This window comes from Clostridiaceae bacterium HFYG-1003 (genome assembly GCA_024579835.1).
GTDB lineage: Bacteria > Bacillota > Clostridia > Clostridiales > Clostridiaceae > JG1575.
This window is the reverse complement of record CP102060.1, coordinates 346,029-403,699: the sequence shown is the minus strand read 5'-3', so window position 1 is coordinate 403,699 and position 57,671 is coordinate 346,029. Positions and strand designations below refer to the sequence as shown.

The following is a 57,671-nucleotide window of genomic DNA, read 5'->3' as shown; positions in this document are numbered from 1 at the left end:
TCCATGCGCCATGAACACGGACTGGATTCAGAAGAAGCTCGCCAGGCGATATTGCGGCACGGAGAGCGGATCAATGACTGGATCAACTTCCTTAGGGAATCCGGCAAGCTGGAAACTACTGTATTCATCGTTCTGGGCGACCATTACCACCGGGCCGTAAAGAAGGTTATCCGGCCGAATGTCTTTTTACGAAAGCTCGGCCTGATTAAAATGATCGAGAATGACATACTGGACTGGAAAGCGTACTTCAAGAGCTGTGACGGCTCCGGCTATATTTACGTGGATAAACGGCATCCGGAAGTCGTGGAACTGATCCGCGACAATCTGACCGTTCTGTCCGCCTATGAGGAAAACGGACTCCTCCGTTTCATGGATGGATCGACGGCAGCCTCACGGGGCGCCGACCCCAACTGCACGTTCATGCTCTGTGCCTGTGATGGTTATTATTTCAGCGAATCCCCCATCGGAGAATTCATCGAGGATGTCGAGAATGATCCAGCCCTGTACCGGTCCTGTCACGGCTATGAACCGCACCTTCCGGACTATCAAACAGTGTTCCTGATGTCTGGTCCTGGCATCCGCTCCGGTCACCGGATCGCGGCGATGAATCTGATTGATGAAGGCCCGACCATCGCCAAGCTCATGGGTTCTTCTCTCTGTGGCGTTGACGGAAGGATTCGCTATGATTTCTTCAGTGACATCCTGCCGTAAGCTATCGCCAGTCGGATGGATCACCCGGATCTACAGACTGAACGTGCAACTGGCCTCCGAAGGGTTTTAAACTGAATGTGGATGATCACCGCCTGAGCTCATCATTTCGAGGGGCTCTTCACCAATTCGTGCTGACAAGCGAAGCGCAGGTCCAGGTTTGGAACTGCGCCTCGCTTTATTATTGGAATTAAATATCGAATTTCAAAATCGAATTTCACAATCGAATTTCAATATTGAAATTCAATGACTTTCTCATCAGAATGGGTTCGGTTATTTGTTCAGAGTTTCCACTCCGCGGACTTCACTGGTTTTCAGGAAAGTTCCGCTGCGCAGTTCGGCAAAGGCCTCGTTCAGTTCTTCCTTGGTGTTCATAACAATGGGTCCTCCCCAGGCAACGGGTTCGTCAAGCTTCGGGCCTTCGATGTACATAAACAGGGCCGGCTCTGAAGCAGTGACTTCGAGGTCGGTTCCGGGAGTAAACAGAACGCCATTCTTCTTTTCCACAAGAGTTTCTCCTGCCTGGAGGGCGCCGCGGAAGATAAAGAGGAATGCGGTATCATCATGAGGCAGCTGCTTGCTGAACGAGCTGCCCGCTGCCAGTTCCACAAAGTAGATCTGGGGGGAAACATAATCAGGCCGCACTTCTCCCTGGACTCCGCCAAACTCTCCGGAGATCAGCCGTACAGTCATGCCTGGCTGGGTATACACCGGCATCTGATCTTCATTTACTTCCCGATAAGCCGGGGGCTGCATTTTGTCTTTCTGCGGCATGTTGAGCCATAGCTGGAATCCAATCATTGCCTCCGATTTCAGGGGCATTTCCTGATGCATGATCCCGGAACCCGCTGTCATCCACTGTGTACCGCCAGGCAGTATGGTTCCTCGGTTGCCTAAGGAGTCCTGATGCTCGATGGCACCGGAAATTAGATAGGTAATGGTTTCGATCCCCCGATGCGGATGCATCGGAAAGCCAGCGATGTAATCGAGATAGTTGTCTGAATCAAACACATCCAGCATCAGGAACGGATCCAGTTTGTTGATCGTCGCCTGACTCAGGACCCGAACCAGCTTAACTCCGGCTCCGTCCATTCCATCAAATCCTCGTCTGATTTCCTGTATTCCCCGTTTCATACTTCCTCCTTGCTGCTTACCATCGATTTTTTGGTTACGTCCAATTGATTTCTTACCCAAATAGTACCACAGAAACAACGAATTAGCACAGATACCACTGCTAATTCAGCGTACCGGCCGAACTGCCGGAACCAGAGCTGACTCGATCTCTTGCTGATTACTGCTCAAAAAGAGCCAAAAGAGGTCCAAGTGGGTTATTATTACTCATTCGCCCGATTCCAAAAATCAGAATCGCTGAATCGGCTCGTTGACATAATCGTTCAGGATCCCCGAGCAAGTGGTCCTTGTGTATCAATTTTATTGCTGAAATAATACACAAATAAAAAAAGTCATATGAAGCTCTCACAGACTTCATATGACGTCAGAAGGTTTGTTCTTTACTATGGGAGGTAAATCCATAATAACGAATGTCATTGGGTACTCATACACCTTTCGGTATAGAAGAAGGGAAAAGAATGAAAAATTGTACCACTTTTCACCAGCTTTTCTATTTCTAATATATAATAGACTCAAGGTTAAAAAACCGCAGTTGAGTGTGGATTTTAAATTTTTTATGACAGAGGGCATGACATGATTGAAAGCTATAATATGAAAAACTTTGGAGAAGTCGTGCGCACCATCCGCCGATCTCTCAATATGACTCAAAAGGATGTACGGGACCGTGTCGGAATCAGTGAAAATGCCCTGATGAAGCTCGAGAAAGGGCAGGTTATCCCCAAATATGAAACCCTTGAGCTCCTGTCCCTGGCCTACAAGATCGACCTCATGGCCCTGTTTCTCAAGTATCGGTATGATACGAGCCTTGAGACCATCATGGTCAAGGCCGATGAAGCCATCATCAATAACCAGCCCCAGATTCTGCAGCAGTGCCATGAGCAGTACTTCGAGTATCTGAAATCGGGCGATCATCGAGACTTAATCAATTCAAGCGATTTGGATCTGCTGGAATGCTTCCTGGCGAACGCTGCCAAATATTACCACCATAACCTGAAGGACTTTCAAATCCAGGCCATGATCGAGAACATCCGCGCGACATTGCAGCGGGTCAATCCCGACATGAAGTGGCACAAACTGGACAAAGGCCGCTTCAACCTGTGGGAAATCCGGCTCCTGATCCTGCTGGCCCTTTTGGAAGGAAACCTGGACCATTATGATGTATCTATTCGCATCCTCGAATCCATCTACCTTCGCTTCAAATCCCTGCGCAAGCAGGTCGTCCGGGAGCAGAAAGTCTTCCTGATCGCGCTGTTTAACCTGTCTTATCATTACCATGTGACCGATCAGTTCGACAAGGCCCTGGAGATTGCAGAGGCAGGAATCGATTATGCCAAGGAAACATCGGATTTCACCCTGCTCCACGCCCTGTATTATCGCAAGGGCATCGCCCAGTATCTGCTCGGTCAAGCGAACTACCTGGATGCTCTGCGCTTCGCGGTGACCATGCTGGAGATTCAGGACAAGCAGGAAATGGCAAAGCTTTACCGCACTGTCAGCAAGGACAACTATCAGATCGAGATACCCTGATCAGGTATATGATCGATCAGGATTTCTCCTGGAGAACTGCCGGCCAAGCGGACGCAATGTCGACTAACAATACCGACCCAACAGAAAACTGACGCCTTGAATGATCTTGACCTGTCTGCATGACAGGAAGTGATCATTCAAGGCGTCAGTTTTTTATTTCATGATCTGCTAAACATCCTAATCCAAACCGGAGCTCTGATCAGTTCATGTTCACGTTCATGTTCAGCTTCGGGTTTGGGTATAGGTATAGGTATAGGTATAGGTATAGGTATAGGTTCCGGTTCAGTTCCAGATCCAGGTTCTTGCCCCATCAGGCAGCACGCTTCAGGTACTGCTCCAGCTTCATCAGATATCTTGCAACACCTGATTTGGCGGTTTCTTCTGTAAATCCCAGTTTTCGGAACAAGTGGTGACTACCCTCGTTCCCGGGCATGATTTTTGCCTGGAGGGTTTCATAACGGAGGCGGAAGAAGCACTCCTGCAGCGCGAGTTCAACTGCTCTGGTGCCATATCCCCGGTTCCACATTTCTTTGTCACCGATGACAATGACGATTTCGGCCAGGCGATTGCCCTTGTCGACCAGCTTCAGATAGCCAATGGAGCGGCCATTGTGCTTGATTAAATAGAAATTTCCGCCGCTGCAGAACATGTGGGTTACAATCGGACAAGTCGTATAACGCAGAGCGGCCCGAATTTCATTGCTAATCTCATGCCCCTCTGAAATGTATTGAGTTATTTCCTCATTATCCAGCCAGTCAGCCATCAAATAGGCATCATTTAAAAAAATCTCATCATCCAGCTCAATGATCTGATTCACAGTATCCAGGACCTCCCATCAGTAAACTCTATCCACCATAGCACAAACCCCGGGACAAATCCCCCGACTTAACCGTGGTTGTTTGAATTTACCTCATGAAACCTCAACTTCCCTTCACTTCCCTGTGCTTCTCTCCAATTACCGTTTTATTAATCAGCTCTCATCGTCTGAAATCAGCTAAAATGACCTTATATCGCCCAAAATGAACTTTTCACTTTTCATCAGGCAGTCGACGATACTAAACTCATTCATTTCCGATATTTTGGTCTGTTCGTGTAGCAATGCCGGGTTCATGATCAACGTTTGGTCACATTACCAGAATCCGTTTCTCTGCCAGGATCCAGTTTTAATTGATCCTCCTGCTTAATGACTGAAATTAAGACTCCGCAGACTGCTGGTCACTCGAAAAAAGGATCAGCCAGCTGGCGCGATGCCAGGCGGCTGATCCTTTGTAGAAGGGAATTTTTAGCGGAAGAAGAGCGGTGCAAAAACCAGAGAAATGATGGTCATCAGCTTGATCAGGATATTGATGGAGGGTCCTGAAGTATCCTTGAACGGATCTCCCACAGTATCTCCGACAACGGCTGCTTTGTGAGCATCAGAGCCCTTTCCGCCGTGATGGCCGGATTCGATGTACTTCTTGGCATTGTCCCAGGCTCCGCCTGAGTTGGACATCATGATGGCCAGGAGGACACCGGTTACAAGGGCTCCCGCCAGCAGTCCGCCCAGGGCTTCTTTGCCCAGCACGAAACCGGTGGCAAGAGGTGCCAGCAAGGCAATGAGCCCGGGGGCGATCATTTCCTTCAGAGCATGAGCTGTAGAAATGGAGACGCATCGTGCGTAATCCGGTTTCTCAGTTCCAGCCATAATGCCCGGCATTTCCTTGAACTGACGGCGTACTTCCTTGATCATTTCATCCGCTGCTCTGCCGACTGAATCCATGGTCAAAGCCGAGAACAGGAACGGCAGCATGCCTCCGATCAGAAGGCCGACGATAACCGTTGGATTGAGCAGACTGATTTCTGAAAGCTTGGCAACCTGCGCATAGGATGAGAACAGAGCCAGGGCGGTAAGAGCCGCGGAACCAATGGCAAAGCCTTTGCCGATGGCAGCGGTGGTATTTCCGACAGAGTCCAGGGTGTCCGTGATTTCACGGACTTCATGGGGCAGCTTGCTCATTTCGGCAATTCCACCGGCATTGTCTGCCACCGGGCCGTAAGCATCCACCGAGACGACCATGGCGGTCGTTGAGAGCATACCCACTGCGGCCAGCGCGATTCCGTAAAGGCCGGCAAACAGGAAGGAAACCATGATTCCAACACAGATGATCAGAATGGGCCAAAGGGTGGAGAACATTCCTACACCGAGTCCGGAGATGATATTGGTGGCCGTTCCGGTTTCAGACTGAGCCGCAATGCGGCGAACAGACCGAAAAGCGTCAGAGGTGTAAAGCTCAGTGACCTTTCCGATCATGAGACCAACCACGATTCCCGAAATAATGGCATAAGCCGGCTGCAGCGTCTGAAAGAAGTAGCTGCTGAAGAAGAGCGAGGCAACCAGCACCAGGCCGCTGGACACATAGGTGCCCATATTCAGTGATTTTGCTGGATCAGATGTTCCCTTAACGTTCATAATACCTGCCATGGAGGCCAGTATTCCGATTCCGGCGATAACCAGCGGGAAAATGGATCCTTCGACAACGGGGACAAGGAATTCCTTTCCAAGCAGCGGAACAATCTTTTCAATCGTTACTGCCAGTGTGATGGCAGAGATGATGGATCCGACATAGCTCTCAAACAGATCCGAGCCCATGCCCGCTACGTCGCCCACGTTGTCTCCGACGTTGTCAGCGATGACTGCCGGATTTCTTGGATCATCTTCCGGAATGCCAGCCTCCACCTTACCAACCAGGTCAGCTCCGACATCGGCAGCTTTTGTATAAATTCCGCCGCCCACGCGGCCGAACAGGGCAACGGATGAAGCCCCCAGAGAGAATCCGGTGATGACGCTGTAGGCATCAAAGCCCAAAAGGAACAGCGAGAACCCGATTCCGAACAGTCCCAGTCCGGCTACCGCCAGACCCATGACCGCTCCTGACCGGAACGCAATCTTCAATGCACTGCCCATGCCACTGTTCTTTGCGGCGGCGGCGGTTCGAACATTCCCCTGGGTCGCGGCATTCATGCCGAAGGCTCCCGCCAGAACGGACAGGATAGCTCCAAACAGGAAGAGGAATGCAGTCTGCAGGTTAATTCCGAACAGAATGACCAGAAATAAGATAGACATAATTGCGACCATGTAGATGTATTCCCGCTTCAGGAATGCCATGGCCCCTTCCCGGATGTATCCGGCGATCTCCCTCATCCGATCGTTTCCGGTATCCTGTTTGGTGATCCAGACAGTCAGGAACACCGCCATGGCAATGGCAAGCGCTCCGGATAAAGTTGCAGCAAGTATCCAGTTATTCATTTTATCGCTCCTTATACCAAATGTATTAATATATTATAAGTAAAGATTCCGAAGAATAAAACCACCTGGACCCATTACTTTTTCATTAACAACCCTTAAAAACTGTTCAAATAAGCAAATTATTTGCTCATTTCGCCCGTGACCTCGGGTATAAATTTAAGATTCCCCATAAAGGAACACTTTCATTAGCATTCTATGAAGTTCGTCGAACTTTATTTTCTTTCTGTTTATTCGCGAATTACTGCATAATCAACTGTTGCATTCATTGATTCTCGGGGAATGGCTGAGCCCGACGAGACCTTTAGCAGAAATTATTACTCAGCGCGGCGGTAAAGGCTCCGGAATTGAAGTTGACCAGAAGGAACCAGTTGTCAGCAAAAAAAGAAAGAGAACGGCCGGGGCTGTTCCCAGGAACCGGTCGTTCTCTCTTGACAGGGTTATGGTGTCGGCCGAAGGAATCCCTTGACCAGATTATTCTTGTAGTACCAGGTCAGGTCGACGATTTTCACGTAGTCGCCTGGTTTCGGGGAATGGATCATCTGGTTGTTTCCGATGTAGATTCCCACATGGTAGACTTTTCCGTCTTTTTCAAAGGCTATGATATCCCCAGGCCGCGGAACGGATACTTTGTTCGCGATGCCGGCCCACTGAGTGGAAGCGGTACGGGGGATCCGAATCCCAACTTTGTTGTAGGAATAGTAGGTCAGTCCGGAACAGTCGAATCCGCCTTCTTCCCAGGATTCGCCGGCGTAAACGTACGGCGCGCCGATCAGAGTCTTGGCGATTGCCACGACACGGTCGCCCAGTTCGTTGTTATCCGGTGAAGGGTCAGGAGTCGGAGTGGCAGTGCCATTATTCATGGCAGGATTAATCCAGGCACCGGGTGTTCCCTGAGTGGCTGACAGATTATACATACCGCTGAAAATCTTGTAAATATAATACGTACCGGCTGGCAATACGGTGAGCGGTGTTCCGCCTTCGGCGGCTTCGGCTGCTGTGTAGTATCCGGCCAAAGGTGCAAGGACTTTATACTGGTCACCTGCTTCAATCGGCCTGGGCTCAGTTGGCTCTGTTCCTGGATCGGTCGGGGGCGAGGGTTCAGTGGGCGGAAGCTGGGCCACATTCGTTTCGGGATTTACCCAGGAACCAGGCACTCCGTTGGTGGTGGACACATTGTACATGCCGCTGAAGACCTTGTAGACAACGTATGTTCCAGGAGCCACTTTGCGAGTGGAATTCGTTCCGGCCTGCGCGTCGGCGGCTGTCAGATACCCGGAAATTGATGTAAACACTTTGTACTGATCTCCCGCTGCAATATTCTCCGGATTGGTCGGAGCGGGCGGGAGCGGAGCCGGAGCAGGATCAACGGGAGTGATCGTTCCACCAGCATCGCCGGTTACAACCGGCAGGCTGTAGAACAGGACATCGGAAAGATCCCAGTAAGACTTATAGGAATATCCTCTGGTTCCATTGATTTCAAGATAGAGCCAAGATGCGCTCCTGCCGAGAACCAGAGCTTCGGTTCCAGCCTGAGCATAGAACACTTTTTCAGCTTGATTGTTGGCCGATTTTCTCACGTTGACATTGGAACGCGCCGTCAGCGTATTGGCCTGCCAGTAATCCCGATAGGTATACCCAACCAGTCCGTTCAGATCGATTTTGTACCAGCCGTTCTCAGTTCCCAGATATTGATGGATCGAACCTGCCGTAACGTACCCGACTTTCTCTGATGTGCTGCTGCTTGACGCTCTCACGTTAACATTCGACTTAGCCTTGAGGGTGGTGGCTTCAGCGATCGCACCGGTAAGCGGGGCCAGAAGCGTGGCGGCGGCTACAAGGGCAGCTGCCAGGACCTTCAGTTGTGAGTTTCGTTTCTTCATAGTTTCCTCCGAAAATTCTTACCTCAATGTGTACTGTTACCTGTTTGTAATTTTTAATCTCTAAAAACATATTACGAAAGTATTACAGTTATTACAAACTTTATTTTTAAATTATAATTCTTGTTTTGACATTGTTACATTATAACTTTGTTTTTGTTATTAAATAGTTTTGTCAATCGTAACTTTTGTTACCGCTTTAATAAAACAAGCTTATTAAAAATAACAAGTTGTTTATTTGAAATCATTAAAAAAACACTTTATTCTTTACAACTTCTTTACTTCCTTCGTCTCTTTTTTATGATTTAAGAATTATTCCAGCTATTTCTTAGAACTCTCATTGTGACATCCTCTGTTAACCAATCGATTTGTACTTCCTTAGTATATATTTCGATGAAACAAAGAAATCATACTCATAATGCCGGAATCAGCAAATGAGTATGATTAAATAATTAAATTTATATTGTATAAAAATAGACAGAGAGTGTACTGTAATAACAACAGAACAGTAATTGCTCCCTGAAATTCCTCCATGATCATTCAGGCAAGTTCAGCAGAATCCTGATCTCATGGCCGAATCGACGGCCTGGAATCTCAATCCCAAAAGGTTGGTCTCAGAGGCTTTTTCCTCCAACTCACCGGTTAAGGACTTTGATCACCCAGGATTAATGATCAACATTCCAAAACGTTTGGTGACATCCCTGTTGCCGCCTCCCCCAATCAACCAGAACAAGGAATCGATTCAGTGACTCGATCAGAGATGCTGATCGAACAGAATCTGATTGCCATCGGGATCCGCAATCATGAACCAGTCCGGACCAGCTCCGGATTCATCCGCTTCTCTGATGAATGAAATTCCCTGACGCTTTAATTCTTGCTGAATCTGACGGACATCCGCGGCTCCCGCCAGGGGCTGAGCATTGGAATCCCAGCCTGGATTAAACGTCAGCCCGTTGGCACTCAGCATTCCTTTAAACAGACCAAGGACAACGTCCTCTTTTTTCAGGATGAGCCAGTTCATGGAAGGCTCTCCCATCAAGACCTCAAACCCTAATTTTTGGTAGAAATCCCGAGATGCTTCCAGATTTGCCACATTTAAACTTACCGAAAACGATCCAAGTTTCATCATGATCTCCTTCTCTGATTTCATCAGTTCCAAATTTTTATGGACCCTACTCTTCCCCCGACGCTCTGGCAGCTGTCGCTTTCTGAACCAACCGGGATCTTCTTAAGCTTCAGTTTTCTCAATGAATCGGTCATAAAGAACGTCAGATGCAGTGAGAAGTCCCGTTATGGCAGATCTCTTAATGATGGGATCATTGCGCACTTCAGGACTTCTCTTAATACTGGATTCTCTAAATGCAGGACTTCCTATTTTGTTCGGTTACTCTTCAGCCCGGAAGGACGGATCCTCAGCGGCAGGATCCATCCAATCACCAGCGTGTCAGAATGTTCGGGGACGTCCGATCCGGCTTCCCAGTCTGGCACCCAGAATCAATCCCAGCAATCCCCCGAGGATCGCTCCCAGATCTCCGGTCGCTTCGTAGCCCTGGACACCGAACATTCGAAATTCTGTAAAGAAGTTCCCTCCAATGACAGCTCCGATGACCAGTCCCGCCACAGCGCCGAGAACCAGAAACAGCACAGCACCAAGGACAGCGAAAATCACTGATCGGCTCATAAAATCCATCCTAAAGTCTGGCTGTCAGTATTTGTCTGCCGTGGTTCTGTACTTCCAGATAGGGCCGGTCCTCTGCCATCAGCAACAGCAGCAAGGTCCAGGCCGGCACGTAGGTTCCCCAGATCAGGTTTTCTTTCCACAGCATGAAATTTGCAAAGGCTGGATCATAAATGGAATAAGCTACCAACAGGTCACTGAAGAACATGAGGAACCCTGCCAGGGCAATCATCCAGGCGGCCCGCCTGGTATAAAGGCCGCGATAGAGTGTCGAAACCATAGTCATTCCGGCCAAACTAAGAATCACTCCGATTCCGATGCCGGCCTGCAGCATGAACCCGGTGGCGAATTTCTGCAGATTCATGAAAAGATAGAGAAAGATCAGGCCAAAGGGAAGGAAAGTCATCAGCTCTCTGTGCCCGAATTTCATTTGCCGGCTGAAGGCCAGAATCAGGAAAAGATAAGAAAGGATGAATCCCAGCATGCCATAGAGCTGGCGATTTGGCATACTTTCATCAAACACCTGGGCCAGAATAAAAAAGTAATCAGACACCAGAGTGAAGAGAAACGCTAATCGCAGCAAGTACCTCTCCCTGAGACGGGTCGTTAACAACCAGGCTGCCAGGACCATGGTTGTTCGAACCCCAAAGGTAAGATAAAGACTGGGGTCGCCTTTTCCGTAAACTGTGTGAGACAGCAGGATCAGGCCGGTGGCGACGCCGTAAAACAGCGCCAGGAACTTTTGAGTACGGTTCATGACATTCACCTCTTTATGTATATTTGTGAAAATACGTTTGAGGAAACCTTCTGAAAAAACCAATGTCATTTCTGCCCATACGATGAAGTCACTTGCGAATAATGTCGCACTTTTTCTTTGATTTAATTTTACAACTATTACAGGACATCTTCAATCACCCCGGCTCAAGCGATAGTGTCAACTTACTTTCGGTTCAAAAACTGAATAAGCCTGCCGTGCGGATTCCAAGTAGCCCGGGTTTTACGATTTATACCACCCAAAATGAGGCGTTGCATAGCTGATTGAACCTTGTTTTACCGGGTAGACCCGGCTCTTCTTCACGATCCGTTTTTCCAGCCTCAAAAGTCGGGCTTCCTTCTTCTTTTCTTTCTCTTTGGCAGCGAAGTAGCCCATGAGATCCCCGCCATTGAGGACGAAAACTCGCATGCGCGCTATATTCTCAGCACCTACTGTGCTCCACCCCATCGGGCGTGAAGATAACCGTGAGGAAAGCACATGACTGACATGCCCTTCCGCACTGCAGCCCTGATAGCCCGACTTGGCCGCGTTCTGGATCGATTCCCAGTTGGACACAAGATAGGTTTGCATCTCGCCTAACTTCTTTTCCTGGGTCTTTTTAAGCGGCAATCCCGCTGCTGATTCGAAGAATGTGTTGATGTCCTCAAGGGAGTCCATGCTGATGGCGTCTTTGAGGTACCAGTAATATTCATCCTTTGTCCCTTTGTAGGAATCAATCGGCGTTGCCGCCTGGCGCAGGGCCTTTTCCAGGTGGAACTTATCCAGATAGAGCTTGCATCGAGGCAGAATCTGGGCACCCATCTTGATCCAGGACGCCCCATCCCCTGATAAGGAGATTTCCTCGATCTTATCCACTTCATAAGCCGAGTTCAGGTAATCGAACACTTCGTACCACAGTTCATCCGAGTTGCCCTTGTAGAAGCCTGCAAATCGACGTACACCCATTAAGGCCTTGCGTCTCTTCCCGACACTCTGCTGCCCCTCATGGACGTAGATCAGCCGCATCTGCTGATTGGAACCGTCCTGCATAGCTACATGATCCTCATCGGCCTCAATATAGATCCGAGATGCCACTTTTTTCTGAGGCAGGGGTCCCTCAGAAGACTCAATGTTCCCCAGTCGATGGACCAGATTCATTACCGTAGTGCGGCTGGTAATTCCGCTGCTTGCATAGCGCTCCACCGTCCCCTGGTAAGAAATATCTTTAGCACTGGAGAGAAGACACGAGGCTAGTTCCCGGCTGATTCTCTGATGGGGCTCAAGGCCCAGAAGACGATCCACCAGACACACATGGTGATTGGTCTTTTTATTCCGAAAGTACGTCCGGCCAAAGACCACAGGTCCGGCTGTAGTAGCGATGGTTTTTGTTTGATAGCGCCGTTCGATGGTGTAGTCTTTTTTCCGTAACTGTGAGTTCCTCAGGCGCTCATCGAGTACCTGAACATAATCCTGGATCTGCTCACGGGCAATCCGATCCGTCAGCTCGTGAGTCTCCTGTACCACTTGATCCATGGTGAGAGTACCGCTTGCCATTCTTGAATCAAAACTTTGTCTGAGAGTGGTGAACATTGAGTTGAAATCTGTTAAGATAGGCATGAGAATAAGTCCTTTCGTGTAGTTTGTTTTTGGTTGTTACTAACATTCTAGCACTTGGGCTTATTCTCTTTCATTTTCGACCTACAGTAACTTTACACTAACGCTCAAGCAACTGTTCAGTCAGGTTGACCGCTGCTGCAGACTCCCTTCTAATGAACTTTTCCTGTAGCACTCTCATCGGGAAATTAAGAACGGCCGAACACCACATGAAGGATGTCCGGCCGTTCTTCGTTTCAATCAAACTCTTTCCCCGAGGGATTCTGGGTTCTCATTCCGAAATCGCTGGTCAGGGTCAATTGCCTTAATCTGCTGCTGGAGTTTCCGGTTGGTCATTTTAAATCACGGCAGATTGTTTCAGCTCATTCTTTATAGACCAAATTATTTAATGAATGGAATCGTCAATGGCCTTCCTGAGCGTCATTTCAACCTCAAGGGCTGTTTCTCCCAGATCGGTCTCGCCCATCAGCTGAACCAGGGCCTGCGGCTTCATCATGCCGAGCCGCACCACTCCGTCCTTCTCATAGATCGCCATCTTACAGGGCAGCATATAGCCCATTTCAAGTTTCTGATCCAGCACTTTCTTTGCCTGGGCCGGATTGCACACTTCCAGCACCATAAAATTATGGTCAAATTCCAGCCCCTTTTCCTGCAGCTTATCCTTGAAATTAAGCTGCCACAAAACCCCGAAGGAATGAGCGGCCAAATTGGCGGTCAGATCCTTGACTGCCTGTTCGAATGTTTTATCCGTTTTCTGTTCGTAAATAAAATCCATTCTGATCTCCTTTTCCTATGTTATCTTTTGTTTTGGTGTCTTCAATTTTTTCTGATTGTTATTTTGCCAGTCCGTTCTCTGTCCAGAGAGTTCAAACTCAGACTTTCGCCTCGCCTTTGGCTGCCAGGGCAGGATCTGTTCCTGGGTATTCAATGAGAAGAGCCCTCAATCCCATCAGATCAAGGATGGCTTCTTTCATATCTCCCACCCGGAATTCTCCCAGCACATCGACGTTTCGGTCCCTGACCTGCTGTACCGCCTCCTCCAGGTCATTAACCTTGAAGTGGAAGCTGCGCACGTGCACTTCTCGATCCGGGACTTCCAGCAGCTCAATGCCTTGATTGGACAACGCCATATGGACGATTTTCCCGTCCGGCATAGTCACCTCGCCTGAGAACTCAAAGCGGATTCCCAGCAGTTTCCCAAAACGCTGCTTCCCCTCTTCCAGGTTCGGCACCGCGATGCAAATCCGATCCAGCCGTTCAATATTCATATTTCTTCCTCCTGTTCGCTTGTAGGTTCAGTATAGCAAAAAGTCTTCCCCATTATTCTCAACAATCCCTGAACAATCCTTGAACTGCTGAATGAGCAGGTGACTGTACGAACCGCCTGAGCTGCGTTCAGTCACGCAATGGTCACTTCCGGTAAAACCAGCGTTTCCCGAATTCTGTTGCCACCAGATAGCAGAATGTGATGAACAGCAGAGCCAGCAGAAGGTACGGAGGAACCGGTGTGATGCCCAGTGCCGATGCAAACGGGAGATAAGGCACTACCAGCGTGAACACACCAACTGCCAGGGAAGCGAAGATCATAATCGGCGCTGGCCGGCTCTTGTAGAAGGTTCGGCGGGTGCGCATGACCATCAGAATAAGCAGTTCGGTCAGCACCGAGACCGTAAACCAGCTGCTCTGAAACAGTGCTTCATTGGCCTTGATGATCAGCAGCAAGACGCCGAAGGTAATGTAGTCAAACACACTGCTGATCAACCCGAACAGGAACATGAAGTTCCGGATAAAGTGAATGTTCCAGCGTTGAGGGGATTTCAGGCTGTCCTGATCCACATAGTCCTGTGCAATGGCAATGGCCGGAATATCGGACAGGAAATTGAGCAGAAGGATCTGTTTGGGCAGAAGAGGTAAAAATGGCAGGAACAGTGACAATCCGGCCATGCTGACCATGTTGCCAAAATTTGCGCTGGTAGTGATCTGAATGTATTTAAGCGTATTGTGGAAAGTAGTCCGGCCCAGAATGACGCCGCGATCCAGAACCTCGAGCTTATGTTCGAGCAGGACCAGATCTGCCGTTTCTTTCGCGATATCTGCCGCATTGTTCACAGAGATACTGACATCCGCTGCGTGAAGAGCGGGCACGTCATTAATTCCATCTCCCAGGAATCCCACCACATGGGACTTTTTCTTCAGTGCTAAAATAATTCGTTCTTTCTGATTGGGATCGACCTCACAAAAAATATTGATTTGATCTACCCGATGCCAGAAGGATTCATCACTGAGGCTGCGCAGCTCTCCCCCGGTCAGAACGCCCGTGACAGTCAGTCCGACGCTTTCCGCGGTATGAACGGCGATTAGTTTGTTGTCCCCTGTAATCAGGCACAGGCTGATCCCGTGAACCGATAAATCACGAATCGTCTGGGCAACATCTTCCTTGGGATGGTCATACATCAGCAGGAAACCGGCGAATATCATGTCCGTTTCATCCGGAATCCCATAATCGGCCTGCTGCGGAACAACCCGGCAGGCAACAGCCAGGACGCGAATCCCCTGACGACTCCATTCAGCATATTGTTCCTGGATCCGTTGCAGATGACCTTCGTCCAGCTTTACCGCTTCCTGGCCATCAAGAACATGCGTGGAAATCGACAGCACGCTCTGAATGGCGCCTTTTGTGAGCAGTAAATTCTGGCCGCCATCTTTGACGATGACGCTCAGCCGCTCCCGGTCAAAATCAAAGGGGATTTCGTCGATTTTTGTTACCCCGGTCATTTCGGGCGGTCGGCTCTTTACAATCGCGTCGTCCAGGGAATTTGCCATCCCCGCCTGGAAGAACGCATTCAAATAAGCCATGCGATACACCTCGTCCGAGGGATGGCCGGAAAGGTCGTAGCCACCATCGATTCGGATCACGCCTTCTGTCAGAGTGCCGGTTTTATCGGTGCAGAGAATGTCCATGGAACCGAAATTCTCGATGGCGTTCAGCCGTTTGACAATGACGCCTTCCTTTGCCATGACATGCGAGCCCTGGGACAGCGTCAGACTGATGATGGCCGGCAGCAGTTCCGGAGAGATGCCAACGGCCAGGGCCACTGAAAACAGCAGCGAGTCGATGGGCGGCTTCAGGAGCAGTACATTGATAGCAAACACAATGAGAACCAGCACCAGCATAATCTGCGTCAGAAACCCGCCAAATGTCCGGATGCCTCGTTCAAATTCGGTTTCAGGAGGTCGCAGGGTCAGTTTTTTGGCAATTTCACCGAAAGCGGTGGAAGATCCGGTCTTTGTCAGGAGAACCGTGGCGCTGCCATTATGGACATTGGTTCCCATGTACACGCAGTTGGCTCGGTCTTTCAGAGCAGTCTCTTCTCCCAGGCTGCCAGGCTGCTTCGAAATGGGGAGAGACTCCCCTGTCAGAATTGCCTGATTCACTTGCAGGTCCATGGCTTCCAGAATCAGTCCGTCGGCCGGAATCAGGCTTCCTGTGCTAATCCGGACGACATCCCCGGCAACCAGGAGACGGGAGGGAACCGGAATCCAGCTGCCATCTCGCAGAACCTGAGTCGTCACCTGAACCGTTTCGCGTAATTTTTCAAGAGCTGTACTGGCCCGACGCTCCTGAAAGTAGCTGATCAGGGAACTGGACAGAACAATCAGAAAGATAATAAACGCATCCAGCCATTCACCGCTCAATGCGGAAATGATGGTGGCCACCACTAAAATCAGAACAATGGGTGTTTTAAACTGATTCAGGAAAATCAGCAGCTCCGAAGTCTTCTTCTTGGAAGCCAACACATTCTCACCCATTTCTTTCAATCGCCGGCTGGCTTCCTGGGAGCTCAGTCCGTTGATCGATGACGACAGCCCTTTTATCGCATCATCCGCTGGGATACTCCAATAGCTAAACTCTTTTGATTCCATAGGTGCTTCCTCCTTTTCAGAACGATCGGATCCTTACAACGGTCAACATACAGCATTGACAATTCTAAGGAATCATCCGTTTCATACCGATTCACTAATTCAGAGACATACCACTCTGATTCCCGCCCTCCGGCAGGGAATTGAGGACCCGCAGAGCCCGCAAGGTATTGAACCGGCTGGGTTCTCCCGTCTTCTCCATATCAAAATGAACCAGTCCGGAATGTTTTGCCTGAACTGGCCAAGTTCCGTCTTTTCTTTGTTTTTGCCGCAGAACCTTCACCGGCTCCACCAGTCTGGGGTCTGCCAAGATTCCGCGATCTGCAAAATAGACCAAAGCTCTGAGGATGTCGTATTTCCAGCGCACCGGGAAAGACAGCCTCAGCCAGGCTGGATTGATGATCTCACCGGTCTTGTCGGAGCGGAACAGATGATGGATCAGCAAGAACTCTTCCGCCCCAGCCATGCACTCGGTCAGTTCCTCCGATCGATAGGCATACCCCTGCTTCCGAAATTCCCACAAGCCCTCCAGAACCGACAAGGTGGTATGCATGGAACTGTGATGAACGCCAGGCTTCAAGAAATCACAGTTGAACCCTCCGTCTGGCATGACGCAACTCATCAAAAAATCCACCACCGATCTCAGGGAATCCTCTGGCACACCGAAAAACGCGGCATAATTCAGGAACATGCCATTGACACAGACATCTCCCCTGCGAGGCATCCTGGATTCATACAGACTGCCGTCAGGTCCTTTGTGATCCCGCAGGATCAGCCGTAAGGTTTCGCCGATTTCTTCCACCGGTTCGATTTCCAGATACCGCAGATCCAGCAGAGTGTAGTGAGAACTGATCCACTTCGGGCTGTAGAATTCATACCCCCAGTGTCCATTGGGCTGCCGAACTTGAAGAAATCGCCGGCCGAAGCCTTCTGCGGCAATTCGCTGACGCAACTCTGTCAGGCCGGATTGCGGCTGCCGGAGCAAATATTTCCTTGTCAGATACTGAACGCTGACATCTCCTTCCAGAAGCCATTCCAAAATTCGATCCATTTGGCTCACCTCCGCGATTATGCTGACCCTTGCTCATCTTCCTTCTTTAGCTTGATTATCCCACTCTCGCATGATATAAGAAAGATTTCCCGAATCGGATAAAAGTAACTTAATTGTGAAGCTCCATCAGCCACATCCATTATCGTCTGGGCGCTTCCAGAACATTGATGATCCAACTCCAAGTATGCTGAACGAAGAACTCTGACTGGTGAATGCTTGCCGGAGATGTACAGCAAAGGGAAAAGTCCTTCCCACTGGCATTCAGCCGGTGGGAAGGACTTTGATCTTTATCGTTGAGCATCGAAAGTGTGAAATAATCTTCCGGGGTTCAGCAGAAAATGAGGTCGATTCAGAAATTGTGCACCTGTCTCCAGTCTCTAACTACAGCCCGTGCTTCAGCCTTGTAACCAGCTCCTGCACTTTAGCATCTATCACGGATATCACCTGTAAGAATTCTTCGTCGCTTTTCCCGGAGGGATCTTCCAGCCCCCAGTCTTCCCGGTGGCGGCTGGGCAGGAAGGGACACTGAACATTGCAGCCCATGGTGATAACCACATCAATCTCCGGCAGATCGTCAATCAGCTTCGAATGCTGCGTCGCTTCCATATCAATGCCATACTCCTGTTTCATCAGGCGAACGGCATCCTGATTGATCTGAGGCTTTGTCTCCGTACCGCCGGAATAGCTTTCAAAAACCTCACTGCCGTACTGTTTGCCCAGCGCTTCCGCGATCTGGCTGCGGCAGGAGTTGTGAACACAGATGAATGCAACTTTCGTTTTATTGCTCATGAATCATTTCTCCTTGGGATGACTGAATCGGAAACCAGTGTTTTGTATTGTTGGCGATTTTGACCAGAATAAGCATGACCGGGACCTCCGTCAGAACTCCGACAATCGTAGCCAAAGCTGCTGGACTCTGTGTACCAAAGAGGGAGATCGCAACAGCAACGGCCAGTTCAAAGAAGTTTGACGCACCGATCATTCCGGCCGGGGCTGCGATGTCATGGGGCAACTTCAGAATCCGGCTCGCAATGTAGGCAATGAAGAAGATCAGGAACGTCTGAATGGTCAGCGGAATTGCAATCAGGACGATATGCAGCGGATTTTTCAGAATTACTTCGCCCTGGAAGGAAAAGATGATGATCAGTGTCAGGAGCAGTCCAATGATCGTGACATTGTTGAATTTCGGAACAAACGAACGTTCAAAATACTCCTGTCCTTTGTTTTTAACGACGAAATGCCGGGTCAGTGCCCCCGCTGTCAGTGGAATCACAACGAACAGAACAACCGAGAGGATCAGCGTATCCCAGGGAATCGGAACTCCGCTCACACCCAGCAGAAAAGCCACAATGGGAGTAAAAGCGAAGAGAATAATCAGATCATTGGTGGCGACCTGAACAACTGTGTAAGCGGGATTACCCTTTGTCAGGTGGCTCCAGACGAAAACCATGGCCGTACAGGGTGCAGCCCCCAGCAGGATCGCACCAGCTAGATAGTTTTTCGCCAAGTCTGGTGAAATGAAGGGCTTAAAAATGACATTGAAAAACAGCCATGCGATGGCGAACATCGTAAAGGGCTTGATCAGCCAGTTCGTAATCCAGGTGACATAAAGCCCCTTGGGATTTCTCCCCACATTGCGAACACTGTGAAAATCGACCTTCAGCATCATGGGATAAATCATAAGCCAGATCAGAATGGCAATGGGCATGGATACCTTGGCATATTCAAATTGATTCAGCAGTCGCGGGATGGCAGGAAGAAACTGTCCGATCAGAATTCCTGTCACCATACAGAGTATGACCCAGACCGACAGATAGCGTTCGAAAAAGCTGATACCGTCTGTTTTTTGTTTATTCATTGTGCACCTCGTTGAAGTTGATTCGTTTCTTAGTTTTAAAAAGCTCGACTAATAAGTTCATCTGATAAGTTCATCTGATGAGTTCATCTGATAAGTTCATTTGATAAGTTCATTTGATAAGTTCGTTTCATATATGTTCCATATGATCAAAAGGCAGCCTTTTCGAATAAAGATTTGTAACGCCCTTTGACGATCAGCTCCTGCCTCGTTGGAAAGGAAGATTGATCCCTATGATTCCAGGTTTCGCTCAGAAGTGTGTCCAGTTCTATTGCTGGCCGCCTGATTCTTATACTCCCCGAAGTTCCTCCATCCGCTCATAAAATCTGGCAAGGTTCTCAGGCAGAACATATTCCGTCTGATGTTCCATGATTCTGGCACCCCCAAAGATCTGCTTCAGGATTGCTTCGATGATCATGCTCCTGGGCGGTTCATTATGTTCCGTTCCTTCATAATCATAGACGCGGCAGCTTACCTGATCCCCGCACAAATCCCCGCATTCCCTGCAGTCCGATTCCCTGACCACGAAATCAATGTCCTGTCCATTCACCCGAATCGTGGGGGAACTCAGAAATTGATGCTTGATGGCAAGTTCTTTCGTATTCACATTGATTTTCTCGACCTTCAGGTCAAAACCCGCCGCGGCGAGCACCGGACGAACCTGGGCGATGGCTTCATCCAGATTGGCATCCGTCCCCTGACACCGATCACATTGAGACAAATCCAAATAGAGAAATTCAATCAGCACCTGCTTCTTTAAACTCGTGTCTGAACAGTCACATCGGCTGCCCCCGCAGCAACCTGACACCGGTTCTTTGGTTTCAATGAGAAGTTTGCCTTCTCCCGACTCTTTCATTTCTCTTCCTTCTTTCATATTATTTCTTTTCTCATTTTTATCTTTCTTTCATAAACATAAACATGCTGACTGCCGCAATGATAAAGAAATTGGGATTCATCGCTATCAAAATTCCTGCCTGCAAGTTAGTCATTGGATTCATAAGGGCTTAGCAGCATTTGTTCTGAGGGTGTGATCTGCTTTTGCAGATACAGTCTTCCTTATCATGGGTAATACGGTTCAGGAACTGAATCAGCTCCTCGGCTTTTGTCTGATTGAGTGAGTATCTCATCCAGGCTCCGTCTTTCTGAGCCTGAATCAAGCCGCTTTCGGTAAGAATTCGCATATGATAGCTCAGCGTCGACTGTGAGATGCTGAATTCTTCCAATATGTCACAGGCACACAGGGTGCCGCACGACAGCATGTCGATGATTCGAAGTCTGGTCTCATCAGACAGAGCCTTCATGATCGGTACATATTCCGCTGTAGTATAGTTCATGGGGTACTCCTTTCATCTGTACCTTCCTCAGACAGATCGGTACTGTCCGGTCAGGCTTTCATTTCTTGGCAGCTCCACGCCCAGAAGTCTGAGTTTCGAAACTGACTACGTTCGATCTGCATCATATCGACAAGTATCGATATCCAGTTACAGTATATCCTGCATATCGAAAGTTATCAATATGACCTGCCAAGAAATAACTTGCAATTAACATTCAGCTCACACAAACCCATAGCGAAAATCTTTTGCTGCCATCGATGAAAAAAAGCCGGAGCGTCCGGCAAGACAGCTCCAGCTTTTTCTCGTGATTTCATTAAACTTTCAGCAGTCCCCGGAACCCTCGAACTCCGTAGTAGGAATCCGCGCCGTTGTGGTAAATAAACACGGTGCCGTAGCGATAATCGCCGAACAGTGCTCCCCCCAGGCTTCGAATTGATTCCGGGGTCAGAAGCCAGCTTGAGGTCTTCTGATCAAAGGGTCCTGTCTCCTGCAGCCGGCGGTACTCTGCTTCCGTCAGCAGAGCAAGGCCCATCGTCCCGGCCACGCCCATGGCGCTGGCTTCCGGGGCATTTTTCTTTCGGGCCTTTCGGGCTGGTTCATCATAGCAGAGATTGCGCCGTCCGGAAGGAGTCTCCGGGGAGCAGTCGGCAAATACGATGGATTCCCCTTCAGTCCATACTACATCCGGCTCTCCCCCCGTCTCTTCCATCTGATGAAGGGTCTGCAAAGCTTCCGGATTGTGTTCCAGACGCCGGGCGATTTCATCCCATTTCATTTCGGGGTGGCGCCGTAAATTCTGTTCAAACCGCTCTTCAAGGATTTTCAACAGCTCCTGATCACGGATCGGTATATTTAACTCGCTTTGGTTCATTGTTAATTCCTCCTGCATCCTATTAAGGTTGCTTTGATTTTGGCTCGATGAGGCTTTCAGTGCCTGAGGGTTCCGGGTCTGGTTTTTCTAAAAATGCCGCCCAGGGTCTTCCGGCTTCTTTCCAATGAGACTGCCAGTACCGCAGCCGCTCTTCATACCATTGGATCTTACGTTCCGCTTCCGACTCATAGCCTGAGCCCTGGTGATTCAGCGCCAGAGCTGTCAATTCATACATGGGCAGTCCGATGGCATGGCCTCCTGTGTGGACTGTGGCTCCTGCATGTCCGATGGCGTGGCACAAGGCTCCGGTGATCGGATCCGTTGTCCCGGCAACCGCATGGCATGCCAATATGGCACGTTTTGCCTGAGGCATTTTGATCAGTCCCTGAGACCAGGCATCACATTGTTCAAGACATATCCTGGGTCTTAACTCCCCAGGCAGTCTCTCCTCGACTTCACATAATGTTTCCTCGGCACACTCCAAGGCCCAGAGTACCAGGGCCCGATGATCTGAGCTGCGGATTAAATTCATCAAATTGTGAAGACAAGGGCTTTCCTTACGAAACAGAATCTGCCGCTTTCGCTTTTGCCTGACCACTACATCGCTGAAATCCATTCCTTCACGCTCCTGATCGATCGAATCACTACCCTTTCAGTATAAGTTGCGTTCCTCCGTTTGATTCAAAGGTCATAGACTATTCCCATTGTTGTCTCATTTTGTTCAGAAAAGCAGCCGCATCTGAGGAACCAGCAACAGCAAAAAAGCCAGGTGATAACCACCTGACTGCTCTGGTCAACGTGTCCTTGATGGACTTTGACTATTATGTGTTTATGCCGGAACCAATCGTCCTATAGTAGCCAGCCTTGCCTGTCCGTAAATAGACGGATATAATGTCCATAAATATATTTTGGAGGACAAAAAGAGATCCTCCCTGACTCTATGGTTCGCGCCGAGTCATCAGGGAGGATCCTTACTAAGTTATTAGCATGATCAGTATATCAAAATACATTTTAGAATGGAATCCCGATCAGGGTGTTTTTTGTTCGGAGTATGGAGAAAAGCATATGTCCCATCTGTCATCAGTCGCTTAAGGTCATTGGCTCCCGCAGGAGATCAGTGATCAACGAGAATGGGGATGTCATGATCCTGGTGCTTCGTCGCCTGCGCTGTACCAACCCCGGTTGCGGGAAGATCCATCACGAACTTCCGGATCTCTTAACTCCCTATAAGCGGCAGACCACAACGATCCTGGAGCAGATCATCACCGGTCAACATGAAGCGGTGCCCGTTGAGAATTCGACCATTCGGCGGGTCCGAGCCTGGTTCAACTCCAGAGCCCACGCTTTAGTCGGTGCTCTGCTCAGTACATATGCTACAGTCACTCAGGACTATGGGGTCGACTTTTCCGATCTGCCTCAGTCCATACTCGAGAGGATTTTCTTCTTTGTAGGCGAGCCTGCGGGCTGGCTGAAAAAGGTTGTCCGGATTTTAGTCAACAATCACCGATGGCCACATACCCAGTTGGCATAGGTGTCCACCGAGGAGTCCTCTAAAATCATGTCATCACTCGAAATTGAATGGAGGCATGACATGAAGGACAAGGAAAAAGCACAGGAAATAGCGACGCAACGGGCGATTCTACTGGCGCCCCTTCTTTCCCATGACTTGGACAAGGGGCAGATCCGGGTGCTTAAGGAGCAGATCTGCCGCGAGGCTGGGATTTCCGAGCGGACCTTACGGCGATATCTGAATAGTTATCAGCAGAAGGGATTTTCCGGACTGATACCGCAGGCGAGGGTATCGCAGGATTCAAGAGCCATCCCGGCGCTGGTGTTGGACGAAGCCGTGCGGCTGCGCAAAGAGATCCCGTCCAGAAGTGTGGCTGAGATCATTCGAATCATGGAATGGGAAGGCCTCACCGAAGCTGGCTCGATCAAGCGAAGCAGCCTGCAGGAGAAATTGCAGGAGAAGGGCTACAGCGGGAAGCATATGGCCATCTATGCCGCTGGCGGGGTAGCTACCCGCCGATTTCAAAAACGCACCCGCAACAAACTGTGGCATTCGGATATCAAGTATGGCTGTTACCTGCCGATCGGTCCTGGAAACAAGCCGCAGCAGGTCTATCTGGTGGCGTTTTTGGACGACGCTACCCGGATGATCCTCCATGCCCAGTTCTACTCGAACCTGGAGCAGAGCATCGTTGAGGATTGCTTCCGCAAAGCCATCCTCAAGTGGGGAATTCCAGAGCAGGCATACTTCGATAACGGCCGCCAGTTTAAAAATAAGTGGATGTCCAGAGCCTGCGCAAAGCTTGGCATCCGGCTGATCTTCGCAAAGCCCTACTCTCCGGAAGGCACCGGAAAAATAGAAAAATTCAATCAGAATATCGATCGGTTTCTCGATGAGTATAAATTCGATAACTCGGAACGATCCCTCGAGGTTATGAATGAGCGGTTCTGGATCTGGTTGGAAGAATGCTACCAGAACAAACCGCATACCGCACTCAATGGAACGACCCCGCATCAGGCGTATAATCTGGATCCCAGGCCCTTGAAATATCTGCCAGCGGAGAAGGTCGCCAACGCCTTTTTGCACGCTGAGACCAGAAAAGTCGATAAGAGTGGCTGCATCAGCTTTGGCGGCGCGAAGTATGAAGTTGGGCTACCCTATGTGGCTCGCAGCGTGGAAGTGGTCTATGACCCCAGTAACACCGAGGAATTGAGCATTGAGTATCAGGATGACAAACCCTTTGTGGTGAGAAAGCTGGTCATTGGGGAGCGGGTGGCGCCCAAGCCTCAGCTGCCGGAGTTCCTGACTCCAGTCAAGCCAACCTCTTCCCGGTTACTCGATGGTGCCCAAAAGCAGAATCAGAAGCGAAAAGACAAACAGCAGTCTACGGCCATCTCTTTCAAAGACATAAGAAAAGGGGGTGGCAGTGATGTTTGAAGAGTTTTATGGCTTCAAGAAAACTCCATTCTGTCGGGATCTGCCGACGACGGAACTATTCCCCTCCAATACGCTGGAGGAGTCTCTGAGCAGATTATCCTATGTCGCCGAACGGCAACTCTTCTGTGTACTCACCGGAGAGTGCGGCACTGGTAAGACGACCACCATTCGCCGATTCCGCGATCAACTGGATGACAGCAGATATACCCTGATCTATCTGGCAGACTCGAAAATGACGCCGAGAAATTTCTACAAAGGGATGCTGGATCAGCTGGGGGCCGAATCAAGATTCTATCGAGGGGATGCCAAACGCCAGCTGCATAAAGAGATCGAGCTGATGAAAGGACTCCACAATAAGCGTCCGGTGGTCGTTGTCGATGAGGCGCATCTGCTGGATCGAGAAATGCTTGAAGAGGTACGTTTTCTCCTCAACTTCCGGATGGATGCCGTCAGTCCCATGGCACTGGTACTGGTGGGCCAGGTCGAGCTATGGGAGAAGCTCCAGATGCAGTCCTATACGGCGATCCGGCAACGGATCGACATCCAGTGCAAAATGCAATTGATGGACCACTCACAGGTGAAGGGATACATGAAACGCCACCTGGAATATGCCGGGATCGACCATGAGCTCTTCTCAGATGAGGCTACTGAGGCAATCTATCGATACTCCGGTGGATCCGCCAGGCTAGTCAACCAAGTGTGTACCAGCACCCTGATTTTTGGTTACCAAAGTGGAAAGCGAATCATTGACGACCACATGGTCAAACTGGTCATCAATGGGGAACTGAGCTAAACAAAATGGCAAGTTGAAATTTCTCTCAACTTGCCATTCTTTCCAGCAATTCCCGGACAAGAAATACCATCAACTTCTGGACAAGGAACAATAGCAGTAACAATTATGTTCCGTTAAGTTCCGGTATATTCCCTTAAGTTCCGGTTTCTTCCGGCACTTTCCGGTATTGTTCTGGATTATTCTCTGGGACGAGCATGGAGAATCAATCCTCTGGATCCTTGAAAACCCTGGGTTTGATCCAGAAAGCGCAGGTGGTGTTCGCTCAGGTTCTGGGAAAAAACTTCCCGGCATGCCGGTGATTGATCGTCCCCCAGCCAGATACTGTACAGTTCAATCACCGGGACGCGCTCCAGTTCGGTTTGTAAATAATCAAGGAGAGCTCCACCCCTTGCTTGCGTGTACTGCAGACTCACTCCATAGATCAGCTTCCGTCCGGTATAAGGTCGGACCAGATCCTCACAGTCCAATGCCGGGGCGATTTCCAGTTCACCGAGCAACTCATCCGATTCACAGATCTGGATAATGGGTTCATTAGGGTCTATTTCCTGATTTTCCAAAAGAAAATCAGGGAGCTCCATATCCAGAGCGAGGGCTTCATGAAGCGACAGCTTCTTAATATATGGATTTTCGACGATTGTCAGCGCTTCATCACTGGCTAAAAATAAAAATGAACTCATCTATACTCCTTTGTCCTTCTATCACTGTAAAAATGATTCTTTTTCCTTTCCGTTTGCAGAAACTTTCAGTTGAAACCTCTGTCCCACTTTCAAGACGTAATCATTGTACCACTGTTCGAATCTGTCGTTGAACATGAAGCAAAAATCTTGTGACAGAGTTTATTTTTTCCGTGACGCAGGCAAAGCTTGATACTGCCAGGATCCAGTCTGACGCCTGCTTCCAGTTCATTCTGAGGTGAAGCCTGAATCAAACGGAATTATTAAAGAAAAATTAAATCGTATAAAACCACGTTGACACGGTGTCATTCCTGAATTAGAATAACCTTGAAATGACACGGTGTCATTTTTCTTCTGAGGACGGATCGATTTAGAAATCGACGAAGGGAGGATACAATGCCAAAAGATACATTCTTCAATTTGCCCCCGAAGAAACGGGAGCTGGTACTGGATGTCATCAAGAAAGAATTTGAAAAGCATCCGATCTCAGAGGCCAGTGTCAAAGATATCGTGAATGACCTGGGAATCGCCCGAGGCAGCTTCTACACATACTTTGAGAATCTGGAAGAAAGCTATTTTTATATTTTGGACCAGGAGACCATTGAGGTTCATGAACTGTTACTGGACCTACTACGAGAGCATCGGGGAGACCTGTTTAAAACATTCCCGGACTACGGCAAAGCCCTGGCCAGAGAACTGTTCAAATCCGAGAAACACGCGTTGTACCGCAACCGCTTCCTGTACTGGACTTCCGATCTGGAACAGCAGTGGCGGCACTACCAGGCAGTGAATCACGAAGAGAAACGCCTGGTTATGGAATCTGACTTCATGCGGGATGGCAATGATGACCTCAAGGAGATCAGAGAATTTATCAAGGCGGTCATTCACGCCCTGATCCGACGCCTGTTTGCCGAGAATTGGGACAGCGAGACATTCCTGAAGCATTATGACAGCCAGGTCCAACTGATGGAGCATGGCATAAAAAGCAATCTGTAAAAATTAAGGAGAAAACACATGGCATTATTCGAGACAATGTTTGATTTAACGTACCTGATCCTGGTAGTATCCCTGGGTATCCGCCTGCTGCTGGTCAATGACAGGGGAGCCCGGCTGTTTGGCCTGATGGGTGTCCTTCTGGGAAGCGGCGACGCCTTCCACCTGATCCCCCGAGTCATTTCCCACTTAAGCCGCGGCGGCTTTGAAGCTCACGCAGCCGCACTGTCCTGGGGTGAGTTTGTCACTTCCATTACGATGACCATCTTCTATCTGCTGTTCTATTTCTACTATAAGCATCTGACCGGAAAAGACACTCGGTCGAAAGACCTCCTGGTTTACAGCATGGTCGTGCTGCGCATCCTCTTCACCCTGCTGCCCCAGAACGGCTGGGGACTGGCTGAAGGGAACTACACCTTTGCCATCCTGCGCAACATCCCCTTCGCCATCCTTGGAATCGCGCTGATTCTCTGGGCATGGGCTGAACGCAGTACAAAGGGATTGAAGCACATGGCATCGCTGGTCTTCTTCAGCTTCCTGTTCTATCTGCCGGTTGTGCTGTTTGCCCGGTTTGTCCCCATCGTCGGAGCTCTCATGATTCCGAAAACCGTCGCATATCTGCTTCTGGTTATTGTGGGCTTCAAGAACTACAAGAAGGAATTCACCCTGCAGAGCATTTTTGAAATCTCTTTTGTGAGCCTGGTCATGGGTCTGGCCGGTGGAGTATTCTTCCGGGAATTCACGAAATTCTACAATTATAGCGGAGCAACTTTCCTGGGCAAGCTCCATGTCCACACCCTGGTTCTTGGTTTCCTCAGCTTCTTCATGATTTACCTGCTCGTTCGTGGTCGGGAAAGCCTGACCCCGGCGCTTCGCCTGCCCATCTACACCTGGACCGGCGGTCTGCTCTTCTCCGTCATCATGATGGTCTTCCATGGCATCCTGGAAGTCGTCGGCGGATACTACGGTACCGTTCCACAAGCTGCCATCTCCGGTCTTGCCGGAGCGGGCCACATCATCCTTGCCTTGGGCATGGGCTGGACAATTCTGACTTTGGTTAAGGCAGAACAGACTGTTCCGGCAGTCAAACAGACTGTGAAAGCCGGAAAACGATAATTGACATCCATCGAGCGGGGATTTTTCCCCGCTTTTCCCATTATTCCAAGTTCCTCATTTCAGAAAGTCGGATGGAAATCCAACCTTCTCTGTTGATCTGACCAGTTGGTTCCGTTTACAAAAATGAAACAAAAAATTATTTGTTTTGTCATATTGACACTGGTGTTGTTAAAAAATATACTAGATAGGAGTGCCCAAAATCCGGCCTCAAGGACTATTAGATTATTCGGAGGAATTATGGAAAACAACATGCAAAAAGTCAAAGTCGTCGTCGCAGACCCTTCAGCGATTGGTTTATTCGGCCTGGCCATGGTCACCCTGGTAGCCTCGTCCCAGAAATTGGGCTGGACCAGCGGAACCTCATTAGTCATCCCATGGGCCATCTTCCTTGGAGCCTGTGCTCAGCTTTACGCCAGCGTTTTGGATTCCAAACACAACAATACGTTTGGTACCACAGCATTCGGTGGATATGGCTTTTTCTGGCTTGGCGTAGCAGCCACCTGGCTGATCCAGGCTGGTGTATTCGGAGATGCCTTAAAGGCAGCCGCAGATCCGAAACAGCTCGGAGTTGCTTTCCTGGGATATTTCATCTTCACCTTCTTCATGACTATAGGTGCCATGGAAACTCACAAAGTACTGTTCGCGATTTTCGTATTGATCGATTTCTTATTCATCGGACTGACTCTGACCTCGTTCGGAATTGCCCACGATTTTTCCCATGGACTTGCCGCCTGGTCTGAGCTGGCCATCGCCCTGCTCTCCTTCTACGGATCAGCTGCTGCCGTCCTCAATACGCACTTCGGCAAACAGGTTCTTCCGGTTGGCAAGCCCTTCGGAATTTTCAAGTAGACATTTCATTGAAATAACTCCGCACCCTGCAGGTACTGCAGACCGCGGGATCAAGACAGTCGCCCGGCATCGAGTTGGATGCCAGGCGACTGTCTTTTTGATATCGGGGTCATGAATTATGTGGTGTGGTCACTAGACAACAGGGGTGTGGCTTCAATGATCTGTGAAGGGGATGCAGTCGATCAACTTGAGACTCTGCCAATATTTCGTCTGGAGTGGTCAGGTGATCCCATCAAGCCCTCTCCAGCAGTTTCGGAAAAAAATGATCGATGAGCAGCGCTCCCAGAGGTGCGGTCAGGAGGATGGACAGCACCGCAACGGTGAGGATCTGATTGCCGCTGGCTAACCCCATGGCCAGTGGGATGCCGCCAATGGCAGCCTGAACGGTAGCTTTCGGAGTATAAGCCATCATGGCGAAAATGCGTTCATTTGCGGACAGCTTCGTTCCAGACAGGCTGAAGAAAACTCCCATCACCCGGAAGAGAAGACCGGCTGCTACGATGACCAGTGACATGACACCGGCTGCCAGGGCATAGTTGAGATCTACCGTAGCTCCCACCAGAACAAACAGCAGGATTTCCGCTCCGACCCAGATCTTGTTGTATTTGTTGGAGAGGCGCTCAGCAAGGATTTGATATCTCTGATAAATGGTAATGCCAATGCTCATGATGGCCAGCAGGCCCGAGAACGGGATCGTTCCGGCGAGGAAGTTCTGGAACTCCAGGAGCAGGGCGGAGAGGCTGATAATAATCAGAATCTTGACGGTGTCGCGCATGTGGTATTTTTTGAAAAACCAGATCAAGGCCAGACCAATCACGATTCCGGCCAGAATCCCGAGAAGAATGGAAACCGGAATTTCCAGAAATTGAACGGCTGAAATGCTGCCGCCTTTGGCGAGGGAGGTAAAGGCGGTGAACAGAACAATTACATAGACATCATCCACCGACGCTCCCGCCAGAATCAGCTGCGGGATTGAATGCTCCTTGCCGTACCCCTGCCCCATGAGCTTCAGCATGCGGGGAACGATGACGGCCGGCGAGACCGCGCCAAGAACAGTTCCCAGGATTGCACTGTCCAGCAGGGACAGTCCAAGAAGAGGCGGACCCAGCAGAATGACACCCAAAATTTCGAAGGTAGCCGGGACAAAGCACATCAGCAGAGCCGGCCGCCCAACTTTTCTCAGGTCCTTCAGATCCAGCGCCAGGCCGGCTCGAGTCAGAATGACAATCAGGGCCAGCTGACGCAGATCCGCCGAAACAGCCAGGATCGATGGATCCAGCAGATTCAGGGCATAGGGCCCTAAAATCATGCCGGTAATCAGCATGCCCAGCAGACTGGGCATTTTAAGAAGCTTGAAACATTTCCCCAAAGACAGACCCAACAAGAAAATAATGGATAAACTGGTGAACATAGCTCCCTCCTGCAGCGATTAAAAATTCAGAATAAAAGCAATAAAAAAAGCCGACACTTTCTGCGTACATCGCAGAAGTCATCAGCACCAGGCAGTTCAGGCACACCGCTTACGGCGTTCCTTGGGAGAACCTCATTCCCTTCCACATCATACCATATAAACGGTTCACAGCACATCGAAAGAAGCTGACTTTCGAAAGATTCCGAATTGCAGCTAAAAGTGTAAGAAGCAGACTTTTGAAAGAAACAGTCTTTCGCAAGAGTATTTTTTATATATCAATCCTTATCGTCAGTAAGCCCCTTCCTTAACAAACTGCGGGATTTAACACGAGATCGAAATACGCTTTAGATAGAACCATCCACCTGAAGTAAGCCTGCTAGGCTTATTATCACTATTTAATTCTTTTTAAAATCTTTTTTTTATTTCAAAACGTGGTATTTTCCACTTCAATACGACCTATCCTTTCAATGAATATCACGCCATGATTCCCCTAAGAACCAGTTCCCAGGCTGTTTGGTGCAGCTTTACCTAAAATTTCATGATTTCTTCTTGGTTTCGACATGAATTACCTCTTACGGGTAACCCGGTTTCATCTTATGATGGTACTAATGAATACATAGAAAGTAATCTCTCATGTTTTCACCCCAATTATCAAAAGCGGGAGCTGATATTATGGATAAAATTAAAATCTACCTGATTACTGTGGTCGTGTTCTTTGTCGTAGACATTTTCTGGCTGGGTGTCATCTCAAAAAACCTGTATAAGAACTACCTGGGACATCTGATGGCCCCTCAGGTCAACTGGACTGCCGCCATCATCTTCTATCTCCTGTTCATCGCCGGCCTGGTATTCTTTGTCATTGATCCGGCTCTGGCCAAAAGCAGTTTCTGGTACGCTGTAGCTGCCGGAGGCTTTTTCGGACTCATTACCTATGCCACCTACGATCTGACCAATCTGGCAACTATCAAAGACTGGCCCCTCAACATTACAATCATTGATCTGATGTGGGGCACCTTCCTGAACGCCGCTACGTCCGGCATCACCTACTGGATCGTTACCCGCTTTCTCAAATAACCTGCAGCTACAGGCCTTCGGGCAGACAGAACACTCCAGGAACTAAGGATGAATTTGTCTGAATGGATACATCAGTATTTTTTATTAATTATATGTTTGACAGTTAAAACGTTGAAAGAGTTCGATTTAATACCGAACGAATAATAACCGCAAAATACAAGCGACAGGAGAACTGATTATGGAAACGAAATATCTGGACGGTGAAAAACTTTATCATTGTTTTGTATCAGGGGCACGGGAAGTCATTCGCAACCGTAAAGACCTCAATGATACGAACGTCTTCCCCGTCGCGGACGGAGATACCGGGAACAATCTGGCCTCTACCATGAATTCCATCATCATTCAATCCCGGGTCACACCTTCTGCGGGAAATACCATGAATTCCATCGCTGACGCGGCCCTGACCGGTGCCAGAGGAAACTCAGGCATTATTATGGCCCAGTACATCAACGGAATCTATCTTGGCATACAGAATGAAGACCAGGTTTCCATGAGTTCTTTCGCCGAATCGGTTAAGAATGCCGTCCCCCACGCCTATCATGCGATCCAGACACCGGTGGAAGGCACCATCATAACGGTGATTCGAGAGTGGGCCGAAACGGTCTATCGTTTGAAAGACAGCGCCCACGACTTCAACGAGCTGCTCACCCTTCCCCTGGAGCGAGCCTACACTGTGCTCAAGGAGACCACCAGCATGCTGAAGGTCCTGGAACGTTCCAAAGTGGTGGATTCCGGAGCGAAGGGATTTTTCCATTTTGTTCAGGGCTTCACTGAATTCATTCGAACCGGTCACATCTCCGAACCCGTTGAACTGACCGAAGAACTCAACAGCGAGGCGGAAATCATGGACGGCGAGCCATCATTCCGGTACTGCACGGAAGCCCTTATAGTCACTGATTCGGTCATGGATCTGGATTCCATCCGGGATGAACTGGGCGGACTCGGGGACTCGCTCATCGTAGCAGGCAACCCAAAGAAAGCCCGAATCCACATCCATTCGGATCATCCGGAACTGGTCATGGACAAACTTCGGCGGCGCGGCTCCATTATTCAGCAGAAAGCGGACGATATGAGACGGCAGTATGAATCTTCCTTCACCCGCCGGCACGAAATTGCCCTGGTCACCGACTCCATTGCCGACCTCCCCGCTGAACTGCTCGATCGGTATCAGATCCATATGATCCCTTTGAATATTATGGTCGGAGAAAGCAGTTATCTGGACAAGATCACTATGACCCCGGAATTATTTTACGACCTGGCCGAAGAACTGGAAACCTATCCGTCCTCGGCTCAGCCCTCGCCGAAAGTAGTTGAGAGCCTCTACCAGACCCTGCTGAACCACTATGACCAGATTCTGGTCATTACGGTAGCCAGCGTTCAAAGTGGAACCTTTTCCGTGTTCGAGAAGGCTGCTCAGACCATGCAAACACCCGGCAAACGGATCGTCGTCATGGATTCAAAGCAGAATTCCGGGGCGGAAGGTCTGCTGGTATTAAAGGCAGCCGAGCTGATTGAAGCAGGCAAAACCATGGATGAGATCATCCCCGTTATCGAAGCTCTGAGAAGAAAAACCCGGATTCTGGTAAGCGTCAACACCCTCAAGTACATGGTCCGTTCCGGCCGGCTCAGTAAACTGTCCGGACTGGCCGGGAAAGTGATGAACCTGAAACCGGTCATCTCTCTGGATGATACCGGAAAGGGCATGATCGAAGCGAAAGCCTTCAGTACCCGTTCCAATACGCACAAAATCCTGAACATTGTTGCGAAAGCAAACCAGGACGAGGGCATCACCCGATACGCCATCGTCCATGCCGATGACGAACCCCGGGCACAGGATCTCAAGGAAAAAATGGTTCAGCTTCTGCAGCGGGAACCGGAATACATCATGAACATTTCAACCATCGTCGGCATGAGTGCCGGACAAGGCAGCGTTGCTGTTGCCTATTTAAGTGAGGATCATCATGGATAACCTATTTGTACAGGTCGCGCTCGTCATCCTGATCTATTTCAGCATCGTCTTTGTCGTGGCACAGGTTCTTGAAAACAACTCGATAGTGGACAGCTTCTGGGGTCCCGGCTTCCTGGTCGTAGCCCTGTTCACCTTCATCCGCTCCGATCACCGGGGACTGCGGGCCTTTGTTGTCACCGGTCTGGTCGCCATCTGGGCCATCCGACTGTTTATGCACATCACCATCCGCAACTGGAACAAACCGGAGGACTACCGCTACATCAATATGCGCAAACGGTGGGGCACTCAGTTCCCCAGGCTGAAAGCCTATCTCAACGTCTTCGTGTTCCAGGGCCTGATGCTGTTCATCATTTCTCTCCCCATAACAGTGGCCAACTCCAGTGCAAACCAGTCTCTGGGCCCCCTGGCCTGGCTGGGAATTGCCCTGTGGATCCTCGGCTTCTATTTCGAATCCGTCGGAGACGCTCAGCTCAAGGAATTCAAGTCGAAAGCAGAAAACAAGGGCAAAATCATGACGGAAGGTCTCTGGAGCTATACCCGCCATCCCAACTATTTTGGCGAAGCCACCATGTGGTGGGGCATTTTCCTGATCGCACTGACCGCTCTGTCTCAGCTCTGGCTGATCATCAGCCCCGGTCTGATTTCGTACCTGCTGATGTTTGTTTCAGGTGTCCCCCTCCTGGAGATTAAGTACAAGGATCGACCGGATTTCATCGAGTATTCCAAACGAACCAATAAGTTCTTCCCCTGGATCCCTAAAAAATAAAGACAGTCGGAAAAGTATCATACTGTGAGAAATGTAAGAGACCGCAGAGGACAGTCATAATATCGAAGACGTATTTATGGAGAAACCCGCACCGCCGGTTCGTAGGAACCGGCGGTGCTGTTTTTGATGAATGATGATTTAATGCTAGGAATGATCGTTGCACCTACAGCCTGTCTGACTGTCCACCTCCAGCTGATTGACTCATTCCACCGGCTGGAATTCCAGGAGCAATCCGGCAGCCAGGCCCTGGACCTGATCGCCGAGACGTTCCTGAAGCTGGCGGAAGGCCTCCTCGCTGGTGCAATGTCCGGTGTAATAAATTGTTGGGGTAGCCGCCATGTAATCCGCCACTGAATTGACGGTATCAATGATCTCCTTGTTCCACACCTTGCTTCTGAGGTGGAAGCCTCCGATCACCACATCCGGATGATATCCATACCTCTCATGGAACGCCTCCAGAATGTTCACGATGCCCTTGTGAGCACAGCCCGTGATCAGGATCGTTCTGCCCGCCTCGCGCAGGATGAGATTCTGTTCGTGGCTGAAGTCATCCGGCACCAGCTGGTCTCCGATCTTGCGATACATCACCCGGTTATCCGGAGGATTAAGCCGGAGGGGCTGCACCTCAGACAGGATCTCCAGATTCTCTGAGAGAACATGATTCCCTTTCACCTTTCGGTAGCGTACCGACTCTGTCGCCTCTCGCGGAACTCCGATGTACCTGGTCTCCGTCCCCTCCCAGGAGCAGTATTCGTCAAAGGCTGATTCCTGAATGATTACCGGCGCCTTTGAATTCAGCTCGAAGAATGCTTTCAGCCCGCCCCCGTGATCATAATGGCCGTGAGACAGAATCGCCAGATCCACATTCGCCAGGTCAATCCCCATGAACTCGGCATTCTGACTGAACAGAGGACTGGCTCCGGTGTCAAACAGGATCCTTTGACCCTGCGTTTCAATCAGCAGTGACAGACCGTGTTCACAGCCCAATTCAGGTTTGCTTGTCTTATTCTCTAACAGAACATGGATCTTCATGATATCTTCTCCTCGTATTATAAGTCGAATCAAGTAATTGACCCTGCTCTCGGCCGATTTCGATCAGCGACGAACGCTGCAGGTCATTGCGGCAATCCAGTTTGGTTTTATGTATTAACTATACACTGATCCGGCATTCGTTCCAATTCCGGTCCCCCCGAAACGATGAAAAACGACCGAATCTCCGAAGAGACTCGATCGTCGCCGGATCATTTCTGCGCCTCATGAATTCTCTGTTGATTTATGAGGTTTCTTGCTGGTTTATTCGTCAAAGGCTTCGCTGACGTCCCATACTTTCCAAACATTGCCAACCAGATCCGGACCAGGCTTCAACGTTCTTTTTCCCGGTTTCCAGCCCGATGGAGCGACTTCTGCGCCCTTGGTGGCACGAACCATCTGGAACGCCTTAATCTGGCGTATGGTTTCGGATACATTCCGGCCTACCGGCGGAGTCAGTACTTCAAAGCCCTGAATGATGCCGTCCGGATCGATCAGGAAACGCCCCCGGGTTTCAACTCCGGCGTCCTCGTCATAAATGCCATACATCTTGCCGATGCTGCCATCCTGATCCGAGAGCATGGGGAAGGGAATATCCTTTCCGATCATTTTTGACAGCTCCTGGTCATTCCACACTTTATGAACAAACTGAGAGTCGACGCTGCAGGATAACACCTGAACACCTAATTCTTCGAATACGGGATTTTTTTCAGCAACTGCTGAAACTTCGGTTGCTCAAACGAACGTGAAATCACCGGGGTAGAAGCACAGAACCACCCATTTCCCTTTGTAATCTTCCAAATTAACACTGGTGAACTTTCCCTGATGATAAGCTGGCGCAGTAAAGGTTGGCGCCGGTTTTCCCACTTTGACCATCTGTCTGATCTCCTCCTTCTGTTCTGTCGAAATTGATTGCACTTGTTCTGCCGGTTTTTTAGCGATTGTCGGCCGGGTACAGCCGGGTTTCATTTCTTCTGGCATGAAAGCACCTCCTTAGCAAGATCACCTCGTTCATTCCAAATCGACGATTTTCATTCAATTTAAAATGATTCTAATTATAGAATACTCCAAAAATTTGGATAGTCAAGAGCAACATGTGTTCTTACAAATACCGTTCAGTTCAAATCCAATCCACCTGGTACAGTTGAATTCCTCCATTAAAAAACACCCCGCAAGGCCGCAGGGTGTTTCACAGCTTATATAGAGTAGAACACTGATTTTGATTGGCGATCCGTAAGGATCGCCTTTTCTACTATCAGCGTCCCCTCATCAAACCACAGCAGGGACCCTTCCCTCCACCCGGTTGTGTTGTCCGGATGTTCCTTGGTACTATGATCCCCTCTGACTCCCTTCCGTCAGGTTCCCATTTCGTATTCCCCTTATAGAGTTCCTGTTTACGGCGCATTGCCATGACGGGGAGGGTCTCCCCAGTTCCGTTCATTACTTTCCCAACATGTCGCTTCCCATACCCCGAAGGTTCATAGGTGCTGACTGCAAAGTTTATGGCTCCGTCCATGGCCTTCACCCATTTTTGAGGGGTTCGGCTCCTCCTTGTCCGCTTTCACGGGTTTTCTTAACGAAGCTGCAGAATTCACTTTATGTTACAACCTGCTGGTTTGCTCGTCCGACGACCTGCCGGTACTTTATCACAGGGTTCCAACCTTAGGATCTCTCCACCAGTTGCCTGATAGCTACTGAGCGTCTTGGTACTTACTCAGACCGGACTTTCACCCGTTAGCAATTAACGGCTTGCTGGGCACGCCAAAAAATATAGAAAGAGCAGAAGTTGCCTTCTGCTCTTTGAATTAGTATCTTCTGTTGTTGCTCTGAGCTTTCTTGGCTCTTCTGCAGTCAGGGCATCTTACCGGTTCGTTTTCGAATCCTTTTTCCTTGTAGAATTCCTGCTCTCCAACGGTGAATGTGAATTCATTGTTGCAATCTCTGCATACGATCGTCTTATCTTCCATTTTGTTCTCCTCAGCTACAGTTGTTTCTTGTTGTGTATACTGAAGCCTAAGGATCAGAAATAAACATTTGAAAACTGTACTTTAATTTTTATTATCCTTTCGGACAAGATTAATCATAACAGAGAACTTGGAAGAAAGATATACTATTTCAAAATAAAATTTTTATTTTTTCCAAGATTCTGCTGACAGCTCGATAATTGTGCCGGTGCAAGGCTCCAGGATTGGATTCAGCCATCACAGGTTCTTCAGCTTGTTTCGTTCCGCCTTGATTTGATTAATAAGCACAAAGAGAATCGTCACGAGAATCAAAATGATGGATCCCATGGCGGTAAAGACGACGGAGGGATATTTAAAATTAAAATTCTCCGGTCGAATGTGCTTGGTTACGATGCCGCTGTATGCCCAGACAAATACCAGACCGTACGCGATGTCCCGATTGCGGTAGGTGGTAACAATACCTATGACGATCCCGATGATCAGAATGGCCACGGTCCAGATGGTTTCGGAAATTCCCAGCCCATTCCACTTTATGTCTACCAGCAGCGTCGTTACGTTGGCAATCGTGGCCACAGTAATCCAGCCAAAATACACACTGAACGGGAGACGGATCAAAAAACTCTGGAGCAATGATAACTTTTCTTTTCTGGTCTGCAGGTTAATCAGCAGGAGGCAAACCAGGATAATCAGCATCAGAATCAATGAGATCAGGATCTGCCGATAATGCCAGGCGAAAATCCAAAAGATGTTGGCGATGGAGGACACGCTGAACAGAATTCCAACCGAACGAAGCAGCTGTGACTTCTCCCGGACACCCGCCCCTCCGAAAAAGCCCAGTTGATAGGCCGAGTACCCGGCCAGCAGGAGGTATATTACACCCCAGATGGCAAAGGTGATTCCCGCCGGCGCAAACAGGTTAGGATAGGCATCTGACACTGCTCCGGTCGTAATTCCGTTGATCGGCAGAATGTTGGCCGATGCATTGACACCGATCATGCCAAGATAAGTAAGCACCACTGCGTATTTCACGCCGGGTTTTAAAGTTGGGTCCGCTGATTGAATCATAGAAATACCTCCTCTGAAATTCTTGTCGGAACCGAATTGAAATTATAAAACCATTGAACTCCTGTGGCTCTGAAGATTCAGCCCGCAAGCCAACCCCAGGATCTTCAGCAATACAGTGTGATCTCCCCTACGTCTCGCACTCTGCCGCTGTCGGCTCAATGGAGCCGCCCGATTCTTCAATTTACCCAAATTATAGTACATTCCGCAAGCTGTTATGGGAGTGATAACAATATGTTCTTACTTAATTTGCAGATTGGCTACCACATATTCGAGGGTGCCAACCTAGAAATCTGCCCAGAAGCTGAATTTAACGCGGATAAGCAGTAAGATAAGATTAATATCAAGATCAAGTGGACTAACCCGTAGAAAAATAACTGCGTAAAGCGAAATGGAGGACAATCATGGAAAAGAAAAAAAACGACTCTTACCTGCCTTGGATCCTTATCCCCATCGGAGGTCTTATCGCCCTGGCCGGAGCCTATCTGGTCTATTTCCTTCTGTTTCGAAGCCTTCAGCGATTCTTCATAAACCAGGCACAGCCGGTGTTTACGCCCATGGCGCTCCGGGCAGGTTATGCCCTGATCCTCTGGCTTGCGTACGCAGTATTCTATCGCTCCAGGGCTTCGGACCTGCTGAAAGCAATGTTCCTGCCGGCTCCTATGGCCACCACAATCATTGCCTTCATGATCTTGTTTTACCAGAATGCTGCGCTGGGCTTCGCCCTCGCCTTCCTGGTTTCCGGACTGGTTCTGCTGTTCCTGGCAAGAAGCCGAAAGCCCTGGTTTTATTACTACGCAGCAGTCCTGTCATTGGGAGCGGCTTTGTTTTATGGATGGCCCGCGGCTTAACCCGGGCTTTTTTTTGAATCAATGCCAAAAATGCGGATCGGTTAAGAATCCGAAAATTAAAATATGATATTTGCCCATTTTAACAGAATGAAACGATCCCATTTTTCAACCTGTTGGTTGTTATTCCTTCGACAAGCCTCCTCGTTCTTGACAGTTCTTTCGTCGGTTTGATATATATATATAAGTAGTTTCTAATTTACTTATATGGAGGTCCTGCGATGGAAACCGTCAAGAAAAAATTTTGATCTCATGCATTTGTGACACAGGGCTGTGTTGCCTGCGGCAATTGTTTGAATGCCTGCCCGTTCGCTGCTATTACCATTAACCGTGGAATTCGGGCCAAAGTAGATCCGGATCGCTGCAAAGGCTGCCGCAAATGCGTTCAGGCCTGCCCTGCATCGATCATTGTCATGGAAAAACGGGAGGTGGTGTAAGATGAAACAAGCCAAGAAAAAGTGGTCTGACTACCTGTGGATTGCCACAGCTCTCTACCTGTTCCTCGGATTTTTTAATATCCTTTTCGCCTGGCTGGGACTGCTGTGCTTTGCCATTCCTTTAATCATCGCTCTGTCGGGAAACGGCAAAGCCTACTGCAATCACTACTGCGGCCGAGGCAAGCTCCTGGAAATGCTGGGTTCCCGCTTCAAACTCTCCCGCAACCGCCCCATGCCATCGTGGATGAAATCTCAGGGCTTCCGCTACGGCTTCCTGGTCATGTTCACCACCATGCTCTTTGCCACCTGGCTGGTCTTCCGGGAAGTCCGAACCCTGCGTGAAGTCGTCACCCTGCTTTGGACATTCCGTCTGCCCTGGCACTGGGCTTATCATACTCCGATCGCACCCTGGATCGCTCAGTTCGCCTTCGGCTTTTACAGTGTTATGCTTACCTCCACGGTGCTGGGACTGGTCACCATGGCACTCTACAAGCCCCGGTCCTGATGTGTCTATTGTCCCATGGGCACCGCCACTCAGGGCATCTGCATCCTGAAAGACAAGATGCGTGCCGGAGAAAGCGAATTTGAATTCTAGCGATATGGCTCACCTTTGTTCTCCGAATTTATTTCCCGTTGGTTCATGAGTGGATGGGCCGCATCACCCGTGATAAGATGTAAGATAACAAGATCGTTGAGTGAAAGGGAGTTCAAGGCACAATGGAACAAAACGCAAAAGACATCGCACAGATTCTGAAAATCATGGGCAATGAAAACCGGGTGCTCATTCTCTGTCAGCTGATGAGATCCCCTCTCACCGTCACGGAGTTATCCGAGCGCCTGTCCCACATATCTCAGTCAGCACTGTCACAGCATCTGGCCGTTCTCAAGGCTCATGGCATCCTTGATTCTGAAAAAAAGGGACTCCACATCACCTATTCGCTGAAGGATGACAGGATCCTGGCTGTTCTTGATGTTATTCGCTCAAAATTCTGCGAATAACAGCCGGCTCCTTGATGAAGCACAAAATACTGAAATAAAACAGCCTGACCGACCATCCACGAGGACTGCCGGTCAGGCTGTTTTTTTCATCGAGACAGGCCTACTGCCTGAACTATGAAGTTGGATCCAAAAGCTGTCTGATCTCTTCCACTGTTGCCACTTTTCCCATGACTCTCACCGTGTCATCCACCACCAGTGCGGGAGTTCGCATCACCCCGTAGGCGACTATTTCTCTCAGGTCTTCGACCTTTTCTACTTCCCCCTGCAACCCCAGTTCTTTGAGGGCTTCCTTGGCGTTGGCTTCCAGTTTTTTGCAGTTGGCGCAGCCAGACCCCAAAATTTTGATCTTCATCCTGATTCCTCCCGGAATTTTTTTCTTATTATAATTTCCATTGCTGGAGATTACTCTCCCCATTTGGGGGATTCTTTTCTGCCAAATCCCCAGAGCTAAATCAACAGATGCCCGAGCATATTGAAGACATAGCCGATCAGAATAATGCCCAGGGTCACGACCGAAAAGAAGACGGCCAGAAGCTTCGGCTTGACCACTTTCTTAAGCATGATCAGGGAAGGCAGCGATAAAGCCGTCACGCCCATCATGAAGGACAGGACGGTGCCAAGGCCAACACCTTTGGCCAGCAGCGCTTCGGCGATGGGCAGTGTCCCGAAGATATCAGCGTACATCGGCACGCCGACGAAGGTAGCAATGAGCACGGAGTACCACTTATCCTGCCCCAGAATGGCGGCAATGATGGATTCGGGAATCCAGTTATGGATGGCTGCGCCGATTCCAACCCCCAGGATGACATAGAGCCAAACCCGACGGACGATGTCATTCACCTGATCGACGGCGAATGCAATCCGATCTTTCACGGTCAGTTCCTCTGATTCCACCTCTGCCATGGCGGTGCCAAACACGAAGGATTCCACATAGTCTTCCAGCTTGGCCCGGCTGATAATCGTACCGCCCAGGACCGCCAGAATCAACCCTACCACGACATACGCCAGGGCGATCTTCCAATTGAAGATGCTGGCCAGCAGGATGATGGAGGCCAGATCCACCAGCGGGGAGGAGATCAGGAAGGAAAACGTAACGCCAATGGGCAACCCCGCGCTGGTAAAGCCAATGAACAGCGGAATGGAGGAACACGAGCAGAATGGCGTGATGGTCCCCAGCAGTGCCCCCAGAATATTTGCGCTGATTCCGTTGTAGCGACCCAGAATCTTTCGAGTTCGCTCCGGCGGGAAATAGCTTTGAATATAGGAGATGGCAAAAATCAGGAACGACAGCAGCAGGAAAATCTTGATCACGTCATACACGAAGAAGTGGACGCTGGCGCCCAGACGATCCTGGAGGCTCAGCCCAAGTCCCTGCTCCACCAGAACCGCTACCCCATCAGACAGCCACTTCATCTTTAAAAACTGGTCATTGAAAAATTGAAAAAAAGCCATGGTCATTGCTCCTCCACTTTATCGCACCGGCACGCAGCAGGTCGTCAGGTAAGTATCTTTCTCTTTGAGTCTTGCCTGATCCTCCATCAGCCGGGGATACTGCGCCAGGTTCTCCATGATATCCGAAAGCAGCTTCATCAGCATCGGATGATCCCCCTTCAGGGTGTAGAACACAAACTTTTCTTTCCGTTCATCCCGTACCAGGCCCAGACCCCGCAATTTCGCCAGGTTCTGCGATATTCTTGGCTGCGATATTTCCAGGATTCCGCCCAGCTGACAGACGCAAAGTTCTTCCTGATACAGAAGAACCAGCATCCTGAGCCTCGTTTCATCCGACATCAGCTTGAATAGATTCACTAATTGATTCATAATACCTCCCCGATACATCCAAATTTGAATCACCCACTCTTGGAACATTCAAAGAAACATTCACTGAAAAGTTCACTGAGGAGCTAATCAAAATTTTACGCTTAATCATATTCATATATGTTAATACGTTAATATCATAAAGCCAACTTCTTTTCCTGTCAATGCTTTCATCATCGAATTTCGATCCATTTTTTATTGCTTTTCTATCGGTACTTTCTCCCCTCTTCTGTTCCACCGACCAGGCTTGTTGCAGCACCACCCTGGTCAGCCTCCGGACGGATTCTTTGCAATGAGCTCTTTCCTATTCTCTTTCCTATTCACTTTCCACTTCTCATTCCACTTATTAACGGGGTCTCTTTCCCCCTCTTTTCAGTAAATTTCTTTTCGGATCTGTTTCGAGGTACAATCGAGTAGGAGGTAGCTGATTAATTCAGCTACCGACCTCTCACACCACCGTACGTACCGTTCGGTATACGGCGGTTCAATCGCTTTAGTGCTTACGCATTCGCTCGTACTGATTAAGGATTTCAAAGTATCCTGCCTGTACGAGCTTTTCGTTTGTTATGGAGCGTGCCAAGACCGGACTTCCGGCAATACGCCAATATCCCAGCCTGGAATTTCCCCATTGGTAGGCTTGCCATGCCGGGATTCCCAGTTTCCGCAAGTTATCCACCCTTGTTCTGGGTTTCTTCCACTGCTTCCAGATGTACATTCTCAGTCGTCTTCGAAGCCATTTATCCCACTCAATCAGCGTGTTCTTGATTGAAGCGATGTAGTAGTGGTTCAGCCAGCCTGTGATATAGGCTTTGACCTCTTTCATGACTTCTCGTACGTTCTTTCCCCGGTTGCGCCTGGTTTTCTCCTTCAACTTCTGCCTGGCTTTCTTCAGGGAGCTTTTATGGGCTCGTATGTAGTTTCCATTCTTATTCTTGCCCATGGCGTAGCCCAGAAACTTGAACTTCCTCGAATAGATACTGATGGCCCGGCTCTTTTCCTGATTCAGTTTTAGCTTCAGCTTCTCTTCCAGGTACTTTCTGCTGGATTCCAACAGACGCTCGGCGGCTCGCTGGCTCCTTGCCAGTACCACGATGTCATCGGCATACCGAACAATGGCCACCCCTCTGCGCTTCATCTCCCAGTCATATTGATTCAGGTAGATATTAGCCAGCAGGGGGGAGAGCGGCCCGCCTTGCGGTGAACCTTCCTCCGTTTCGGTGACCACCCCTTTTTCCATGACTCCGCTTTTCAAATAACTCTTTATGAGCTGTGTCACTCGTTTGTCCTGGATCTGCTGACGAACAAGATTCATCAGCAGTTCGTGGTTGAGTGTATCGAAGTATTTGGACAAGTCTACTTCTGCAACATGGATGTAGCCTTCGTCTGCATACTCCTTGACTCTCGCCATGGCCTTCTGACAATTCCGGTCCGGTCGGTAACCATAACTTTCATCCGCGAACACCGATTCGAAGATCGGGGTCAGTTTGAGGGCAATGGCTTGCTGGAGTATTCGGTCAATGACCGTGGGAATCCCCAGCATGCGTTCGCCGCTTCCATCTGGTTTGGGAATCACTGCGCGTCGAACCGGGTCGGGTTTATACTTCCCTTCCCGGATCTTCTGCCTGAGCTCTTCCACATTCTCCTGCAACCATGGCAGTACCGCCTCGACGGTCATTCCATCGATGCCAGGTGCTCCGCGGTTGTCCTTGACCCTTTTGTAGGCTTCGAACAGATTTCTCTTATCCAGAATTTCCTCCAACAGGTCCTTAGCACCGCCTTGTTCGCTCCTTTTCCGAGCCTCGACGCTCTGCGCTCCTGCATACTCTTTGTGTTCCGCACTATCCCTTTGCAGGCAGCCCTTTCGGTATTCTGCTTTCACACGTCGACCTCCTTCTGAGTCGTTACTTAAGACTTACGATTGTTCAGCCCTTCCCAGAAAAAAAAATCCTGGTACTATGGCCTCGGCTGACTTCTCACAGCAAGCTTTACTCCATCCTTCGGATTTCCTGATGGATGTCTGTGAGACCTCCCCGGGTAAGAACGATAACCTTCATTCCATGTAGCCGTCCCATTTACCACAATTTAAACATAATGTCCGGATCCGGGTAGCATTGGACTTCTTCTTGTCTTGCAGAGTCGTCCTCCGGTTGTGGCCTTATATGAGATTTCTGTTCGTCGGCCCAGAACTTTGCCCGCCAGAACTCCTCGCCCTGACATCCGGCTGCCTTCAGATTCCACCTCGCGATGGACACCCTTGCCTTCGGCTAACGCTTCCTGCTACCGAGCGCGTAGTGGACTTTCACCACCAAGTTATCGCCCATGCCGGGCGCACAAGAAACGGACAGAGAGTCTCTGATCCGGTGCGGATTGGAGACTCTCTGTCAATTCAAGGAAAATTCAGCTGAGGTGGTTGGATCTGTTCGTTCATCGGCTGGTTTCTTTCAGGCTGCGGCAGTGGCTGACCAGGCGGCGCAGGGCTGCCAGATAGCTGTCGAACCCCAGTCCTTTGACGGTATCAAGGCAGGCCGGCCGTAGGTAAGAGATCCGGCGAAATGGTTCCCTGGTATCCGGATCGGACAGGTGAACCTCAATCGTAGGGATGCCTACAGCTTTCACCGCATCGAGCAGCGCGATGCTGGTGTGGGTATAGGCTGCGGGATTAATGATCAGGCCATCCTGTTTCTGATAGGCTCCCTGGATGGCATCCACCAGGGCTCCCTCATGATTGGACTGGAACAGGCTGACCTGGACGCCCAGGCAATCGGCTTCCTCCCGGATCAGCCGGCACAGGTCCTCATACGTGTCGCGTCCATAAATCTCGGGTTCCCGAATGCCCAGCATATTCAGATTGGGGCCGTTAATGACTAAAATTTTCAATGAAATCCCTCCAGATCATTGCTGCGGTGTCTTCCGGCGTGCCGCTGTTGTCGACAGCCGCATCTCGGAATAATTCATACAGAGGCTGGCGTTCCCGCCAGAGCTCCTCCAAATCACCTGCCTGAGACAGGGGTCGGCCTTCTCGGGCCAGCAGGCTCAGGGAGCGCTCCAGCTGATAAATCCGACCGTTCTGGCGCAGCGCGTCATAGTTCCTGCGATCCTTGACCACTCCGCCGCCGGTAACGATTATTTTCCCGCTTTCCCGACCGGCGCGCTCGACTTCCTCCCGTTCCAGTTCCCGGAAATACGCTTCGCCGCGGTCGGCAAACAGCTCTGGAATCGTCCGTCCGGCTCGCTCGACAATTCGCCGGTCCGTCTCAATGACTTCCCGTCCGGTCAGTTGACCCAGCGCTTGACCGACCGTGCTTTTGCCGCAGCCGGGCATTCCGATCAGGACCAGATTGGTGCTGTCGAAGCGCAGCTGGTTCAGAATTCGTTCGGTTTCTGATTCCGGAATGCTGCGTCCAAAAAACAGCTCTTCCGCCGCCACCGCCTGAGCCACCAGCATGGGCAGTCCGTCAGACCAGGGGATTCCCAGGGCCTCCGCCTGAAGCAGGAGCCGGGTTCGCTGCGGATTGTAGATCAGATCCAGAACGCCGCACAGCCGGGGGAAATCCCGCAGATCCACCAGCGTTTCTCCGGTTCGGGGATACATTCCCACCGGGGTGGCGTTGACTAGAATCTCGGCATCGCGATGTTCGGTGAGGTCCTCATACCGAACCGAACCGCCCCGGGTGACAGTGACAATATCTGCCGCTCCCGCCTGCACCGCCGCCTGCCGGACCGTCAGAGAAGCCCCACCTCCCCCCAGGATCAGAACCTTTCGATCTCGCAGCTCAAGGCCGCAGCGCCGAACCATGTAACGAAAGCCGGTCAGGTCGGTATTGTAACCATGCAGGCGGCCGTCCGCCTGTCTGACAATGGTATTGACGCTGCCGATCGCGGCAGCCTCCGGCGCAATAACATCGCACAGGGACATCACTGCCGTCTTATAGGGAATCGTGACATTCAATCCGGCAATGTCCGGATCCCGGAGAAAGTCCTTGAGTTCTTCCTGTTCTCGCTCAATCAGATGGTAGCTGTCGCAACCCAGGGCCCGGTGAATCGGAACGGACCAGCTGTGGCTCAGGCTTCGGCCGAGCAGGCCATAAATCGGCGCGCTCACGGGGTCACCGCCGATTCCGCGGTCAGCAGCGGAACGCCTTCCTCCAGCAGCAGGTCCAGCAGAACAATGGCCGTGACTGCTTCCACCACCGGCACCGCGCGCAGGGCGACGCAGGGATCATGGCGGCCGGTGATGCTCAGTTCAACCGGTTCCTGCCGGCTCAGAGATACTGACTGCTGCGGCTGTGCAATGGAAGGAGTCGGCTTGAGCGCCACTCGCAGGACAACGGGCATACCGCTGCTGATGCCGCCCAGAATACCGCCGGCATGATTGCTGGCTGTCCGGATTTCCCCAGCTTCCAAAACAAAGGGATCATTGTTGCGGGAACCACGCCGGGCCGAACCGGCAAACCCTGAGCCGAATTCCACGCCTTTGACGGCAGGTATCCCAAACAGAGCCTGGGCCAGGCGGTTTTCTATGCCCCCGAACATCGGGCTGCCGATGCCGGCGGGAAGACCGATGGCAACGCATTCAACGGTGCCGCCGATGGAGTCTCCTTCCCCGGCCACCTGCTCAATCAATGCCTTCATCCGGTCTCCGACCGCGTCATCCAGGACCGGAAATGATTTCGCCGCGACAGCCCGGAACAATTCAGGGTTCGGGTGCAGCGGGAACGCTTCATCCTCCATCTCACCGACCGAAGCCAGATGCGCGCCCACTTCTATGCCGCACCGGGCCAGAATTTGCCGGGCAATGCCGCCGGCGACGCACAGAGGCGCCGTCAGCCGGCCGGAGAAATGACCTCCGCCCCGCAGATCGGCCTGTCCCTTCCACTTGATCTGGGCGGCATAGTCGGCATGACCCGGGCGGGGTGTGTCCGCCAGCAAGTCATAATCGCCGGAGCGGGTATCCTGATTTTCGATGATTGCGCACAGCGGATCCCCGGTGGTGAGCCCATCCCGCAGCCCGGACAAAAAGACCGGTCGATCCGTTTCCCGCCGGGCGGTGGACCAGGGGTTTCTGCCCGGCGCGCGCCGGGCCATGAAAGCGTACAGAGCCTCCCGATCGATGGACAGGCCGGCCGGCAGCCCGTCCATGACCACGCCCACGGCTTTACCGTGGGACTGACCGAAGATTGTTGTTTTCAGGATCTTGCCAAAATCAGAGGACATGAACATTCCCTCCCAGGGACTGGTAGTCGTTGAAAAAATCAGGATAGGATTTCCGGACAGCTTCCGCCCCCAAAATCGTGACCGGACCTTGTGCCACAGTGGCCGCGATGGCTGCCGCCATCACGATGCGATGGTCGCCGAAGCTTTGGACTGTCCCTCCGGTCAGAGCGGATCCCTGAATGATGAGCTGATCCGGAAGTTCCCGGACCTGTCCGCCCAGGGATCGGATCAGCTCCGCCGTTGCCGTCAGGCGGTCACTTTCCTTGTAGCGCAGCCGGCCGGCGTGAATCAGTCGGGTTCCCCCCCGGGCAGCGGTGGCTGCCACCGCCAGGATCGGCAGGGCATCCGGGATTTGCCGCATGTCCACGGTGAATCCGGTCAGCGTTCCCGGCACGACGCGGAGACCCTCCGCCGAAGAGCTGAACGAAGCGCCCATTGCTTCCAGCACGCTGAGAATCTGCCGATCGCCCTGCCCTGAAGCGGGATCCAGTCCCTTCACGGTGATGTCACTGCCCAGGGCACCGGCGGTCAGGAAGAACCCAGCATTGGACCAGTCTCCCTCTACCGCCAGGTGCCCCGGTGACTGAAGCCGCGCCTGACCCGCCACCTGCCAGCCGCTGCCGCCTGGGGAAACAGAAGCCCCAAACTGTCGGAGTGCCTGAATGGTCATCTCAACATAGGGCCGCGACTCCAGTTCGGTGGTCACCTCGAGGCTCGAGTTTCCGGGCAAGACGGCCATGGCCAGAAGCAGACCGGAGAGATACTGGGAGCTGATGCTGCCGGATATGGAGTAATGTCCGGGCTGCAGCACTCCGGAGGCGGCAAAGGGCAGTCGCTCTGAGGAAAACCTGACGCCATGGTCTGACATGGCCTTGGCCAGGTCAGAAATCGGCCGGTCAGGCAGCCGGCCGCTGCCCGTAAATCGTGCCGCCGGACAAAGTGCGGCAGCTACCGGCAGCAGAAAGCGCAGGGTGGATCCGCTTTCGCCGCAGTCCAGCAGCGGATTGTATGGGACCTTCGACCAGGGCCGGACGAGAAGTCCCTGGTCATTTCGGGTAAATACAGCGCCCAGGGCTGACAGACAGCGCCGGGTCGCCTCAATGTCTTCCGATTGAAACTTCAGATCCAGCTGCGTCGGCTGATCGGCCAGGGCGGCGCAGATCAGCAGGCGGTGAGCCATTGATTTGGACGGGATGGCATTCACCGTACCGCCCAGCGGTCCCGGTTCAATTCGAACAATCATGAAATTCCTCCAGACCTGCCGCAAAGACGGCTTCCAGTTCGGTGACCGGGATGGTCTTTTCGACCCATTCGCCGATGCGGACCGGGATCACCAGGGTGATCTGCGTTCCCTTGCGTTTCTTGTCGCGCAGAGCTGCAGCGGCCAGCTGGGCCGCCTGGAACGGTGCTCTTACCGGCAGCTGATGATGCTCCAGAACCGCGCAGATTTTACCCGTCAGACCTGGCTCGCTCCAGCCCAGGGCTTCGCCGGCCCGGGCCATGATGACCAGCCCCATGGCTACCGCCTGTCCGTGGGATACGGTGTAGCCCGAGCACAGCTCAATGGCATGGGCCGGGGTATGGCCCAGGTTGAGAATCCGGCGCAGGCCTTGTTCCCGTGGATCGGCCGCCACGACTTCTCCTTTGAAGGTCAGGCAGCGGTCGATGATTTCGCGTAAAACGGAGGGTTCGGCGGGTCTGCGGCATAAGGCAAACAGTTCGTCTCCGGACAGAATCGCGGTTTTTACCGCCTCCGCCATTCCGTCAGCCAGAACCGGCCAGGGCAGCGTCGCCAGGCAGTCGATGTCACAGAGAACGGCACTGGGCTGGTGGAACAGTCCGGCCAGATTTTTGCCCTCTGCCAGATCCACCGCGCATTTGCCGCCGACGGAGGAATCCACTGCCGCCAGCAGTGTGGTCGGCAGCTGAACATACCGGATGCCGCGCAGATAACAGCCGGCAGCAAAGCCAGCCAGATCTCCCACCACACCGCCTCCCAGAGCAATCACGGCATCGGTTCGGTCAAGGCCCGACTCTGCCAGAAACTCCAGAACAAGGCTCAGTTCCCCCATATTTTTCGAGGCCTCACCGGCCGGAATGACCCAGGAACTGACTGGATAGCCCGAAGTCTCCAGACTGCGGGTGACCGTTTCCAAATACAGCGAAGCCACATTGGAATCCGTGATCACCGCAATGCGGCAATCTCCCAGAATCTCCCGGATCAGTTCTCCGGCATGACACAGCAATCCCTGTCCGATCAGAACGGGATAAGGCGGATCCACCGGTATGACTTGGTTTGACATGATATCCATGGTTTCACTCCTTTCGCTCCTGTCAGATTTTGTGCATGGCAAAAACTGCAGATCCAGTCCTATAACTCCTTCATGAATCCATGCAGGCGAGTCAGCTTTCCGGCCAGAGAGTCAAACTCTTCCGGCGTGATGGACTGTTCCCCGTCACACAGTGCGTGTTCCGGATCATTGTGCACTTCGATAAGAATTCCGTCCGCCCCTGTGGCAACAATACCCTGGGAAAGCGGCCCCACCAGCCAGGCTTTGCCGGTGGCATGGCTGGGATCAGCGATGATGGGCAGATGTGTCAGACGGCGCATGAAGGGAATTGAGGTGATATCCAGCGTATTGCGGGTATAAGTTTCGAAGCTTCGGATGCCGCGCTCACACAGGATCACCTGGTTATTGCCCCCGGCCATGACGTATTCGGCGCTCATGAGCCACTCTTCGTAGGTCGCGGACATCCCGCGCTTGATCATGACGGGCTTGTCCTGCCGCCCCAGTGCCTTGAGCAGCTCGTAGTTCTGCATGTTGCGGGCTCCAACCTGGATGACGTCGATATCCTTGAATAGATCGAGCTGGCTCACATCCATGATCTCGCTGACCAGGGGCAGGCCGGTTTCCTGACGGGCGACCCGAAGAAGATCCAGTCCTTTTTCGCCCAGACCCTGAAAGGCATAGGGTGAAGTTCTGGGCTTGAACGCTCCGCCGCGAAGCATCGTAGCCCCGCTGGCTTTCACGGCCCGGGCAATGGCCACTACCTGAGCCTCGCTTTCCACGGAGCATGGCCCGGCCATGAGGGTCAGACTGCCTCCGCCGATCTGAGTATTGCCAACCTGAATCACGGTATACTCGGGATGAAATTTCCGATCGGTGCAGCGTTCAAACCTCCGAATTGGCTGGACATGGTCCACGACATCAAGGGCTTCGATGAAATGCTTGTCCAAATGGGAGGTATCCCCCACCACCTCCAGATTGATCTGGGAGAGATCCATGCTGGCATGCACCAGGACTCCCTGGCTTTCCAGCCAGGTGATCAGGTGCTCCATTTCTTCTTTATTCGGGGTTGGCTTCAATACGATGATCATGGGTTCTTCTCCTCTTTGAGCGGCAGTTCCAGCCAGGTCGGTTTTTCTATTCCGAGTGAATCAGAGCAGTCTTCTGCTCTGCCCCGGAAGCAGTCAGCATCCGCTTGACGCCCGGCATAGGCTAATATATCTTTGGTTTTCTTTCAATTGATCTTAAAACAGACTACATATAGTTTATCAGATTCTTCCCCATCCCGTTATTAAAAAGGATGGGGAAGCCCCAGCAGTTTCCGCGAAATCTGCCGATTCATCGCCTCTGCCTATACGGAGCATTCCAGAACTTCTGCCTGGCTGCATTGTCTCGGATTGTCTCTCAGGAAATCAGGTGCTTTCCTTCAGGAATCCGTGGTAATGACCTGGTAATGACCTGATCTCATATATGCAAATGTTGTTGCTGCAATTCTTACTCTTACTCCTACTCTTACTCCTACTCCTACTCCTACTCCTACTCCTACTCTTTCTCTTCTCTTGTTCTGTTTCTGTTACTGTATCCGTTTCTGTTGTTGTTTCCAGTGATCGGAGTCCGGACCGTCAAAAAAAGAAGCAACCCGCCAAATTGGCAGGTCGCCTGATTTTCTAGAATACGAGATCTTCCTTCTGAACTTTTCCGTCTTCGGACATGGTGAAGGTAGTTACTTTCTTGACGAAGGGCACGCCGTCTTTCTTCTCACATTCGATCTGGTGGAATTTTTTCGGGGTGGCTCCGACTTCCTTGTAGAGCTTCTTGAAGATCTTCATTAAGGAAACTGGCTGTTCCGGTTCCTTGATGGTGAGGATGCTGGTATCGGGAACCTTGATCGCATTGTAGATCAGTTCTTCAAAGTCGATGTCCGGGATGCCGGGGATCAGGAAATACTTGGTTTCCTTTTCCAGGTCTTCCGCCTTTTTAACTTGAATCGCCGGATGGGTCTTTTTGGTGACTGCCATCAGGTTGGCCATGAAGGGTCTGGTTCCGGTGGACCGGTGACCTGCGATAATGATGGAATCTCCGCTGGTGATGGCTTCGTCAATGAAGTTGCCAACCGTTTCGTTGAAAAATCCGTCTGTAACAAATTTCATGATAAATGGATTCATGGGATACCTCCGATTTGAATTTTTGATCCTAGACTTTACGAGTCGATGGACTCGCTTCACGAAAGCCTTGTGAACAAATACGCAATTTATCTTTCGTTCTACCTCATTTTATCATAAAAGTAACCCACTACCCAATATCAATCTGATGATAAGAGCGGATTTTTCGATATGAAATTATAATTGGATTGACAGGAAAAGCGTGAGCCGGCCCCATCGGCTGATGGTACAGAAATGCTATAAAATTTCGCCGGTACTGCCGATTTTCTTCGCTGCGTCCAGATACCAGTTCGGGATCGGATTCTTCATGTTGTCAAACCAGGTCAGGACCTTTTGCACCTGGTGAATCATCCCTTCGACTTCCTTGGGACCAAAGGAGATCGCCCAGGGAATGGAGGACAGGGAATTGCTGGCGATATAGAACGCCAGCAGCGCAAAAAACTGACTGGGCGGCTCTCCGTCAAAATAGCCGTGCAGCTGGCCGGTAGCAAACGCCGGACTGACTTGTGCACTCCAGACGATTCGGTTGAATTCTTCCCAGGGATCTCCTGCATCATGTCGATTAAAATCAATGATGAACAGCTGCCGGTCCTTTGTCAGGATCATGTTGCCGACATGATAGTCCCCGTGCTGAACACACTGCGGACGATCGTTCAGCAGTTCCCGGCTGACCCGGATATAGTCCAGCAGATGCTGAACTCCCTCCACCTGGATGCCGCAGTCCTGGTACAGGGCGATGTTGCGGTCCACTTTGCGGTTGAAGCGGACGGTCCAGTCCTCCTGATCCGGCGGGGCCGGCAAAGAGTGGATTTTCTTCAGGATCCGGCCGGATTCGACCCCCAGGTCATACTGCTGCCGCAAGCTCAAGGCCGGGAGCGCAAATTCCAGATCGTCGCCCTCAATCCAGCTGAGCAGTATGCCGATGCGGCGGCCGCCCTCGCAATAGCCCAGTTCCAGGGGTTCTGACATGGGTATTCCCAGTGCATAAAGCTGCTTCATGCGCTGGAATTCCTGCTCCCTGAACGCCAGCTGACCGGGTGGCGAAAGGCGCAGGAGCCGTTTTTCGCCCGAAGCGAATGAAACAATGTATTTGGGGTCGGCAGACCACCCTTTGGTCAGGAGCTCTTTGGATGCAAACCTGGTCTCGTCAATGATGTTATGCATGGGGTCCTCCCTGTTCGTATGGTGGATGCTTCGGGAACCGGCCAGTCTGCGGGTGCTGTCTTCTGGCTTTGGAACGGCTCAGATGAATTTCCTTAAGTTTTTGCAGGGCAGCCGGATGACGTTTCGATCGGGCATGCGGAAAGGCCCGGAACAGCCGATGTTCCCCAAAGAGCGGCCGGCTGATCAGCTCATCCACCTGATTCACGGTTTCTGCAGAGACTGGTTCGATGAACTGGTTGTCTTTCGCATCAGTCTGAGAATGTACCGGGTCCGTTGAATCGGGTGCGGACAGCGTCCCGTCGTTCAGGCGATAGTGGTACTCCCGGGTCGACTCCATATAATCCCGCAATTCCTGCCGCTTTTCTTCCAGGCGGTCCTCCATGTCCTCCTTCCGGTCGGCCAGGTAAATAAACCCGGAGGCAAGGGCTTCGCCCATCTCCTGCGAAGTCCGGCGAATATGAACCGACAGCTCTTCCAGGTGATCCAGCTTGCGGTTTAGCTTCAGAATCGTATTGGCAGTCACTACGGCATCCGATACGAGAAGCAGCAGGAGAACTCCCGCCAGAATCATGATCAACGAGGGCGACATCACGGCCATCAGCCTCATAACCCGGGGATGGATCCGTTCCACCAGAATCAGTGATCCCAACCCCCAGCCCAGCGAGAACAGCAGGCAGATATAGCCGCCCAGATTGAACGGCCGGTCGGAGTAATCCCACCATTTTTGATGAAACAGCTTCTCCAGCACGATCCCGGTGATCAGCTCCAACGCACTGGTGATTCCAACGGCTCCAAAAAACAGAACTAGAAGATTCTCCTCAAACGGGTTGAGCAGCCAGAGAATTGCCAGGATCCCAAACCCATAAATCGGACACCAGGGCCCGTTCAAAATCCCGGCATTGATGAACTTCCCTCTGGTCAGGGCGTTGTAAGCCACTTCCGTGCACCAGCCCAGAAAGGCATAGATCAAAAAAAGCAGAGCCCATTCAAAAAACATGTATGATTCCCCCATAACCGCTTCATTCTCAATCATCCGGATGTGATTCTCTCTCCTGCCCGTTCGTTCTTGGCGTGAGCAGCCGATGATTGTACTTTTACTATCTCTATTATAACCCTCTGAATAAAAATCAGATGAAATCATGTTTGCCCGACCAGGCGACAACCATCTTTGAACCGCAAAGGGGAGAGCCCATACCGGCTGTCGATACGGGCCCTTCCTTTGCTCTGTTCATATATCATGGTTCTTCGCAAGGTCATGGTTCTTTGGATGGTCATGGTTCTTCGGAAAAACGAGGTTCGCTGAAACTAATGTTTCTTGAACCCACTGCTTCCAGGTTAAGCCATGCTTCAGATTCCTGGATAAATCCGTCAGGTTGTGGTGAATCGTTCAGTTCGTGGCGACTCCGTCAAGCCCTGCTGTTCCCGGATATCAGTTGCAGCGGTTGACGCGCTGACCCATACCGCGGCCGGCTCCTCTGCCGGCACCGCGCTGGAATCCGCCGGACGGTCCGGGGGCGGATCCCTGTCCGGGAGCGCCTTGACCGGATCGAGGCTGACGACCTGGCTGAAGAGAACCGTCCGAGCGCTGAACGGCGCGTTCAAAGGCAGCCAGATGATTCTCAGAGGCAGCTTTCAGCCGTTCAAACACCAGCCGGACGTCTTCCGGCAGCGTTTCTTTCAGGAAGCGGTCATACATTTCGATATTGAGGATCTCCGCCGTCACACCAGCTTGATAGCTTTCGACCAGAGTTTCGGGCAGTTCGATGCGCCCGGCTGCTTCGTTGACAGGAACCGTAAATCCATAACTGGCAAAGAGTGGTTCCAGCATCGCGATGTGTCGGCCTTCGGCCTGGACGATGTTGCTGAAGGGTCGTACCTGGCCGAATTCAGCCAGAATTTTTACGTATTCCGCTTCGGCCAGATATTCATCCTGAATGGAGTAAGTCAGCATTTCTTCCAAGGTCAGACTGAGGTCTGCCTTTGCGGCTGGTGCGCCATAATCCGCCTCGGCGCCCAGAGCGGTTGCCGCTGAAGTCAGCAGGGCCAGGCTAAGCAGCGCCGCACTCAAAATTCGTCTTGATTTTTTCATTGTTTCCATCTCCTTGTTTTGGTTCGCTTTTCTCTTTGGTTGATTCACCGGTCGATCATCCGATGGTGAATGATGCTTGGGGATTGGATGACCCGTTCCTTGTTATCACCTTCAGTATAGTCCGGTGAATCGGCAAAGGTATAAACGAACTGCGGAAGAAGTGTGGTAACCCTGGGGCACAATTCCGGGAACAAAGATCCGGCTGTCAATTCATCGGCTCGGTGTACGCGCGACAGGCGGATTCAGTTGAATCCGCCTGGAACCTGATCGCCTTACACAATACTGATTGCGCCTCATACATGATTGCCTCATGGCTTCCGGTCTCTTCTGCGATCGGGTCAGATGGCCGGAAAGTAGTCCTCCAGGACCATGTTCAGATCCTGCGCCATGTCCCTCATTTCCCGGAGCACCGCCGGATTGATCCGGATGCCTTCGGCTTTGCGCCGGTCATAGCATTCCGCTTCTTTTTCGCCGTGAATGTAGATCCGTTCCTGACCCTGAGCTTTGGGCGCTTCTCTCAGCTCCGTCAGGAAGCGTTCCAGATGATCCGAAATGGCAGCTGCATCGCCAAACAGCGCTGGATCAATGGCGGCAAAGAAGTGGCAGACCCCGGCGGTATCCCCCTCTTCCACATGGTTGGAGGTAATCCCTTGCGACAGGATGGACGAAAAGATTTCTGCCAGCATCGCAAAGCCATAGCCTTTGTGGCCGCCGTGGATTTCGCCCCCGCCGCCCAGCGGATGAATCCCGCCCTGCCCGGTCTTCATGGCCTCCAGCACGGCTCCGGGATCCGTCTCCTCTTCGCCGGCCGCATTGATGCCCCAGCCGGCGGGAATGGGGTGACCCTGCTTGTGGTACACCTCAAACTTGCCCGCGGTTACCACTGAAGTGGAGGCATCAAAATGGAAGGGAACCGGATTGCCCGGGTAGGTCACCGCCATCGGGTTGGTGCCCAGCACCGGCACCCGGGCAAAGGTCGGCACCACGGCCTTCAGCGAATTGGTCATGGCAATGCCCAGGAAGCCTTCCTGAGCGGCCAGGCGCGAATAATAGCCGGCGATGCCGTGATGGTTGGAATTTCGAACCGTGACCAGCCCGACACCGGACGCGCTGGCCAGCCGAATCGCTTCCTCCATGGCACGAACCGAGACCAGCTGGCCCATGCCGCGATTCCCGTCAATAACTGCCGATACCGGGGTGGCAAAAACCACCTCAGGCTGTGCCGCCACATCGATGAACCCGCTGCGAATCTGTTCGTGATACAGCACAATCCGATTGGTGCCATGCGAATCAATCCCATACAGATCTGCCGCCAGCAGCACATCCGTGATCTGCTCACTTTGTGCCGGTTCAAAGCCAAACCGGTGGAAAGCCTCCTCACAGAATGCCTTTAATTCTTCATAACTTACAAGGACTGATTTTATCATTTGTTCTCCCATCATCCGGTCCCCCTTCATTCGATTCATCCGAAGCTCCGGCATTCAACCGATTGCCGATTCTTCATTGTTGATAGCTCTATCTTATCATTTATCCAGTCTTTTCAACCAACTCCTGTCCTTTTTTCAGAAGGCCGGCACCAACGGATTTGCGCGGACTGCCCTCCCAATCTTCCGGGCCCTGGATTTTCTGTGACCGTTTTGCGTCTGTTTTTCGTAACATTCCCCGGAATCTTTCGCTATACTGGAATCAGGTGATAAGAATGAATGAATCGATCTATATTGCAGAAGATGAAGATAATATCCGGGAAACCGTTCGAACGTTCCTGGAGAGTGAGGGGTATCAGGTCCGGGATTTTTCCACCGGCGATGCCCTGTTTGACGAATTCCAGATAAGCCCGGCCGACCTGGTGATCCTGGATGTCCTGATGCCGGGATCCTCCGGCTTTGACATCACGCGGAAAATCCGCGCGATCAGCCCCGTGCCCATCATTATTCTGACAGCCCGGGACAGTGATCTGGACTATGCCACGGGCATCAACCTGGGCAGCGACGATTATTTCACCAAACCATTCAGCGCCATTTCCCTGGTCATGCGGGTTAAGGCCATGCTGCGCCGGGTCCGTCTGGATCAGGAACAGCACGGCTCTGCCGCCCGGTCAGAGATTCACTTCGGCAGCATCCGGATCAATCGCAAGACGATGGAAGCCCGCTCCGGTGATCAGCCCCTGGAACTGACGCCCACCGAGTATGCTTTGCTGGTCTATCTCCTGGAACACCAGGATCGGGCGGTTTCGCGCAGCGAGCTGCTGGATGAGGTCTGGGGCTACAGCCAGGACATTGAAACCAGAGCCTGTGACGACACGGTTCGGCGGCTGCGCAAGAAGCTGGCCGGCAGCGGGGTTCGCATTGACAATATCTGGGGATTTGGCTTCCGGGCAGCGGAGGAATAAATGGAACGG

Annotated in this window: 56 protein-coding genes, 1 pseudogene and 1 riboswitch (2 of these 58 cut by a window edge); of the genes and pseudogenes, 17 read left to right on the top strand and 40 right to left on the bottom strand. The window is 51.1% G+C overall.

Going from position 1 to position 57,671, the window contains the following annotated elements:
- Positions 1 to 711, top strand: partial view of an ectonucleotide pyrophosphatase/phosphodiesterase gene (locus NQU17_01835; GenBank protein ID UUM12321.1) — the 3' portion only. Its footprint begins 579 nt before the window's first position; 711 of the gene's 1,290 nt are visible here — the last part of the coding sequence; its start codon lies beyond the left edge, outside the window; the stop codon is at positions 709 to 711.
- 270 nt (positions 712 to 981) lie between these two features.
- On the opposite strand, the gene NQU17_01830 is transcribed toward NQU17_01835, so the two are convergent.
- Positions 982 to 1,842 (bottom strand): pirin family protein, encoded by an 861-nt coding sequence (locus tag NQU17_01830; GenBank protein UUM12320.1) that lies wholly within the window; start codon positions 1,840 to 1,842, stop codon positions 982 to 984.
- Positions 1,843 to 2,412: 570 nt separating this feature from the next.
- Between NQU17_01830 and NQU17_01825 the strand changes: the two genes are divergently transcribed.
- Entirely contained in the window at positions 2,413 to 3,366 is a 954-nt protein-coding gene (locus tag NQU17_01825; protein ID UUM12319.1) for a helix-turn-helix domain-containing protein, read from the top strand.
- 310 nt (positions 3,367 to 3,676) lie between these two features.
- Here NQU17_01825 and NQU17_01820 read toward each other — a convergent pair whose 3' ends face one another.
- The 17 genes from NQU17_01820 to NQU17_01740 form a co-directional block, all read right to left on the bottom strand.
- A complete protein-coding gene (locus tag NQU17_01820) occupies positions 3,677 to 4,183 on the bottom strand; it encodes a GNAT family N-acetyltransferase (GenBank protein ID UUM12318.1) in 507 nt (168 codons plus the stop codon).
- Between the two features lie 465 nt (positions 4,184 to 4,648).
- Positions 4,649 to 6,652 carry a sodium-translocating pyrophosphatase gene (locus tag NQU17_01815; GenBank protein ID UUM12317.1) on the bottom strand — a complete coding sequence of 668 codons (2,004 nt, stop codon included), beginning with the start codon at positions 6,650 to 6,652 and terminating at the stop codon, positions 4,649 to 4,651.
- 437 nt (positions 6,653 to 7,089) lie between these two features.
- The gene (locus NQU17_01810) at positions 7,090 to 8,532 is read right to left on the bottom strand and encodes an NlpC/P60 family protein (GenBank protein ID UUM12316.1); all 1,443 of its coding nucleotides are present in this window, start codon (positions 8,530 to 8,532) and stop codon (positions 7,090 to 7,092) included.
- A 751-nt stretch (positions 8,533 to 9,283) separates the two neighbouring features.
- Positions 9,284 to 9,550, bottom strand: a complete 267-nt coding sequence (locus tag NQU17_01805; protein ID UUM12315.1) for a VOC family protein — start codon at positions 9,548 to 9,550, stop codon at positions 9,284 to 9,286.
- 423 nt (positions 9,551 to 9,973) lie between these two features.
- The gene (locus NQU17_01800; protein UUM12314.1) at positions 9,974 to 10,210 is read right to left on the bottom strand and encodes a hypothetical protein; all 237 of its coding nucleotides are present in this window, start codon (positions 10,208 to 10,210) and stop codon (positions 9,974 to 9,976) included.
- A 10-nt stretch (positions 10,211 to 10,220) separates the two neighbouring features.
- The gene (locus NQU17_01795) at positions 10,221 to 10,964 is read right to left on the bottom strand and encodes a hypothetical protein (protein UUM12313.1); all 744 of its coding nucleotides are present in this window, start codon (positions 10,962 to 10,964) and stop codon (positions 10,221 to 10,223) included.
- A gap of 240 nt (positions 10,965 to 11,204) precedes the next feature.
- Positions 11,205 to 12,578 (bottom strand): ISLre2 family transposase, encoded by a 1,374-nt coding sequence (locus tag NQU17_01790; protein UUM12312.1) that lies wholly within the window; start codon positions 12,576 to 12,578, stop codon positions 11,205 to 11,207.
- A 382-nt stretch (positions 12,579 to 12,960) separates the two neighbouring features.
- Positions 12,961 to 13,350, bottom strand: coding sequence for a DUF302 domain-containing protein (locus NQU17_01785; GenBank protein ID UUM12311.1), 390 nt, complete (start codon positions 13,348 to 13,350; stop codon positions 12,961 to 12,963).
- Between the two features lie 97 nt (positions 13,351 to 13,447).
- Entirely contained in the window at positions 13,448 to 13,843 is a 396-nt protein-coding gene (locus NQU17_01780) for a hypothetical protein (GenBank protein UUM12310.1), read from the bottom strand.
- Between the two features lie 142 nt (positions 13,844 to 13,985).
- On the bottom strand, positions 13,986 to 16,499 hold the full coding sequence (gene mgtA, locus NQU17_01775) for a magnesium-translocating P-type ATPase (protein ID UUM12309.1): 2,514 nt from the start codon (positions 16,497 to 16,499) through the stop codon (positions 13,986 to 13,988).
- A 94-nt stretch (positions 16,500 to 16,593) separates the two neighbouring features.
- A complete protein-coding gene (locus tag NQU17_01770; GenBank protein ID UUM12308.1) occupies positions 16,594 to 17,547 on the bottom strand; it encodes a hypothetical protein in 954 nt (317 codons plus the stop codon).
- Positions 17,548 to 17,928: 381 nt separating this feature from the next.
- Positions 17,929 to 18,336 carry an arsenate reductase ArsC gene (locus tag NQU17_01765; protein ID UUM12307.1) on the bottom strand — a complete coding sequence of 136 codons (408 nt, stop codon included), beginning with the start codon at positions 18,334 to 18,336 and terminating at the stop codon, positions 17,929 to 17,931.
- Entirely contained in the window at positions 18,326 to 19,405 is a 1,080-nt protein-coding gene (gene arsB / locus NQU17_01760) for an ACR3 family arsenite efflux transporter (protein ID UUM12306.1), read from the bottom strand. Before arsB ends, NQU17_01765 begins: the two co-directional genes overlap by 11 nt.
- Before the next feature lie 286 nt (positions 19,406 to 19,691).
- Positions 19,692 to 20,210: a DUF2703 domain-containing protein gene (locus NQU17_01755; protein UUM13445.1), complete on the bottom strand. Its 519-nt coding sequence runs from the start codon at positions 20,208 to 20,210 to the stop codon at positions 19,692 to 19,694.
- Between the two features lie 196 nt (positions 20,211 to 20,406).
- A complete protein-coding gene (locus tag NQU17_01750) occupies positions 20,407 to 20,736 on the bottom strand; it encodes a metalloregulator ArsR/SmtB family transcription factor (protein ID UUM12305.1) in 330 nt (109 codons plus the stop codon).
- Positions 20,737 to 21,049: 313 nt separating this feature from the next.
- Positions 21,050 to 21,607 carry a DUF4256 domain-containing protein gene (locus tag NQU17_01745; protein UUM12304.1) on the bottom strand — a complete coding sequence of 186 codons (558 nt, stop codon included), beginning with the start codon at positions 21,605 to 21,607 and terminating at the stop codon, positions 21,050 to 21,052.
- A 22-nt stretch (positions 21,608 to 21,629) separates the two neighbouring features.
- Positions 21,630 to 21,980 carry a hypothetical protein gene (locus NQU17_01740; protein UUM12303.1) on the bottom strand — a complete coding sequence of 117 codons (351 nt, stop codon included), beginning with the start codon at positions 21,978 to 21,980 and terminating at the stop codon, positions 21,630 to 21,632.
- 678 nt (positions 21,981 to 22,658) lie between these two features.
- Here NQU17_01740 and NQU17_01735 point away from each other — a divergent pair.
- The 3 genes from NQU17_01735 to NQU17_01725 are packed head-to-tail and all read left to right on the top strand — an operon-like array spanning position 22,659 to position 25,347.
- Positions 22,659 to 23,138, top strand: coding sequence for a DUF6431 domain-containing protein (locus tag NQU17_01735; protein UUM12302.1), 480 nt, complete (start codon positions 22,659 to 22,661; stop codon positions 23,136 to 23,138).
- Positions 23,139 to 23,165: 27 nt separating this feature from the next.
- A complete protein-coding gene (locus NQU17_01730) occupies positions 23,166 to 24,554 on the top strand; it encodes a DDE-type integrase/transposase/recombinase (protein UUM12301.1) in 1,389 nt (462 codons plus the stop codon).
- A complete protein-coding gene (locus NQU17_01725) occupies positions 24,547 to 25,347 on the top strand; it encodes an AAA family ATPase (GenBank protein ID UUM12300.1) in 801 nt (266 codons plus the stop codon). Before NQU17_01730 ends, NQU17_01725 begins: the two co-directional genes overlap by 8 nt.
- 176 nt (positions 25,348 to 25,523) lie before the next feature.
- On the opposite strand, the gene NQU17_01720 is transcribed toward NQU17_01725, so the two are convergent.
- Positions 25,524 to 26,024: a hypothetical protein gene (locus NQU17_01720; GenBank protein ID UUM12299.1), complete on the bottom strand. Its 501-nt coding sequence runs from the start codon at positions 26,022 to 26,024 to the stop codon at positions 25,524 to 25,526.
- A gap of 393 nt (positions 26,025 to 26,417) precedes the next feature.
- On the opposite strand from NQU17_01720, the gene NQU17_01715 reads away from it, so the two are divergent.
- The 3 genes from NQU17_01715 (at position 26,418) to NQU17_01705 (ending at position 28,979) form a co-directional block, all read left to right on the top strand.
- A complete protein-coding gene (locus NQU17_01715; protein UUM12298.1) occupies positions 26,418 to 27,017 on the top strand; it encodes a TetR family transcriptional regulator in 600 nt (199 codons plus the stop codon).
- Positions 27,018 to 27,035: 18 nt separating this feature from the next.
- A complete protein-coding gene (locus NQU17_01710) occupies positions 27,036 to 28,130 on the top strand; it encodes a DUF2871 domain-containing protein (GenBank protein ID UUM12297.1) in 1,095 nt (364 codons plus the stop codon).
- Between the two features lie 237 nt (positions 28,131 to 28,367).
- Complete coding sequence (locus tag NQU17_01705; GenBank protein ID UUM12296.1) at positions 28,368 to 28,979, top strand: acetate uptake transporter; 612 nt, start codon at positions 28,368 to 28,370, stop codon at positions 28,977 to 28,979.
- 232 nt (positions 28,980 to 29,211) lie between these two features.
- Here NQU17_01705 and NQU17_01700 read toward each other — a convergent pair whose 3' ends face one another.
- Complete coding sequence (locus NQU17_01700; GenBank protein UUM12295.1) at positions 29,212 to 30,390, bottom strand: cation:proton antiporter; 1,179 nt, start codon at positions 30,388 to 30,390, stop codon at positions 29,212 to 29,214.
- Positions 30,391 to 30,455: 65 nt separating this feature from the next.
- Positions 30,456 to 30,539, bottom strand: a riboswitch (Fluoride riboswitch).
- 523 nt (positions 30,540 to 31,062) lie between these two features.
- Between NQU17_01700 and NQU17_01695 the strand changes: the two genes are divergently transcribed.
- The 3 genes from NQU17_01695 to NQU17_01685 all read left to right on the top strand — a co-directional run bounded on the left by NQU17_01695 (position 31,063) and on the right by NQU17_01685 (position 34,199).
- Positions 31,063 to 31,464 (top strand): DUF2177 family protein, encoded by a 402-nt coding sequence (locus tag NQU17_01695; protein ID UUM12294.1) that lies wholly within the window; start codon positions 31,063 to 31,065, stop codon positions 31,462 to 31,464.
- 178 nt (positions 31,465 to 31,642) lie between these two features.
- Positions 31,643 to 33,433 (top strand): DegV family EDD domain-containing protein, encoded by a 1,791-nt coding sequence (locus tag NQU17_01690; GenBank protein ID UUM12293.1) that lies wholly within the window; start codon positions 31,643 to 31,645, stop codon positions 33,431 to 33,433.
- Positions 33,426 to 34,199 carry a DUF1295 domain-containing protein gene (locus tag NQU17_01685; protein ID UUM12292.1) on the top strand — a complete coding sequence of 258 codons (774 nt, stop codon included), beginning with the start codon at positions 33,426 to 33,428 and terminating at the stop codon, positions 34,197 to 34,199. Before NQU17_01690 ends, NQU17_01685 begins: the two co-directional genes overlap by 8 nt.
- 201 nt (positions 34,200 to 34,400) lie before the next feature.
- Here NQU17_01685 and NQU17_01680 read toward each other — a convergent pair whose 3' ends face one another.
- The 4 genes from NQU17_01680 to NQU17_01665 form a co-directional block, all read right to left on the bottom strand.
- On the bottom strand, positions 34,401 to 35,231 hold the full coding sequence (locus NQU17_01680) for an MBL fold metallo-hydrolase (GenBank protein UUM12291.1): 831 nt from the start codon (positions 35,229 to 35,231) through the stop codon (positions 34,401 to 34,403).
- A gap of 261 nt (positions 35,232 to 35,492) precedes the next feature.
- Positions 35,493 to 36,209 carry a thioredoxin-dependent peroxiredoxin gene (prxU, locus tag NQU17_01675; GenBank protein ID UUM12290.1) on the bottom strand — a complete coding sequence of 239 codons (717 nt, stop codon included), beginning with the start codon at positions 36,207 to 36,209 and terminating at the stop codon, positions 35,493 to 35,495.
- Between the two features lie 824 nt (positions 36,210 to 37,033).
- The gene (locus NQU17_01670) at positions 37,034 to 37,195 is read right to left on the bottom strand and encodes a zinc-ribbon domain-containing protein (protein UUM12289.1); all 162 of its coding nucleotides are present in this window, start codon (positions 37,193 to 37,195) and stop codon (positions 37,034 to 37,036) included.
- A gap of 234 nt (positions 37,196 to 37,429) precedes the next feature.
- Positions 37,430 to 38,257, bottom strand: a complete 828-nt coding sequence (locus tag NQU17_01665) for a tryptophan-rich sensory protein (protein UUM12288.1) — start codon at positions 38,255 to 38,257, stop codon at positions 37,430 to 37,432.
- Between the two features lie 401 nt (positions 38,258 to 38,658).
- Here NQU17_01665 and NQU17_01660 point away from each other — a divergent pair, with 401 nt between their 5' ends.
- The 4 genes and pseudogenes from NQU17_01660 to NQU17_01645 all read left to right on the top strand — a co-directional run bounded on the left by NQU17_01660 (position 38,659) and on the right by NQU17_01645 (position 40,538).
- Complete coding sequence (locus tag NQU17_01660) at positions 38,659 to 39,105, top strand: hypothetical protein (protein UUM12287.1); 447 nt, start codon at positions 38,659 to 38,661, stop codon at positions 39,103 to 39,105.
- 257 nt (positions 39,106 to 39,362) lie between these two features.
- Complete coding sequence (locus NQU17_01655) at positions 39,363 to 39,539, top strand: 4Fe-4S binding protein (GenBank protein ID UUM12286.1); 177 nt, start codon at positions 39,363 to 39,365, stop codon at positions 39,537 to 39,539.
- 1 nt (position 39,540) lies between these two features.
- Positions 39,541 to 40,041: pseudogene (locus NQU17_01650) on the top strand (4Fe-4S binding protein).
- 215 nt (positions 40,042 to 40,256) lie between these two features.
- Entirely contained in the window at positions 40,257 to 40,538 is a 282-nt protein-coding gene (locus NQU17_01645) for a metalloregulator ArsR/SmtB family transcription factor (GenBank protein ID UUM12285.1), read from the top strand.
- A gap of 112 nt (positions 40,539 to 40,650) precedes the next feature.
- On the opposite strand, the gene NQU17_01640 is transcribed toward NQU17_01645, so the two are convergent.
- The 16 genes from NQU17_01640 to NQU17_01565 all read right to left on the bottom strand — a co-directional run bounded on the left by NQU17_01640 (position 40,651) and on the right by NQU17_01565 (position 56,700).
- Positions 40,651 to 40,890: a thioredoxin family protein gene (locus NQU17_01640; GenBank protein UUM12284.1), complete on the bottom strand. Its 240-nt coding sequence runs from the start codon at positions 40,888 to 40,890 to the stop codon at positions 40,651 to 40,653.
- A gap of 95 nt (positions 40,891 to 40,985) precedes the next feature.
- Complete coding sequence (locus NQU17_01635) at positions 40,986 to 41,990, bottom strand: permease (protein UUM12283.1); 1,005 nt, start codon at positions 41,988 to 41,990, stop codon at positions 40,986 to 40,988.
- 18 nt (positions 41,991 to 42,008) lie between these two features.
- Positions 42,009 to 42,359: a metalloregulator ArsR/SmtB family transcription factor gene (locus NQU17_01630; GenBank protein ID UUM12282.1), complete on the bottom strand. Its 351-nt coding sequence runs from the start codon at positions 42,357 to 42,359 to the stop codon at positions 42,009 to 42,011.
- Entirely contained in the window at positions 42,319 to 42,594 is a 276-nt protein-coding gene (locus tag NQU17_01625; protein ID UUM12281.1) for a hypothetical protein, read from the bottom strand. Before NQU17_01625 ends, NQU17_01630 begins: the two co-directional genes overlap by 41 nt.
- A 255-nt stretch (positions 42,595 to 42,849) precedes the next feature.
- Complete coding sequence (gene ltrA / locus NQU17_01620) at positions 42,850 to 44,235, bottom strand: group II intron reverse transcriptase/maturase (GenBank protein ID UUM12280.1); 1,386 nt, start codon at positions 44,233 to 44,235, stop codon at positions 42,850 to 42,852.
- Between the two features lie 545 nt (positions 44,236 to 44,780).
- Positions 44,781 to 45,233, bottom strand: coding sequence for a type II 3-dehydroquinate dehydratase (gene aroQ, locus NQU17_01615; GenBank protein UUM12279.1), 453 nt, complete (start codon positions 45,231 to 45,233; stop codon positions 44,781 to 44,783).
- Positions 45,214 to 46,458: a shikimate kinase gene (locus NQU17_01610; GenBank protein ID UUM12278.1), complete on the bottom strand. Its 1,245-nt coding sequence runs from the start codon at positions 46,456 to 46,458 to the stop codon at positions 45,214 to 45,216. The genes aroQ and NQU17_01610 overlap by 20 nt, the downstream gene beginning before the upstream one ends.
- On the bottom strand, positions 46,455 to 47,570 hold the full coding sequence (gene aroC, locus NQU17_01605) for a chorismate synthase (protein UUM12277.1): 1,116 nt from the start codon (positions 47,568 to 47,570) through the stop codon (positions 46,455 to 46,457). The genes NQU17_01610 and aroC overlap by 4 nt, the downstream gene beginning before the upstream one ends.
- Positions 47,560 to 48,813 (bottom strand): 3-phosphoshikimate 1-carboxyvinyltransferase, encoded by a 1,254-nt coding sequence (gene aroA / locus NQU17_01600; GenBank protein UUM12276.1) that lies wholly within the window; start codon positions 48,811 to 48,813, stop codon positions 47,560 to 47,562. The genes aroC and aroA overlap by 11 nt, the downstream gene beginning before the upstream one ends.
- A complete protein-coding gene (gene aroB / locus NQU17_01595; protein UUM12275.1) occupies positions 48,797 to 49,882 on the bottom strand; it encodes a 3-dehydroquinate synthase in 1,086 nt (361 codons plus the stop codon). Before aroB ends, aroA begins: the two co-directional genes overlap by 17 nt.
- Positions 49,883 to 49,941: 59 nt before the next feature.
- Positions 49,942 to 50,949: a 3-deoxy-7-phosphoheptulonate synthase gene (gene aroF / locus NQU17_01590; GenBank protein ID UUM12274.1), complete on the bottom strand. Its 1,008-nt coding sequence runs from the start codon at positions 50,947 to 50,949 to the stop codon at positions 49,942 to 49,944.
- A gap of 576 nt (positions 50,950 to 51,525) precedes the next feature.
- The gene (locus tag NQU17_01585) at positions 51,526 to 52,023 is read right to left on the bottom strand and encodes a hypothetical protein (protein UUM12273.1); all 498 of its coding nucleotides are present in this window, start codon (positions 52,021 to 52,023) and stop codon (positions 51,526 to 51,528) included.
- Positions 52,024 to 52,257: 234 nt separating this feature from the next.
- Complete coding sequence (locus NQU17_01580) at positions 52,258 to 53,184, bottom strand: phosphotransferase (GenBank protein UUM12272.1); 927 nt, start codon at positions 53,182 to 53,184, stop codon at positions 52,258 to 52,260.
- Complete coding sequence (locus NQU17_01575; GenBank protein ID UUM12271.1) at positions 53,177 to 54,181, bottom strand: putative ABC transporter permease; 1,005 nt, start codon at positions 54,179 to 54,181, stop codon at positions 53,177 to 53,179. The genes NQU17_01580 and NQU17_01575 overlap by 8 nt, the downstream gene beginning before the upstream one ends.
- 432 nt (positions 54,182 to 54,613) lie before the next feature.
- On the bottom strand, positions 54,614 to 55,273 hold the full coding sequence (locus NQU17_01570) for a DUF2202 domain-containing protein (protein UUM12270.1): 660 nt from the start codon (positions 55,271 to 55,273) through the stop codon (positions 54,614 to 54,616).
- Between the two features lie 338 nt (positions 55,274 to 55,611).
- On the bottom strand, positions 55,612 to 56,700 hold the full coding sequence (locus NQU17_01565) for an Ldh family oxidoreductase (protein ID UUM12269.1): 1,089 nt from the start codon (positions 56,698 to 56,700) through the stop codon (positions 55,612 to 55,614).
- A gap of 272 nt (positions 56,701 to 56,972) precedes the next feature.
- Between NQU17_01565 and NQU17_01560 the strand changes: the two genes are divergently transcribed.
- Positions 56,973 to 57,662, top strand: coding sequence for a response regulator transcription factor (locus NQU17_01560; GenBank protein UUM12268.1), 690 nt, complete (start codon positions 56,973 to 56,975; stop codon positions 57,660 to 57,662).
- Positions 57,663 to 57,671 carry the start of a HAMP domain-containing histidine kinase gene (locus NQU17_01555; protein ID UUM12267.1) on the top strand. Its footprint extends 1,374 nt past the window's final position, so the window shows 9 of its 1,383 coding nt (coding positions 1-9); its start codon is at positions 57,663 to 57,665; its stop codon lies beyond the right edge, outside the window.

What these genes read in the sequence shown, in the direction of transcription:
- NQU17_01830 (UUM12320.1), bottom strand. Translation starts at nt 1,842, where the DNA reads ATGAAACGGGGAATACAGGAAATCAGACGAGGATTTGATGGAATGGAC.
- NQU17_01825 (UUM12319.1), top strand. Translation starts at nt 2,413, where the DNA reads ATGATTGAAAGCTATAATATGAAAAACTTTGGAGAAGTCGTGCGCACC.
- NQU17_01815 (UUM12317.1), bottom strand. Translation starts at nt 6,652, where the DNA reads ATGAATAACTGGATACTTGCTGCAACTTTATCCGGAGCGCTTGCCATT.
- NQU17_01810 (UUM12316.1), bottom strand. Translation starts at nt 8,532, where the DNA reads ATGAAGAAACGAAACTCACAACTGAAGGTCCTGGCAGCTGCCCTTGTA.
- NQU17_01805 (UUM12315.1), bottom strand. Translation starts at nt 9,550, where the DNA reads ATGAACTGGCTCATCCTGAAAAAAGAGGACGTTGTCCTTGGTCTGTTT.
- NQU17_01800 (UUM12314.1), bottom strand. Translation starts at nt 10,210, where the DNA reads ATGAGCCGATCAGTGATTTTCGCTGTCCTTGGTGCTGTGCTGTTTCTG.
- NQU17_01795 (UUM12313.1), bottom strand. Translation starts at nt 10,964, where the DNA reads ATGAACCGTACTCAAAAGTTCCTGGCGCTGTTTTACGGCGTCGCCACC.
- NQU17_01790 (UUM12312.1), bottom strand. Translation starts at nt 12,578, where the DNA reads ATGCCTATCTTAACAGATTTCAACTCAATGTTCACCACTCTCAGACAA.
- NQU17_01785 (UUM12311.1), bottom strand. Translation starts at nt 13,350, where the DNA reads ATGGATTTTATTTACGAACAGAAAACGGATAAAACATTCGAACAGGCA.
- NQU17_01780 (UUM12310.1), bottom strand. Translation starts at nt 13,843, where the DNA reads ATGAATATTGAACGGCTGGATCGGATTTGCATCGCGGTGCCGAACCTG.
- mgtA (UUM12309.1), bottom strand. Translation starts at nt 16,499, where the DNA reads ATGGAATCAAAAGAGTTTAGCTATTGGAGTATCCCAGCGGATGATGCG.
- NQU17_01770 (UUM12308.1), bottom strand. Translation starts at nt 17,547, where the DNA reads ATGGATCGAATTTTGGAATGGCTTCTGGAAGGAGATGTCAGCGTTCAG.
- NQU17_01765 (UUM12307.1), bottom strand. Translation starts at nt 18,336, where the DNA reads ATGAGCAATAAAACGAAAGTTGCATTCATCTGTGTTCACAACTCCTGC.
- arsB (UUM12306.1), bottom strand. Translation starts at nt 19,405, where the DNA reads ATGAATAAACAAAAAACAGACGGTATCAGCTTTTTCGAACGCTATCTG.
- NQU17_01750 (UUM12305.1), bottom strand. Translation starts at nt 20,736, where the DNA reads ATGAACTATACTACAGCGGAATATGTACCGATCATGAAGGCTCTGTCT.
- NQU17_01745 (UUM12304.1), bottom strand. Translation starts at nt 21,607, where the DNA reads ATGAACCAAAGCGAGTTAAATATACCGATCCGTGATCAGGAGCTGTTG.
- NQU17_01740 (UUM12303.1), bottom strand. Translation starts at nt 21,980, where the DNA reads ATGCCTCAGGCAAAACGTGCCATATTGGCATGCCATGCGGTTGCCGGG.
- NQU17_01735 (UUM12302.1), top strand. Translation starts at nt 22,659, where the DNA reads ATGGAGAAAAGCATATGTCCCATCTGTCATCAGTCGCTTAAGGTCATT.
- NQU17_01730 (UUM12301.1), top strand. Translation starts at nt 23,166, where the DNA reads ATGTCATCACTCGAAATTGAATGGAGGCATGACATGAAGGACAAGGAA.
- NQU17_01725 (UUM12300.1), top strand. Translation starts at nt 24,547, where the DNA reads ATGTTTGAAGAGTTTTATGGCTTCAAGAAAACTCCATTCTGTCGGGAT.
- NQU17_01720 (UUM12299.1), bottom strand. Translation starts at nt 26,024, where the DNA reads ATGAGTTCATTTTTATTTTTAGCCAGTGATGAAGCGCTGACAATCGTC.
- NQU17_01715 (UUM12298.1), top strand. Translation starts at nt 26,418, where the DNA reads ATGCCAAAAGATACATTCTTCAATTTGCCCCCGAAGAAACGGGAGCTG.
- NQU17_01710 (UUM12297.1), top strand. Translation starts at nt 27,036, where the DNA reads ATGGCATTATTCGAGACAATGTTTGATTTAACGTACCTGATCCTGGTA.
- NQU17_01705 (UUM12296.1), top strand. Translation starts at nt 28,368, where the DNA reads ATGGAAAACAACATGCAAAAAGTCAAAGTCGTCGTCGCAGACCCTTCA.
- NQU17_01700 (UUM12295.1), bottom strand. Translation starts at nt 30,390, where the DNA reads ATGTTCACCAGTTTATCCATTATTTTCTTGTTGGGTCTGTCTTTGGGG.
- NQU17_01695 (UUM12294.1), top strand. Translation starts at nt 31,063, where the DNA reads ATGGATAAAATTAAAATCTACCTGATTACTGTGGTCGTGTTCTTTGTC.
- NQU17_01690 (UUM12293.1), top strand. Translation starts at nt 31,643, where the DNA reads ATGGAAACGAAATATCTGGACGGTGAAAAACTTTATCATTGTTTTGTA.
- NQU17_01685 (UUM12292.1), top strand. Translation starts at nt 33,426, where the DNA reads ATGGATAACCTATTTGTACAGGTCGCGCTCGTCATCCTGATCTATTTC.
- NQU17_01680 (UUM12291.1), bottom strand. Translation starts at nt 35,231, where the DNA reads ATGAAGATCCATGTTCTGTTAGAGAATAAGACAAGCAAACCTGAATTG.
- NQU17_01670 (UUM12289.1), bottom strand. Translation starts at nt 37,195, where the DNA reads ATGGAAGATAAGACGATCGTATGCAGAGATTGCAACAATGAATTCACA.
- NQU17_01665 (UUM12288.1), bottom strand. Translation starts at nt 38,257, where the DNA reads ATGATTCAATCAGCGGACCCAACTTTAAAACCCGGCGTGAAATACGCA.
- NQU17_01660 (UUM12287.1), top strand. Translation starts at nt 38,659, where the DNA reads ATGGAAAAGAAAAAAAACGACTCTTACCTGCCTTGGATCCTTATCCCC.
- NQU17_01645 (UUM12285.1), top strand. Translation starts at nt 40,257, where the DNA reads ATGGAACAAAACGCAAAAGACATCGCACAGATTCTGAAAATCATGGGC.
- NQU17_01640 (UUM12284.1), bottom strand. Translation starts at nt 40,890, where the DNA reads ATGAAGATCAAAATTTTGGGGTCTGGCTGCGCCAACTGCAAAAAACTG.
- NQU17_01635 (UUM12283.1), bottom strand. Translation starts at nt 41,990, where the DNA reads ATGGCTTTTTTTCAATTTTTCAATGACCAGTTTTTAAAGATGAAGTGG.
- NQU17_01630 (UUM12282.1), bottom strand. Translation starts at nt 42,359, where the DNA reads ATGAATCAATTAGTGAATCTATTCAAGCTGATGTCGGATGAAACGAGG.
- aroC (UUM12277.1), bottom strand. Translation starts at nt 47,570, where the DNA reads ATGTCCTCTGATTTTGGCAAGATCCTGAAAACAACAATCTTCGGTCAG.
- aroA (UUM12276.1), bottom strand. Translation starts at nt 48,813, where the DNA reads ATGATTGTTCGAATTGAACCGGGACCGCTGGGCGGTACGGTGAATGCC.
- aroB (UUM12275.1), bottom strand. Translation starts at nt 49,882, where the DNA reads ATGGATATCATGTCAAACCAAGTCATACCGGTGGATCCGCCTTATCCC.
- aroF (UUM12274.1), bottom strand. Translation starts at nt 50,949, where the DNA reads ATGATCATCGTATTGAAGCCAACCCCGAATAAAGAAGAAATGGAGCAC.
- NQU17_01585 (UUM12273.1), bottom strand. Translation starts at nt 52,023, where the DNA reads ATGAATCCATTTATCATGAAATTTGTTACAGACGGATTTTTCAACGAA.
- NQU17_01580 (UUM12272.1), bottom strand. Translation starts at nt 53,184, where the DNA reads ATGCATAACATCATTGACGAGACCAGGTTTGCATCCAAAGAGCTCCTG.
- NQU17_01575 (UUM12271.1), bottom strand. Translation starts at nt 54,181, where the DNA reads ATGTTTTTTGAATGGGCTCTGCTTTTTTTGATCTATGCCTTTCTGGGC.
- NQU17_01570 (UUM12270.1), bottom strand. Translation starts at nt 55,273, where the DNA reads ATGAAAAAATCAAGACGAATTTTGAGTGCGGCGCTGCTTAGCCTGGCC.
- NQU17_01565 (UUM12269.1), bottom strand. Translation starts at nt 56,700, where the DNA reads ATGATAAAATCAGTCCTTGTAAGTTATGAAGAATTAAAGGCATTCTGT.
- NQU17_01560 (UUM12268.1), top strand. Translation starts at nt 56,973, where the DNA reads ATGAATGAATCGATCTATATTGCAGAAGATGAAGATAATATCCGGGAA.